The sequence below is a fragment of the Sphingomonas sp. Ant H11 genome, from assembly GCF_000797515.1.
Classification (GTDB): Bacteria; Pseudomonadota; Alphaproteobacteria; order Sphingomonadales; family Sphingomonadaceae; genus Sphingomonas.
This window is the reverse complement of record NZ_JSBN01000050.1, coordinates 1-49998: the sequence shown is the minus strand read 5'-3', so window position 1 is coordinate 49998 and position 49998 is coordinate 1. Positions and strand designations below refer to the sequence as shown.

43 protein-coding genes, 1 tRNA gene and 6 pseudogenes are annotated in these 49998 nt (G+C 64.6%); 28 read left to right on the top strand and 22 right to left on the bottom strand.

All coding sequences use genetic code 11. From position 1 onward, the window contains the following. Nucleotides 1-80: 80 nt before the first annotated feature. Together glk and eda are read left to right on the top strand one after the other, a co-directional pair. A complete protein-coding gene (glk, locus tag NW75_RS10635) occupies nucleotides 81-1049 on the top strand; it encodes a glucokinase (protein WP_033965187.1) in 969 nt (322 codons plus the stop codon). Beyond that, nucleotides 1046-1666 (top strand): bifunctional 4-hydroxy-2-oxoglutarate aldolase/2-dehydro-3-deoxy-phosphogluconate aldolase, encoded by a 621-nt coding sequence (eda, locus tag NW75_RS10630; protein WP_033965186.1) that lies wholly within the window; start codon nucleotides 1046-1048, stop codon nucleotides 1664-1666. Before glk ends, eda begins: the two co-directional genes overlap by 4 nt. A gap of 144 nt (nucleotides 1667-1810) precedes the next feature. Here the strand turns inward: eda and NW75_RS10625 are convergent, their stop codons facing one another. From NW75_RS10625 to fabD, 6 genes and pseudogenes are all read right to left on the bottom strand, one after another. Continuing rightward, nucleotides 1811-2206 (bottom strand): hypothetical protein, encoded by a 396-nt coding sequence (locus tag NW75_RS10625; RefSeq protein WP_126845757.1) that lies wholly within the window; start codon nucleotides 2204-2206, stop codon nucleotides 1811-1813. A gap of 123 nt (nucleotides 2207-2329) precedes the next feature. After that, nucleotides 2330-3295 carry an endolytic transglycosylase MltG gene (gene mltG, locus NW75_RS10620; protein WP_033965184.1) on the bottom strand — a complete coding sequence of 322 codons (966 nt, stop codon included), beginning with the start codon at nucleotides 3293-3295 and terminating at the stop codon, nucleotides 2330-2332. Between the two features lie 114 nt (nucleotides 3296-3409). Then, nucleotides 3410-4668 (bottom strand): annotated as a pseudogene (fabF, locus tag NW75_RS10615) (beta-ketoacyl-ACP synthase II). 120 nt (nucleotides 4669-4788) lie between these two features. Further along, nucleotides 4789-5025, bottom strand: a complete 237-nt coding sequence (locus NW75_RS10610; RefSeq protein WP_033965183.1) for an acyl carrier protein — start codon at nucleotides 5023-5025, stop codon at nucleotides 4789-4791. A 152-nt stretch (nucleotides 5026-5177) separates the two neighbouring features. Beyond that, nucleotides 5178-5919, bottom strand: a pseudogene (fabG, locus tag NW75_RS10605) (3-oxoacyl-[acyl-carrier-protein] reductase). Between the two features lie 63 nt (nucleotides 5920-5982). Beyond that, nucleotides 5983-6941, bottom strand: a pseudogene (gene fabD, locus NW75_RS10600) (ACP S-malonyltransferase). A gap of 208 nt (nucleotides 6942-7149) precedes the next feature. Between fabD and NW75_RS10595 the strand changes: the two are divergent. The 4 genes from NW75_RS10595 (at nucleotide 7150) to rplI (ending at nucleotide 9068) form a co-directional block, all read left to right on the top strand. Further along, on the top strand, nucleotides 7150-7512 hold the full coding sequence (locus NW75_RS10595; protein WP_126845763.1) for an RcnB family protein: 363 nt from the start codon (nucleotides 7150-7152) through the stop codon (nucleotides 7510-7512). Nucleotides 7513-7784: 272 nt separating this feature from the next. Next, nucleotides 7785-8219 carry a 30S ribosomal protein S6 gene (rpsF, locus tag NW75_RS10590; protein ID WP_010403344.1) on the top strand — a complete coding sequence of 145 codons (435 nt, stop codon included), beginning with the start codon at nucleotides 7785-7787 and terminating at the stop codon, nucleotides 8217-8219. Nucleotides 8220-8231: 12 nt separating this feature from the next. Continuing rightward, on the top strand, nucleotides 8232-8456 hold the full coding sequence (gene rpsR / locus NW75_RS10585) for a 30S ribosomal protein S18 (RefSeq protein ID WP_010163758.1): 225 nt from the start codon (nucleotides 8232-8234) through the stop codon (nucleotides 8454-8456). Nucleotides 8457-8468: 12 nt separating this feature from the next. Then, the gene (gene rplI / locus NW75_RS10580; protein ID WP_010403349.1) at nucleotides 8469-9068 is read left to right on the top strand and encodes a 50S ribosomal protein L9; all 600 of its coding nucleotides are present in this window, start codon (nucleotides 8469-8471) and stop codon (nucleotides 9066-9068) included. 332 nt (nucleotides 9069-9400) lie between these two features. On the opposite strand, the gene mutL is transcribed toward rplI, so the two are convergent. Beyond that, a complete protein-coding gene (mutL, locus tag NW75_RS10575; RefSeq protein WP_033965181.1) occupies nucleotides 9401-11191 on the bottom strand; it encodes a DNA mismatch repair endonuclease MutL in 1791 nt (596 codons plus the stop codon). Between the two features lie 159 nt (nucleotides 11192-11350). Between mutL and NW75_RS10570 the strand changes: the two genes are divergently transcribed. The 7 genes from NW75_RS10570 to NW75_RS10540 all read left to right on the top strand — a co-directional run bounded on the left by NW75_RS10570 (nucleotide 11351) and on the right by NW75_RS10540 (nucleotide 17881). Further along, nucleotides 11351-12397: a rod shape-determining protein gene (locus NW75_RS10570; protein ID WP_010403353.1), complete on the top strand. Its 1047-nt coding sequence runs from the start codon at nucleotides 11351-11353 to the stop codon at nucleotides 12395-12397. Nucleotides 12398-12519: 122 nt separating this feature from the next. Further along, nucleotides 12520-13425, top strand: coding sequence for a rod shape-determining protein MreC (gene mreC, locus NW75_RS10565; protein WP_033965180.1), 906 nt, complete (start codon nucleotides 12520-12522; stop codon nucleotides 13423-13425). Beyond that, on the top strand, nucleotides 13422-13931 hold the full coding sequence (gene mreD, locus NW75_RS10560; protein ID WP_033965179.1) for a rod shape-determining protein MreD: 510 nt from the start codon (nucleotides 13422-13424) through the stop codon (nucleotides 13929-13931). The genes mreC and mreD overlap by 4 nt, the downstream gene beginning before the upstream one ends. Further along, nucleotides 13928-16033, top strand: coding sequence for a penicillin-binding protein 2 (gene mrdA, locus NW75_RS10555; protein ID WP_033965178.1), 2106 nt, complete (start codon nucleotides 13928-13930; stop codon nucleotides 16031-16033). Before mreD ends, mrdA begins: the two co-directional genes overlap by 4 nt. Next, the gene (gene rodA / locus NW75_RS10550; RefSeq protein WP_033965177.1) at nucleotides 16030-17145 is read left to right on the top strand and encodes a rod shape-determining protein RodA; all 1116 of its coding nucleotides are present in this window, start codon (nucleotides 16030-16032) and stop codon (nucleotides 17143-17145) included. Before mrdA ends, rodA begins: the two co-directional genes overlap by 4 nt. Before the next feature lie 110 nt (nucleotides 17146-17255). Beyond that, nucleotides 17256-17331: transfer RNA gene (locus NW75_RS10545), tRNA-Lys, on the top strand. Between the two features lie 301 nt (nucleotides 17332-17632). After that, nucleotides 17633-17881 carry a hypothetical protein gene (locus NW75_RS10540; protein WP_033965176.1) on the top strand — a complete coding sequence of 83 codons (249 nt, stop codon included), beginning with the start codon at nucleotides 17633-17635 and terminating at the stop codon, nucleotides 17879-17881. Nucleotides 17882-18138: 257 nt separating this feature from the next. On the opposite strand, the gene NW75_RS10535 is transcribed toward NW75_RS10540, so the two are convergent. Then, the gene (locus NW75_RS10535) at nucleotides 18139-18633 is read right to left on the bottom strand and encodes a flavodoxin family protein (RefSeq protein WP_033965193.1); all 495 of its coding nucleotides are present in this window, start codon (nucleotides 18631-18633) and stop codon (nucleotides 18139-18141) included. A gap of 222 nt (nucleotides 18634-18855) precedes the next feature. On the opposite strand from NW75_RS10535, the gene NW75_RS22905 reads away from it, so the two are divergent. Continuing rightward, nucleotides 18856-19389, top strand: a complete 534-nt coding sequence (locus NW75_RS22905) for a c-type cytochrome (protein WP_081988727.1) — start codon at nucleotides 18856-18858, stop codon at nucleotides 19387-19389. A 103-nt stretch (nucleotides 19390-19492) separates the two neighbouring features. Here the strand turns inward: NW75_RS22905 and NW75_RS10525 are convergent, their stop codons facing one another. The 11 genes and pseudogenes from NW75_RS10525 to NW75_RS10475 all read right to left on the bottom strand — a co-directional run bounded on the left by NW75_RS10525 (nucleotide 19493) and on the right by NW75_RS10475 (nucleotide 29851). After that, nucleotides 19493-20251: a hypothetical protein gene (locus NW75_RS10525; protein WP_033965175.1), complete on the bottom strand. Its 759-nt coding sequence runs from the start codon at nucleotides 20249-20251 to the stop codon at nucleotides 19493-19495. Continuing rightward, a complete protein-coding gene (locus NW75_RS10520) occupies nucleotides 20248-22788 on the bottom strand; it encodes an SIR2 family protein (RefSeq protein ID WP_033965173.1) in 2541 nt (846 codons plus the stop codon). The genes NW75_RS10525 and NW75_RS10520 overlap by 4 nt, the downstream gene beginning before the upstream one ends. Before the next feature lie 10 nt (nucleotides 22789-22798). After that, a complete protein-coding gene (locus NW75_RS10515; RefSeq protein WP_033965171.1) occupies nucleotides 22799-23269 on the bottom strand; it encodes a hypothetical protein in 471 nt (156 codons plus the stop codon). A gap of 1 nt (nucleotide 23270) precedes the next feature. Beyond that, nucleotides 23271-23711 carry a hypothetical protein gene (locus tag NW75_RS10510; RefSeq protein ID WP_033965170.1) on the bottom strand — a complete coding sequence of 147 codons (441 nt, stop codon included), beginning with the start codon at nucleotides 23709-23711 and terminating at the stop codon, nucleotides 23271-23273. Then, nucleotides 23708-24094 carry a hypothetical protein gene (locus NW75_RS10505; RefSeq protein WP_156143019.1) on the bottom strand — a complete coding sequence of 129 codons (387 nt, stop codon included), beginning with the start codon at nucleotides 24092-24094 and terminating at the stop codon, nucleotides 23708-23710. The genes NW75_RS10510 and NW75_RS10505 overlap by 4 nt, the downstream gene beginning before the upstream one ends. A 19-nt stretch (nucleotides 24095-24113) precedes the next feature. Further along, nucleotides 24114-25091, bottom strand: a complete 978-nt coding sequence (locus tag NW75_RS10500) for a hypothetical protein (RefSeq protein WP_033965161.1) — start codon at nucleotides 25089-25091, stop codon at nucleotides 24114-24116. A gap of 4 nt (nucleotides 25092-25095) precedes the next feature. Beyond that, on the bottom strand, nucleotides 25096-25548 hold the full coding sequence (locus tag NW75_RS10495) for a hypothetical protein (RefSeq protein WP_156143018.1): 453 nt from the start codon (nucleotides 25546-25548) through the stop codon (nucleotides 25096-25098). Continuing rightward, nucleotides 25521-27830, bottom strand: a complete 2310-nt coding sequence (locus NW75_RS22900; protein ID WP_156143017.1) for a hypothetical protein — start codon at nucleotides 27828-27830, stop codon at nucleotides 25521-25523. Before NW75_RS22900 ends, NW75_RS10495 begins: the two co-directional genes overlap by 28 nt. A 52-nt stretch (nucleotides 27831-27882) precedes the next feature. Further along, nucleotides 27883-28152, bottom strand: a pseudogene (locus tag NW75_RS28235) (hypothetical protein); the annotation flags it as partial. Further along, nucleotides 28101-28739, bottom strand: a complete 639-nt coding sequence (locus NW75_RS10480; RefSeq protein ID WP_033965156.1) for a hypothetical protein — start codon at nucleotides 28737-28739, stop codon at nucleotides 28101-28103. The gene NW75_RS10480 and the pseudogene NW75_RS28235, both read right to left, overlap by 52 nt. Before the next feature lie 2 nt (nucleotides 28740-28741). Further along, nucleotides 28742-29851: a hypothetical protein gene (locus NW75_RS10475; RefSeq protein WP_033965154.1), complete on the bottom strand. Its 1110-nt coding sequence runs from the start codon at nucleotides 29849-29851 to the stop codon at nucleotides 28742-28744. A gap of 615 nt (nucleotides 29852-30466) precedes the next feature. Here NW75_RS10475 and NW75_RS10470 point away from each other — a divergent pair. The 12 genes and pseudogenes from NW75_RS10470 (at nucleotide 30467) to NW75_RS10430 (ending at nucleotide 45945) form a co-directional block, all read left to right on the top strand. Next, nucleotides 30467-31012, top strand: coding sequence for an RNA polymerase sigma factor (locus tag NW75_RS10470; protein ID WP_052192357.1), 546 nt, complete (start codon nucleotides 30467-30469; stop codon nucleotides 31010-31012). A 300-nt stretch (nucleotides 31013-31312) separates the two neighbouring features. Then, complete coding sequence (locus NW75_RS10465; RefSeq protein ID WP_033965151.1) at nucleotides 31313-32011, top strand: FecR family protein; 699 nt, start codon at nucleotides 31313-31315, stop codon at nucleotides 32009-32011. Between the two features lie 101 nt (nucleotides 32012-32112). Then, on the top strand, nucleotides 32113-35328 hold the full coding sequence (locus NW75_RS10460; protein WP_081988726.1) for a TonB-dependent receptor: 3216 nt from the start codon (nucleotides 32113-32115) through the stop codon (nucleotides 35326-35328). Between the two features lie 5 nt (nucleotides 35329-35333). Further along, the gene (locus NW75_RS10455; RefSeq protein WP_197057788.1) at nucleotides 35334-37124 is read left to right on the top strand and encodes an ABC transporter ATP-binding protein/permease; all 1791 of its coding nucleotides are present in this window, start codon (nucleotides 35334-35336) and stop codon (nucleotides 37122-37124) included. Continuing rightward, the gene (locus tag NW75_RS10450; RefSeq protein ID WP_033965147.1) at nucleotides 37121-37444 is read left to right on the top strand and encodes a thioredoxin family protein; all 324 of its coding nucleotides are present in this window, start codon (nucleotides 37121-37123) and stop codon (nucleotides 37442-37444) included. Before NW75_RS10455 ends, NW75_RS10450 begins: the two co-directional genes overlap by 4 nt. Continuing rightward, a complete protein-coding gene (locus tag NW75_RS27335) occupies nucleotides 37441-37566 on the top strand; it encodes a hypothetical protein (RefSeq protein WP_269430312.1) in 126 nt (41 codons plus the stop codon). Before NW75_RS10450 ends, NW75_RS27335 begins: the two co-directional genes overlap by 4 nt. Further along, on the top strand, nucleotides 37563-38837 hold the full coding sequence (locus NW75_RS25140; RefSeq protein ID WP_197057787.1) for a hypothetical protein: 1275 nt from the start codon (nucleotides 37563-37565) through the stop codon (nucleotides 38835-38837). The genes NW75_RS27335 and NW75_RS25140 overlap by 4 nt, the downstream gene beginning before the upstream one ends. 351 nt (nucleotides 38838-39188) lie before the next feature. After that, nucleotides 39189-39983 (top strand): alpha/beta hydrolase family protein, encoded by a 795-nt coding sequence (locus NW75_RS25135; RefSeq protein ID WP_197057786.1) that lies wholly within the window; start codon nucleotides 39189-39191, stop codon nucleotides 39981-39983. Further along, nucleotides 39980-41035, top strand: a complete 1056-nt coding sequence (locus tag NW75_RS10440) for a PLP-dependent cysteine synthase family protein (RefSeq protein WP_033965145.1) — start codon at nucleotides 39980-39982, stop codon at nucleotides 41033-41035. Before NW75_RS25135 ends, NW75_RS10440 begins: the two co-directional genes overlap by 4 nt. A gap of 170 nt (nucleotides 41036-41205) precedes the next feature. Continuing rightward, complete coding sequence (locus tag NW75_RS27330) at nucleotides 41206-42369, top strand: beta-L-arabinofuranosidase domain-containing protein (protein WP_269430311.1); 1164 nt, start codon at nucleotides 41206-41208, stop codon at nucleotides 42367-42369. After that, nucleotides 42290-43177, top strand: coding sequence for a beta-L-arabinofuranosidase domain-containing protein (locus tag NW75_RS27325; RefSeq protein WP_269430309.1), 888 nt, complete (start codon nucleotides 42290-42292; stop codon nucleotides 43175-43177). Before NW75_RS27330 ends, NW75_RS27325 begins: the two co-directional genes overlap by 80 nt. 291 nt (nucleotides 43178-43468) lie before the next feature. Further along, nucleotides 43469-45945: pseudogene (locus NW75_RS10430) on the top strand (TonB-dependent receptor plug domain-containing protein). An 80-nt stretch (nucleotides 45946-46025) separates the two neighbouring features. Here the strand turns inward: NW75_RS10430 and NW75_RS10425 are convergent. The 3 genes from NW75_RS10425 to NW75_RS10415 are packed head-to-tail and all read right to left on the bottom strand — an operon-like array spanning nucleotide 46026 to nucleotide 47165. Further along, nucleotides 46026-46223 carry a hypothetical protein gene (locus NW75_RS10425; RefSeq protein ID WP_033965143.1) on the bottom strand — a complete coding sequence of 66 codons (198 nt, stop codon included), beginning with the start codon at nucleotides 46221-46223 and terminating at the stop codon, nucleotides 46026-46028. A 37-nt stretch (nucleotides 46224-46260) separates the two neighbouring features. Then, entirely contained in the window at nucleotides 46261-46722 is a 462-nt protein-coding gene (locus tag NW75_RS10420; protein ID WP_033965141.1) for a MarR family winged helix-turn-helix transcriptional regulator, read from the bottom strand. 17 nt (nucleotides 46723-46739) lie between these two features. Further along, nucleotides 46740-47165 carry an Ohr family peroxiredoxin gene (locus NW75_RS10415; protein WP_033965139.1) on the bottom strand — a complete coding sequence of 142 codons (426 nt, stop codon included), beginning with the start codon at nucleotides 47163-47165 and terminating at the stop codon, nucleotides 46740-46742. A 148-nt stretch (nucleotides 47166-47313) separates the two neighbouring features. On the opposite strand from NW75_RS10415, the gene NW75_RS10410 reads away from it, so the two are divergent. Further along, nucleotides 47314-47958 (top strand): DsbA family oxidoreductase, encoded by a 645-nt coding sequence (locus NW75_RS10410; protein WP_033965137.1) that lies wholly within the window; start codon nucleotides 47314-47316, stop codon nucleotides 47956-47958. 174 nt (nucleotides 47959-48132) lie between these two features. Further along, nucleotides 48133-49775 (top strand): annotated as a pseudogene (locus tag NW75_RS10405) (glycoside hydrolase family 43 protein). Nucleotides 49776-49998: the final 223 nt, after the last annotated feature.

Below are 49998 nucleotides of genomic sequence, written 5' to 3'. Positions count from 1 at the left end.
ACCACCGCGTATGCGCGGCACCGTCCCCACCCCAACCCCTCCCCTGAAGGGGAGGGGCTAAAGTGACGGAGAGAGATAGAATGGAAATCGTTTCGGTCGATATTGGCGGCACGCACGCGCGCTTTGCGCTGGCCGAAGTGGCCGAGGGCCGCGTCGTCTCGCTGGGTGAGCCGGTCACGCTCAAGACCGCCGAATATGCCGGTTTCCAGACCGCGTGGGAGGCGTTCGGCACGCAATTGGGGCGCGCGCTGCCGCGTGCCGCCGCCATCGCGGTCGCCTCGCCGATCAGCGGCGACGTGATCAAGCTGACCAACAATCCCTGGGTGATCCGCCCGCCGCTGATCAAGGAGCGGCTCCACGTCGACAGCTTCGTGCTGATCAACGATTTCGGCGCAGTCGGCCAGGCGGTGGCCCAAGTCGATCAGGGCGATTTCCTGCACCTGTGCGGGCCGGACGTGCCCTTCCCCGATCACGGTGTCCTCACCGTCTGCGGCCCCGGCACGGGCCTGGGCGTGGCGCAGGTGCTGCGCGGGCCGGATCGCTATCATGTGATCGAGACCGAGGGTGGCCATGTCGATTTCGCGCCGCTCGACGGGCTGGAGGACCAGTTGGTCAAGCGCCTGCGCAAGGCCTATACCCGCGTCTCGGCCGAACGCGTCGTCTCCGGCCCCGGCATCGTCGCCATTTATGAAACGCTGGCCGACATCGAACATCGTGTCATCCCGCGTATTGACGACAAGGCGATCTGGGCTGCGGCGCTCGATGGTGAGGATAGCCTGGCGGTCGCGGCGATGGACCGTTTCTGCTTGAGCCTCGGCGCGGTCGCGGGCGATCTCGCGCTGGCGCATGGCGCGAACGGCGTGGTCATCGCGGGCGGGCTTGGCCTGCGCCTCAAGGACCATATCCGCAATTCGGGCTTTGCCGAGCGCTTCGCCGCCAAGGGCCGTTTCCAGAACCGCATGGCCGCGATTCCGGTCAAACTCATCACCCATCCGCAGCCCGGCCTGTTCGGCGCGGCGGCGGCTTATGCCCAGGAGTACACCTTATGACCGCTTCGCCCTCCATTGCCGACGTAATGCAGACCAGCGCCGTCATCCCGGTGCTGGTGATCGACGACGCCGCCACCGCGCGTCCGCTCGCCGAGGCGCTGGTCGCAGGTGGCCTGAAGGTGCTCGAAGTCACGCTGCGCACCCCGGCCGCGCTCGACGCGATTCGCGAGATGAAGAAGGTGCCCGGCGCGATCGTCGGGGCCGGGACCGTCGTGAACCCCGACCAGTTTGCCCAAGCCGTGGACGCCGGGGCGGAATTCATCGTCTCGCCCGGCCTGACCCAGCACCTCGCGCGCCCGATCATCGACGCAGGCGTGCCGTTCCTGCCGGGCATCGCCAATGCCGCCGACATCATGACCGGGCTTGACCTTGGCCTCACCCACTTCAAGTTCTTCCCGGCCGAGGCGAATGGTGGGCTGAAGGCGCTGAAGGCGCTCGCCGCGCCGTTCTACCAGTGCAAATTCTGCCCGACCGGCGGCATCACCGAGACGAGCGCGCCCGAATGGCTCGGCTTCGCGCCGGTGCTGTGCGTCGGCGGAAGCTGGGTGACGCCCAAGGGCGCCTCGATGGCCGAGGTGGAAGCGCTTGCGCGCGCGGCGAGCAGGCTGCGGGGCTAAGCGCACACCCGTCACCCCGGCCTCGTGCCGGGGTCCACCGGCCCGCCAAGACAACCGCCCGCAGAACACGCGGCGCGGTGGATGCCGGGACAAGCCCGGCATGACGGGCGTGGGGCGACCAGAACAATCTGCGGCGCACCACCCTCACTCCCCGTCAGGATCAAGCGCCTTCTTGGCCAGGCGCGTCAGCAGCGTGATCGGATCGCGGCCATTGCCATAGCCGTAGGCAGCCGCTTCGCGTTTGCTGCACCGCCGCTCCCCGGCAAAGATTCCGCAGCGACCCGATGGGGTGATGGCGCTCAGGCCACTCGCCTCCGCCCCGCGCGCAGCATCCGCATCTGGCGCGGGCTCCTCGCGCAGCGGCAGCCGGTATTGATCCCGCCTTCGCCCGCACACGACAATTTCGTCAGCAGAGAGTGTATCGTCGCACTTGGGAAGCGCATTTAGCCCGATGGGCTTGGTGGTCCCGGCCAAATCGAAGGGCTTCGCGACCGGGGCAGCCTCTGCTGCCTGAAGGGCGATGCTCAGCCACAAGGACATCCATGCTTCCCCAACCGCCTGTTCCGCCGGAGGTACAGCAGATTGGGAACACTGCCAAGGCAACCACCCGTATGCCGCGCGGCCCGGTGGATGCCGGGACAAGCCCGGCATGACGGCTAGGGGCTAAATCCCGTGCGCCGCGCGGTACGCGCGCCACTTGGCGACATTGGCGTTATGTTGTTCCAGCGTGTCGGCGAAGACGTGCCCGCCCGACCCGTCCGCCACAAAGTACAGCGCATTTGAGGGGGCCGGGTTCAGCACCGCATCGATCGATGCGCGGCCTGGGTTGCAGATCGGCCCGGCGGGCAGCCCGACCATCGCATAGGTGTTGTAGGCGTTCACCGCGTGAACCTCGGACAGCAAGATCCGCCGCCCGAGTGGACGCCCCTTGGTGATCGGGTAGATGATCGTCGGGTCGGCCTGCAGCATCATGCCGCGCTTCAGCCGGTTGGAATAGACCGCCGCCACCATCGCGCGCTCGCTCGGCTTGCCGGTTTCCTTTTCCACGATCGAGGCGAGGATAAGGGCCTGTTCGGGCGTGGTCACGGCCAGCCCAGGCTTGCGATTCGCCCAGGCATTGGCGAGGTAGCGGCGCATCACGCTCTGCATGCGTTTGACGAGAAAGGCGCGACTGTCGCCACGCTGGAACGCGTAGCTGTCAGGCAGGATGCTCCCTTCCTCGGGCACCGGAACCGTTCCGGTCAGCCCCGGCGTCTTGTCGAGCGCGTCCTTGACCAGCACCGAGGGCCAGCCCTCGGGGATCGTCACGAAGCGCTGGATCGTCTTGGTGCCCTGCAACACCTTGAGGATGTCGGCCTGGCTCAGATGCGCCGGAATGCGATATTCGCCCGCTTTGATCGGTGCGTCCGCCCCGAACACCTTGGCAAACAGGCGGAAGCGCGACGCCGACGCAATCGCCCCGGCCTTCTCCAGCTGCACCGAAGCGGTTGCCAGACTGCTGCCCGGCGCGATTTGCACCGTGATCGGGTGGGCGAGCGGCCCGCGCCCGCCCCACATCTGCGCAACGCCGAACAACGCGGCAATCGCGACAAGCCCGAGCAGCAATCCAAGGCAACCGAGCTTGCGCATGGCGCTACTTCCCGTTCGGGCTGAGCGTGTCGAAGCCCAGCTCCCCAAAAGCGGAGGTTCCGCCCGTGGTGGGCTGCCCTTCGACAGGCTCAGGGCGAACGGAAGCGGTCGGCATCAGATCGCCCGCATCACCAGGCTCGCATTCGTCCCGCCAAAGCCGAACGAGTTGTTCAGCACTGCCTTGACCGAGCGCTTCTTGGCAACATGCGGCACCAGATCGACGCCGGCGCAATTCTCGCTCGGATTGTCGAGGTTGAGCGTCGGCGGCACGATCTGGTCGCGCAAAGCGAGGATGCAGAAGATGCTCTCCACCGCACCCGCGCCGCCGAGCAGATGCCCGATCGCCGACTTGGTCGAGCTCATCGACAGCGTGTCGATATTGTTGCCGAACAGGCGACGCACTGCGTTCAGTTCCAGCTCGTCGCCGAGCGGAGTCGAGGTGCCGTGCGCGTTGATGTAATCGATGTCGGACAAAGCGAGGCCCGACTTCTTCATCGCCATCTGCATCGAGCGGAACGCGCCCGAGCCTTCCGGGTGCGGCGCGGTGACGTGATAGGCATCGCCCGACAGGCCATAGCCAATCACCTCGGCATAGATTTTCGCGCCGCGCGCCTTGGCGTGCTCATATTCCTCAAGACAGACGCGCCCGCGCCCTCGCCCATGACGAAGCCGTCGCGATCCTTGTCATACGGGCGGCTGCCGCGTTCGGGGGTCGCGTTGAAATTGGTCGACAGCGCGCGCGCCTGCGCGAAACCGGCAATGCCGAGCGGGCAGATCGCGCCCTCGGCACCGCCTGCCAGCATCACGTCGGCATCGTCCATCGCAATCATCCGCGCGGCATCGCCGATCGAATGCGCGCCGGTCGAACACGCGGTGACGACCGCGTGGTTAGGCCCCATCAGGCCGTATTTGATCTGCACCTGGCCAGTGATGAGGTTGATCAGGCGGCCATGCACGAAATGCGGGGAAACGCGGCGCGGCCCCTTTTCATGCAACACGATCGATTCGCTGGCGATGCCCGGAAGTCCGCCAATGCCCGATCCGATCGAGCAACCCGCGCGGAACTTCTGTTCCTCGGTCATGTCGAGCAGACCGGCGTCTTCCAGCGCCTGCCCGGCGGCATCGATGCCATAGATAATGAACGGATCGACCTGGCGCTGCACCTTGTGGTCGACGCGCTTGCCCGGGTCGAAGCCATAGGCATGATCGGCGGGCTTCACCTCGCACGCGATCGTGCAGGCATAATCGGTCGCGTCGAAGCGCGTGATCGTGCCCGCGCCCGATTTCGACGCCAGGATGTTCGCCCAGGCGGTTTCGACATCGGCCCCCAAAGGCGTCACCAGCCCGAGTCCGGTTACGACAACACGGCGCATGGCCATCTCCGTTTATTCAAATGCTCGTAAATGGGAAACGGCCCCTCGCCCCCGGTCAGTGCCCTGGGACGGGGAGCCGTTCCTGTGTTCAGCCGTGCGGCCGCGCCAGAGGCGTGGCGCTCAGCCCTTGTGCTCGTCGATAAAGGTGATCGCATCCTTGACGGTCGTGATCTTCTCGGCAGCATCGTCGGGAATTTCGACTTCGAATTCTTCTTCGAACGCCATCACGAGTTCCACGATGTCGAGGCTGTCCGCGCCCAGATCGTCGATGAAGCTCGCGTCTTCCGTCACCTTGTCGGCTTCGACGCCGAGGTGCTCGACGACGATCTTCTTAACGCGCTCTGCGATCTCGCTCATTGTATCTTCCCTCTAGTCGGTGGGGGTTTAGGTGTTTCCTGAACGCACGTAGAACGCGCATCGGAACGGCGCAAGAGGGCGGCGTGGCGAGCCGGGCTATTTGCCCGCCAGGACCGTATCGCTAACCATGCCGCCGTCCTATGCGATGGCGATCAGATCATCGCCATTCCGCCGTTGACGTGCAAGGTCTGCCCGGTGACGTAACCCGCCTCACGGCTGGCCAGATACACCACGGCCGCGCCGATATCCGCGCCCTCGCCCATCTTACCCATCGGAATCCGTGCGTTAAGCGCTTCCTTTTGCGCATCGGGCAGGCTGTCGGTCATCGGCGAGGCGATGAAGCCCGGTGCGACGCAATTGACAGTAATGCCGCGGCTGGCAAGTTCCTGCGCCAACGCCTTGGACATCGCGGTCAGCGCGCCCTTGGATGCGGCATAATTGGCCTGGCCCGGGTTGCCGGTGGTGCCGACGACCGAGGTGATCGACACGATTCGCCCGAAGCGCGCCTTCATCATCGGGCGTGCTGCCGCGCGGGCCAGCCGGAACGCCGCCTCCAAATTGACCCGGATCACCTGATCCCATTCCTCGTCCTTCATCCGCATGACGAGGTTGTCGCGCGTGATGCCGCCATTGTTGACGAGGATGTCGAGCTTTCCCCCCAACGCCTCGACCGCCGCGGGCACCAGTGCATCGACTGCGGCACCATCCGAAAGGTCGCACGGCAAAGCGACATGGTCGCCGCCGAGGCTATCCCGAAACGCCTCCAATTTTGCGATATTGGACCCGGAAACCGCCAGCCGCGCGCCTTGTGCCGCAAGCGCGCGCGCGATCGCGGACCCAATCCCCCCCCGAAGCGCCCGTCACCAGCGCGGTCATGCCTGTAAGGTCGAACATTATTCTCTCCGATTGATATGATTCACGCGAAGGCGGTCACCTCATCCCTGCGCAAAAAACGTCCTAAAGCGCCTTCGCCAAAGCCTCGATCTCCGCCATCGTCACCACGCTGACGGCATCGACGTCCGCCGCGATGCGCTTGACCATCGGGGTCAGTACCTTGCCGCCGAATTCGACGAAGCGCTCCACGCCCGTTTCCGCCATCGCCAGCACCGATTCTCGCCAGCGCACCATGCCGGTCACTTGCTCGACCAATAGCCGCCGGATCGTGTCGACATCGCCGACCGGCGAGGCGGTGACATTGGCGAAAACCGGAACCAGCGGCGCATCGATCCGCGCATCGGCCAGCGCCTTTGCCATCGCGTCGGCGGCGGGCTGCATCAGCGGGCAGTGGAACGGTGCCGATACCGGTAGCAAGACCGCGCGCTTCGCGCCCATGTCCTTGGCCAGCGCCACCGCGCGCTCGATCGCGCCGCGATGACCCGAAATCACCACTTGCGAGGGATCATTGTCATTGGCGACGGTGCACACCCATTTGTCTCCGCCTTCCGGCGCGGGCCCTCGGCCGCCGCCTCGGCGATTGTGCGCGCCTTGTCGATATCGGCCCCGAGCAGCGCCGCCATCGCACCCACGCCGACTGGCACTGCGGCCTGCATCGCCAGCCCGCGATGCTTCAGCAGCAACGCCGTCGTCGCCAGGTCGATCGCGCCCGCAGCGCACAAAGCGGTATATTCGCCCAGCGAATGCCCCGCGACATAATCGGCCTTGTCCGCCAGCCGGATACCGCCCTCTTTCTCCAGCACCCGCAATGTCGCGATGGCATTGGCCATGATCGCGGGCTGGGCATTTTCGGTCAGTTGCAGCTGATCCTCCGGCCCTTCGCTCATCAGCCGGAACAGATGCTGGCCCAGCACCTCGTCGACTTCCTGAAACACCGCCCGCGCCTCCGCGCTCGCCTCGGCCAGCGCCTTGCCCATGCCAACGCTCTGGCTGCCCTGCCCCGGAAAAATGAAAGCGCGCATCGTGATACTCCTTTGGTGCGGCGGTTAGGCGCTCCGCCAAAGCCGCGTCAAGAACGGGGCACCCTGCGCTGAACCTGAACAGGGCCGAAGCGGGCGGGACACTTTGCGACCATTTCGGGTTCTATCCGCCACGGGCGTGCGACAACCACGTCCCACATATGTGTTCGACGCCGGGAGTAAGGCGCCGTGTACAAACAAGGAGCCCATCATGAAGAAACTCATCCTCGCCGTTCTGGCCGCCACCACCGTCCTCAGCCCGCTCGCCGCGAGCGCGCAGCAGCGCGACGAGCGCCGCACGACGGAGGTCCGCCATCAGCCAAATGGCCGCACCGTCGTCACCAAGCGCACGGTCGTCCGTCCCGAACCCGGCCGTCGCTGGGCCCGCGGGCAGCGCTTCGACCGCCGCTATGCCTCCAACTATCGCGAAATCAGCGATTGGCGTCAGTATCGCGGCCGCCGCCTGTACGCGCCGCCGCGCGGCTATCACTGGGTGCGCTCGGGCAATGACGCCGTCCTCGTCGCGCTCAGCGGCGGCCTGATCGGCGCGGTGCTGGCGGGCGCGTTCAACTAAGGCGCGTCGTCTTCGTCATGCCGGGCTTGTCCCGGCATCCACCGGGCCGCACACCCTGCAGTCGATCCGCTCGGACGACGGTGGCCCCCGGCACAAGGCCGGGGTGACGGAGGTCCGTACCGGGCTTGCCTTCCTCGCGAATTTCGCTATGGGACGCCGATCGGGGTGGAGAGCGCACGCTTTCCGCCCCGGTTGTTATGCAAGACGATAGCCGGAGGGGCGTTTCGCATGGTGCGGGCGTCAGCGATCGGCCAAGAAGAGAGACGAGACACATGGCTCTATACGAGCACGTGTTCCTTGCGCGCCAGGATCTGGCACAGGCGCAAGTGGACGCTCTGGCGGAAATCGCCACCAAGATCGTGAACGATAATGAAGGCCGGGTCGTCAAGACCGAGAATTGGGGCCTGCGCAGCCTCGCCTACAAGATCGCCAAGAACCGCAAGGCGCATTACGTCATGCTCGAAATCGATGCCCCGGGCAGCGTGATCGTCGAGCTGGAGCGTCAGGTTCAGATCAACGAAGACATTATTCGCTACATGACCGTCAAGATCGACGCGTCCGAAGAGGGCCCGAGCGTGATGATGCGCAAGTCCGATCGTGACCGTGAGCGTCGCAGCGATCGTGAAGGCGGCCGCGAAGGCCGTGGCGATCGTCCCGACCGCGGCGACCGCGAGGATCGCCCCCGCCGCAGCTTTGACGGCGAATAAGGAGCTATAGATATGGCACGCCCATTTTTCCGCCGCCGCAAGAGCTGCCCCTTCTCCGCGAAGGACGCGCCCCGGATCGATTATAAGGACGTCCGTCTGCTGCAGGGCTTCGTGTCCGAGCGTGGCAAGATCGTCCCGTCGCGCATCACCTCGGTGAGCGCCAAGAAGCAGCGCGAGCTCGCCCAGGCGATCAAGCGTTCGCGCCATCTGGGCCTGCTGCCCTACATCGTTAAGTAAGGGGCCCAACAGATGGACATCATCCTGCTGGAACGCGTCGAAAAGCTCGGCAACATCGGCGACGTCGTCAAGGTCAAGGACGGCTTTGCCCGTAACTACCTGCTGCCGAACAAGAAGGCGCTCCGTTCCAACGAAGCCAACCGCAAGGTCTTCGAAAAGAACCGCGAGAAGATCGTGGCCGACAACGCTGCCAAGCGTTCGGAAGCCGAGGTCGAAGCCAAGACGATCGACGGCATCACGCTGACGCTGATCCGCCAGTCGTCGAACACCGGCCAGCTCTATGGTTCGGTCGCCGTGCGCGATCTGATCGAAGCGCTCGACGCCGCTGGCCACAAGGTCTCGAAGTCGGCGATCGTGCTCAACAAGCCGATCAAGGCAATTGGCCTCTATGAGGTCAAGGTTTCGCTGCACCCGGAAGTGTCGGTGACGATCAAGGTCAACATTGCACGCTCGCCCGAAGAGGCCGAGATGCAGGCCAAGGGCGTCAACGTCATGGAAGCCATGTTCGAAAAGGACGAGGCTGGTTTCGTCGAAGCGTACGATCCCAATGCCGAACCCGGCGCGACGGCGGAAGTCGGCGCGGACGATGCCGAGGCACCGGCCGCAGCCTGAGCCGTTCGCTCAAGCGCACAGAAAAAGGGCCGTCCGGAGCAATCCGGGCGGCCCTTTTCTTATGTGTGCCTGTCCTCCCCGGCACGGGGAGGATGCAGTTACCCCGTGACCGCGCACGCGCCGACCAGCGCAGCAAAGGGGATAAGCGCTAGGAAAACGGGAAGAATCTTGTTCATGGGAAAGATCGCTTTGCGGTGATGGGATGTTGCCTGGACAACGTTGCGCATGAGATGCGTATGCGCGCCGCCCAATTCAATACGGCGAAGCGTTCTTTATTGTAGACGAAATGAGCGAATCAACGCTCCGTCGTTCATTCCTGCGCAAGCCGCACGCTATTTCCGCCCGAACAACTTCTCGATGTCGCCATGCGCCAGCTTCACCCAGGTCGGACGACCGTGATTGCATTGGCCCGAGTGCGGGGTGACCTCCATTTCGCGCAGCAGCGCGTTCATCTCGGCGACCGACAGCACCCGCCCGGCGCGCACCGAGCCGTGGCACGCCATCGTCGCAGCGACATGGTCGAGCCGCTCGCGCAAAGACAGCGCCTCATCGAACGCGGCGAGCTCATCGGCCAGATCGGTGACGAGGCCCGTCACATCCCCCTGCCCGAGCATCGCCGGCACACCGCGCACCAGCATCGCGCGCGGGCCGAAGCGGTCGAGGTCGAGCCCGAATTCGCTCAGTTCCGCCGCGCGTGCCTCCAGCCGGTCGCAGGCCGGTTCATCGAGTTCGATCACTTCGGGCAGCAGCAGCGCCTGGCTCGCCACCCCGCCGCTCGCCATCGCCTTGCGCATACGTTCGAGCACGAGCCGTTCGTGCGCGGCGTGCTGGTCGACCAGGATCAGCCCGTCGCGGCTTTCGGCGACGATATAGGTCTTGGCCACCTGCCCGCGCGCGACGCCGAGCGGATAGTCGGCGGTTTCGGGCGGCGGCGCATAAGCCGGTTCGGCGCGAGCTTGCGGGGGTGGGGTGAAGCTGGGGCGGCGGTCGTTGAGGGTGTAAGCGGGCCGTGGCGCTTCCCACTGCCCCTCTCCCCGACCCTCTCCCCACAAGTGGGGAGAGGGAGATGGCGGCGCGATCGCCTCGACCGGCTCGCTTTGCCAAGCCGCCATCGCCGTTTCCGGTGCCCGCTGGCTGCGGTGCCCGGCTTCATCCAGCGCGCGGCGCAGGCCGCTGACGATCAGCCCGCGCACCAGCGCCGGATCGCGGAAGCGCACTTCGGTCTTCGCCGGATGCACGTTCACGTCGACCGCGTCGGGCGGCACGTCGAGGAACAAGGCCACCACCGCATGGCGGTCGCGCGGCATCATCTCGGCATAGGCGCCGCGAATCGCCCCGATCAGCAGGCGGTCCTTCACCGGGCGCCCGTTGACGAACAGATATTGGTGGTCGGCAATGCCGCGATTGAAGGTGGGCAACCCGGCGATGCCGCCAAGCCCGATCCCTTCGCGCACGAAATCGACGCCAACGCCATTGTCGATCAACCCGCGATCGGTCAGCGCGGCGACGCGGTCGGGCAAGGTCTCGCCCGCACTCACCCCGAACGAGCGCCGCCCGTCATGCTCGACCGAAAACCCGATGTCGGGCCGTGCCATGGCGAGCCGCTTGACCACGTCGATGCAGGCGGCGAACTCGCTACGCGCCGAGCGCAGGAACTTGCGCCGCGCGGGCACGCGCTCGAACAGCGCCTCGACGCGCACGCGCGTCCCCGGCGGAATCGCAGCGGGGCCCTCCGACACCAGCACGCCATTGTCGACCACGCGCGCCCACCCTTCCGCCCCGCGCGGGCGGCTTTCCAGCGTTAGCCGCGCGACACTTGCAATCGAGGGCAACGCCTCGCCGCGAAAGCCGAGCGTACTGACCGCTTCGATCGCCTCATCGGGAAGCTTGGAGGTGGCATGGCGCTCCAGCGCCAGTGCCATATCGGGCGGGGTCATGCCGCATCCGTCGTCGGTCACTTCGACCAGATCGGTCCCCCCACCCCCAAGGCGCACAGCGATGCGGGTGGCCCCGGCGTCGATCGCATTCTCGACCAGTTCCTTCAACGCGCTGGCGGGCCGTTCCACCACTTCACCGGCAGCGATGCGATTGACGAGATGTTCTGGCAGGCGGCGTATTGACATGGCCTAGCCTCTAGCCCAATCGACGGCATCCCGCGACCCGCATTCAACCGAGCATCAGAGCGTGGAGGCAACGCTCTGAACGCCCCGGTTGCAAGCGACGCGCGACCTTTGTGCGACCTGTCGGCAGTTCATTAAGTCCGGCGTGAAACGGAACGATCCATGGGCTTTTTCTCGAATCTCTTCCGCTTTTCTTCTCATGACATGGCCATCGATCTCGGCACCGCCAACACGGTCGTCTATCTGCGCGGCAAGGGCATCGTGCTCAACGAGCCGTCGGTCGTTGCGGTCGAGACGCTCAATGGCGTCAAACGCGTCAAGGCGGTTGGTGACGACGCCAAGCTGATGATGGGCAAGACCCCCGACAGCATCCAGGCGATCCGTCCCTTACGCGATGGGGTCATCGCCGACATCGACGTCGCCGAGCAGATGATCAAGCACTTCATCCACAAGGTACATGGCGGGCAACGCCGCTTCATGCGCTGGCCGCAAATCGTGATCTGCGTGCCCTCGGGCTCGACCTCGGTCGAGCGCCGCGCGATCCGTGACGCCGCGTCCAATGCCGGTGCCAGCCAGGTGTGGCTGATCGAGGAACCGATGGCCGCCGCGATCGGTGCCGACATGCCGGTGACCGAACCGATCGGTTCGATGGTCGTCGATATCGGCGGCGGCACCACCGAAGTCGCCGTGCTGTCGCTGCGCGGCCTTGCCTACACCACTTCGGTGCGCGTCGGCGGCGACAAGATGGACGAAGCGATCGTCTCCTATGTCCGCCGCAACCACAATCTGCTGATCGGCGATGCCACGGCCGAGCGGATCAAGCAGGAAGTCGGCGTCGCCAAGCCGCCGCTCGATGGCATCGGCCTGACGATCCACGTCAAGGGTCGCGATCTGGTCAACGGCGTGCCGAAGGAAATCCAGATCAACCAGGGCCAGATCGCCGAAGCGCTGAGCGAACCGGTCGGCCAGATCGTCGAGGGCGTGCGTATCGCACTTGAAAACACCGCGCCCGAACTGGCAGCCGACATTGTCGACCAGGGTATCGTGCTCACCGGCGGCGGCGCGCTGCTCAAGGGCATCGATGAGGTGCTGCGCGACGAGACCGGCCTGCCCGTCACTATCGCCGACGATCCCCTCACCTGCGTCGCGCTCGGCACCGGGCGCGCGCTGGAGGATCCGGTCTTCCGGGGTGTTCTTCACTCCGCGTGACGCTCTGAAATGACACGTCGTTGTGCCTGAAGCTAGGGTAACCCCTACTCAGGCACACCGACATCGCGTAAGGCGAAGACCGGTTTCTTTAGGCGGCCCTCGGGCTTTTGGATGGGGTTAGCATGGCGCCGCCACATAATCGGCGTCCCGGTTTTTCGCGGCGGGCGCAATACGGTTTCTTCCTGGCATATGTCGTCGCGTTGGCGGGTGCGATCGTCAGCGCGGTGCTGCTTGCCTTGTCCTCGCTCGATCCGCCCGCCTTCGCGTCGCTCCGCGCCAGTCTGGCCGAAGTTACCACGCCGGTATCGTCGGGCATTTCGGGTGTGGGAAACTGGCTGGGCTCTATTCCGAGCGGCATTGGCGACTATCTCGCGGTGCGCGGCCAGAATGCCGCCTTGCGCAAGCAACTGGCCGACCAGCACGCGTTGTTCATGCGCGCGCGATCGCTCTCCTATGACAATCGCCGGTTGCTGGCGCTGCTCAAGATGCGCGAGCGCATCGCCGAGCCGGTCGTCGCGGCGCGGCTCGTCAGCTCCACGGGCTCCAGCACGCGGCGCTTTGCGGTGCTCAATGCGGGATCCTGGCAGGGCGTTGCGACCGGCCAACCCGTGCGCGGCCCCGAAGGCCTGATCGGTCGTGTCCTCGAAACCGGCCCGAACAGCGCGCGCGTGCTGCTGCTGACCGATCCGGAAAGCGTGGTGCCGGTGCGCCGCACGCGCGACGGGATGCCAGCGCTCGCCGCCGGGCGCGGCGACGGGTTGATCGACGTGAAATCGGTTGCGCTTTCTACCACTGATTTCGGGCCGGGCGACGTGTTCGTGACCTCGGGCACCGGCGGCATTTACCCGCCCAACATTCCCGTCGCGCGCGTCCTCCGGCGCGGCCGTGATGCCTCGATCGCGCGCAGCTTCGCCCAGGCCGACACGCTGGATTACGCGCTGGTGCAACGCGCCTTCATGCCTGAGCCGCCGCCCATTCCCGTGCCGATCCCGACCCCCAAACCCGCCAAGCCCAAGAAGAAGAAATGAGCCAGGTTCGCGGCCCGTTTGACGAGGCACCGGTAACCGGTTTTCAGCGCTTCGTGCCGGCGCTGTCGGTGATCGTCGGCTCGGCGGTGACCCTGTGGCCGTTCATCGCGACCTTTCCGATCCTGCCGCCCTTCGGGCTGTTGATGCTGCTCGGCTGGCGGCTGACCAAACCCGATTCGCTCCGCATTTGGGCCCCGCTTCCGCTGGGGCTGTTCGATGATTTGATCAGCGGGCAACCGCTCGGCACCGCTATGCTGTTCTGGACGCTGTGCTTCTTCATGATCGACTTGATCGACCAGCGGATCGTCTATCGTGATTTCTGGCAGGATTGGTTGATTGCGGCAGGGTCGGTCGCCTTCTGCCTGATCCTGGGGCGCCTGGTTGCCGCGCCGCTCGGCGCGCATGTCGACACCGTTCTGCTGCTGCAGATCGTCATCGCAACCCTCCTCTTCCCGCTCGCCGCGCGGATTTGCGCCATGCTGGCGGGCGATGAGGAGCCGGAATGAAGCGCGCCACCTTCGCGCAATCGCCGCGCATGGTGACCGAGGCGTCGCAAAGCTACAGCTTTTCGCGCCGCGCGATCCTGCTGGGAGGCTTGCAGGGCGCGGTTGGCGTGGCGCTCGCCGGGCGCATGGCCTGGCTCGCCATCGCCGAAAACGCACGGTATAGCTCGCTCAGCGAAAGCAACCGCGTCAACATGACGCTGGTGCCGCCCCGGCGCGGCTGGATCGTCGATCGCCACGGCGCGCCGATCGCCAATAACCGCACCGACTTTCGCGTCGACATCATCCCCGACCGGCTCGAAAACAAGGGCCATGTGCTGGGGTTGCTGCGCGACATCCTGAAGCTGCCGCCCGAGGAGATGGACCGGCTCGTCGCCGATCTGGAGCACGCCGCCGGGTTTCAGCCGGTACAGGTGGCGGAGAATCTCGATTGGGAACGCTTCGCCGCCGTCAGCGTGCGCTTGCCCGAGCTTCCCGGCGTCGCCCCCACGCGCGGCTTTTCGCGCAGTTATCCGGCGGGGGCGGCGGTCGCCCATCTCACCGGCTATGTCGGTGCGGCCTCCGCCGAACAATATAAGCAGACCCGCGACCCGTTGATGGTCACGCCGGGCTTCAAGCTGGGCAAAGATGGCCTGGAAAAGACGCTCGAATCGACGCTGCGCGGGGTCGCCGGACAAAAGCGGGTCGAGGTGACGGCGCGCGGCAAGCTCGTCGCCGAACTGGCCACCAAACCAGACCAGCCGGGCACCAATGCGCGGCTGACGATCGATGCAGGCCTGCAGGAATATGCCGCGCGGCGGCTCGGCACGCAGTCGGGCTCGGTCGTGGTGATCGACGTGGCGACCGGCGAGATGCTCGCGATGGTGTCGATGCCCGCGTACGATCCCAACACTTTCTCCGACGGGATCAGCCATCTCGAATGGAAGATGCTGTCGGACAACGACCATGTGCCCTTGATGAACAAGGTGCTCCAAGGGCTCTATCCGCCGGGCTCGACGGTCAAGCCGATGAACGGCCTGGCCCTGCTCGGCGCGGGGGTTCCGGCCTCCGATCGGGTCGTCTGCACGGGCGCTTTGCGCGTCGGCAACGGCATCTTCCACTGCCATAAAAAGAGCGGGCACGGCGCGCTCGACCTCAAAAATGCGATCATGCAGAGCTGCGACATCTATTTTTACGAGATGGTTCGGCGGCTCGGCTATGAACATGTCGCCCCGGTCGCGCGCACGCTCGGGCTCGGGCAGAAGTTCGCCTTGCCGTTCAACAGCCAGCGTTACGGCACCGTGCCCGACCCCGCCTGGAAACTGCGCCGCTACAAACACCCATGGACCGTGGCCGATTCGCTCAACGCGTCGATCGGCCAGGGCTATGTGCTGTCCAATCCGCTCCAGCTTGCGGTCATGGCCTCGCGGCTGGCTTCGGGCCGCGCGCTGCAGCCGAGCATCCTCGCGGCGGACGTTCGCCGGGACGCCCCGCTCCTGCCATTCGAGCCCGATCACCTCCAGACGGTCCACGAAGCGATGTGGGGCGTGGTCAATGGCGGCGGGACCGGTGGCGCGGCGCGAATGCTGGTTCCGGGCGTGGCGCTCGCGGGCAAGACCGGCACGGCGCAGGTCCGCCGCATCACCATGGCCGAACGCGCCGGTGGCGTGCTTAAGAACGGCGCGCTCCCGTTCAAGATGCGCGACCACGCGCTGTTTCAGGGTTTTGCGCCGCATGACAAGCCGCGTTACGCAATTGCCGTGGTGCTCGAACACGGCGGCCACACCGTCCGCAATCTCGATACGCCAGCGATCGCACGCGATATCATGACCTATCTGTTCGACCGCGACCGCGCGCTCGCCTCGCTGGCCGAGGCCGAGCCGACCTGGGGCGGCGATATCAAAACCCGCATGGCCGCAGAGACCGCCGCCTATCGTGCGGCGGCGGGGGCACCGCCGCTAGCGGTCGGCGCGCAGACCGAACTGAACGCCACTGCGCCCACCGACGCCCCTGCCGTCCGCGCCGCCTCCGCCGCCGATGTCGCCGCGGCCGAAGAACTCGCTAACACTGCAGCCCCCGGCAACACCGTCGCCGAGGACGGCACTACCGAGCGCGACGTGCCATGAGCGGCCTCAACTTCGTCCCTGCCCCCTTGGCGCAATTGCCGTGGCGGATCCTGCTGCTGGTCATCGCGATCGGCGGCTTCGACCTGTTCGTGCTCTATTCGGCGGCGGGCGGCAGCATCCGGCCCTGGGCGCTTTCGCAGGGCATTCGCTTTGTCGTGTTTCTGGCGGGGGCGATCGCGCTGTCGCGGGTGCGCGAGACAACGTGGAGCAGCCTCGCTTTGCCGGCTTATGGCGTGCTGTGCGTGCTGCTGGTGCTGGTGGAGCTGATCGGCGCGGTGCGCGGCGGCGGGCAGCGTTGGCTCGACCTCGGCATCGGCTTCCGGTTGCAGCCATCGGAATTGATGAAGCCGTGCATCGTGCTGGCCTGCGCGAAATTCTACGACATGCTGCCACCCAACGAGACACGGCGGTTCGGGGCGATCTGGCCCGCCGCCTTGCTGATCCTGGTGCCCGCCGCCTTGGTGATGAAACAGCCCGATCTGGGCACGGCACTGATGATCGTGATCGGCGGCGTGACGGTGATGTTCCTGGCGGGCGTGCCGCTGCGGCTGTTCATCGGCGGGGGGCTGGCACTGGCGGCGGCGGTACCGCTTGCGGTCAATTTCGTGTTGCACGGCTATCAGCGCAACCGCATTCTCGTGTTCCTCAATCCCGAAAGCGATCCGCTGGGCATTGGCTATCACATCAGCCAGTCGAAGATCGCGATCGGATCGGGCGGCATTTTCGGCAAGGGCTTCCTCAACGGCACCCAGAGCCATCTCGACTACCTCCCCGAAGGCCATACCGATTTCGCTTTGGCGACGATGATGGAGGAATGGGGCCTGCTCGGCGGCGTGCTGCTGATCGTCGCCTTTGTCGGCATCGTGCAATGGGGCCTGGCGGCGGCATTGCAAGCGCAATCGCGCTTCGCCCGGCTGACCGCTGCCGGGCTCGCCGCGACGATCTTTTATTATGTGTCGATCAACATGGCGATGGTGATGGGCCTGGCCCCGGTCGTTGGCGTCCCGCTGCCCTTGATCAGCAATGGCGGGTCGTCGCAAATGACCTTTATGCTGTGTCTGGGCATCCTGATGTCGATCGACCGCACCAATCGCCAGACCACGCGCTGGTAATTTTTATGGGCTTTTTCGCAAAAAAGGGTTTGCAACCCGCGGCGACGCTGCTAACCGGCCACCTCCCGCAGCGGTCGCGCCACCAAGCGCCTCGCCAGACCGCCGGAAATGGACGCATAGCTCAGTTGGTAGAGCAGCTGACTCTTAATCAGCGGGTCCTTGGTTCGAGCCCAAGTGCGTCCACCATTTTTCAATGACTTAGCCCTCATCGCGAGAAGCGGGCATCGCTCAAGGTAGCGTTTTAGGTAGCGTTCAAAATGGGACGCTGTGAGACGATTTAGCGCCAATCGGAATGCGCACCCACCATCAATCGTCGGCTTTAATTCCGATTGGCGGAGAATTGACGACGCAACGCGCGGGCGTTGATGCTTCCGGCCAGCCTCCCGTCCTGAATCCTGCGGTCGGGCCTACCGACTGCATGTCTTCTGACCAAGTCGCTTGATCTGGATGAATGCCCCTTGGCTTGGGGGTAACCTGAAACCAGTCAGTGGGTCACGGCCGGAACCGCAGGTCGGTTTCGGTCCGACCAGTCGGTCTGCAACACGCCCTACGCATCGAAGCCGATGCACGTCTGATCGCGCGTGACCGCTCGATCATCGGCGAGCAGCGCTTGGCGGCGGCGGTTGTCGCCAGTGACAATCGTGCCGGGCCGATCATCGAAGCGTTCAGCACTGCGTCCGATGAAGTCGTCGGCAAGCTGGCGGAATGGTCGCAAGCGAACCTTACCGCGCGATAGTCCGCCCGGACCGGCTGATTCCGCGCGCTTTCCCGACGCTCCGAAGCCTCCGAGTGGCATACGCGGTCATCGACCCGATCGGCAGATCAATGCCCGGCTTACCCCACTGCCCCACCATCGCGAAGTATGCGAGCCCCGGCAACGTCATCTAGCGCGGCTGATCCGACAGGTCGCGCGCCTGCCAGACCAGCCCCGAACGGAGGAGGGGAGCAGGTGCCACTGGCCCACTCCCTAACGCAGATGGGCAGGTTCAGGATTCAGGCGGAGGCATCCGTCGACGCTGCGCGCACGATCTGGGCGACGAAATCGGCGATCTTGGCCTGTAGCGATGCGCGCAGTTCGGCGTCGGTCAGGATCAGCGTCGCGATCGGCGCGCGCGGCGTCAGGCTGGCCATATCGGCAAGCGCAGTTTGGCCGCCGCTGCCACCTTCGGTGACGAAGTGCGCGGTTCGCGTCAGCGCGCTGCCATGATCGAGCAGGTAGCGCCGCATCGGCGAAGACACATGCTGAACCCACACCGGCGAGCCGAGCACCACCAGATCATAGTCTGCCGGGTCATTGCGTGGGGCCAGGATCGTCGACGGGGCGCGTCGCCACGCTTCGACGGCGGAGCGGACATAGCCGCCCGGGCCGCGGCGCGAACGCAACTCGCGGATTTCCTCGAAATCGGCATGGCAGTGCGTGGCGATGGCTTGGGCAACGGTGCGCGTATTTCCACTGCGCGAATATGCAACGACAAGGATGCGCGACATGGCGGCCTCCGGCAAGAGTCGAGTTCTTGAGTCGAGTTCTTGCGAAAATGCCGAGCGGCAGCCCGGCAGACCATAAGCAATACACCCTAGCCGTGCGCCACGGGTTCGGCGCGCCTGCCGTCGGACTGGTGTCGCACACCAAGTACGTAGCTTGCCGAATACCATGCCAATGCCGATGCGGCGCATGCCCACATCATCAACAGGCGGAAAAGGCGCAGCGCCATGACATTACGGTCATTTGGAACCTTGCTGGGCGTTGGTGCGCTGGCCCTGTCCGCAGGGACCGCGATTGCTGCGCAATCTCCCAGGCTCATCCCCGGCATCCAGCGCTGGGCGGAGATCGATCGCATCCCCCGCCACCATTTCGTAGCGACCAAGGGTGTGCCGGAGCCGTACCGAGCACTGCGGAACCCCCTCCCCGCGACCGATACGACAATCGCGCGGGGAGCGGTGGTCTATGCCGCCAACTGCCTTTCCTGTCACGGCCAGGCTGGCAAGGGCGATGGGGCGGCCGGGCGCGGGTCCACGCCATCCCCCTTCGACATCGCCTGGCTGTCAGAGATGAAAATTTCCCGCATCGACGGCTTCATGTATTGGAGCATCGCCGAGGGCGGCCGGCCTTTTTCCAGCGCGATGCCAGCCTTCGATACGTCGCTGACCAAGGACGAGATTTGGGCGGTGACTCGCTTCATTCAGGCAGGACTACCCTGCGCGCAAGGCGCATCGCGCGCGGAAAGCGGCCGGTGCGCACGCTAACTTGTCGGTCCGCCCTCGGCGGTCTGGGCGGCGTCGCGCTCGTCGGCTGTTACGCGGGCCGGACGCCTATTTGGCCAACCGATGACGTTCTCCACTCCACCCTTTAGCCACCCAGCGCGGTATGAGCATGGGCCAATGCCCGTTGGTAGCCAATCCGCGTCGCCGCCTCGATCGCGGCATGGATGAGCGCGCGGCCCGACAGGGGGTCTCCGCGTAGAATCAAGATTTCTCCGATCAGAATCCGGAGATCGATTTTGCGGAGACTAAGGCCATAGCGTGTCGCCGTCGTCATCGCGTCGATCGCATGTTCGAGCGCAACCTCATAATCACCACTGGCGATGCGCAAACGCGCCAGGCCGCGCCGCGCCTCCACACGAACCCGGTACGTATCGGTCGAATCGGCGTATCGCAGCGCGTCGATCAGATCTCGGTTCGACCGCGCGAGTTCGTCGAGGCGGCCGGGCGATATCCGCCGGTCGGCGCGCCTGATCCGGCCCTGATGCACCACATCCATCTGATGCGCCGCCTGGGCGCTGCAGATGGCGCGTTCGAGCATGTCGTCCGCGACGCCACCCTCCAGGATGGCTTGGCCGAGCGAAGCGTAATAACGCTGGAAGATCGCCAGGGCTCGCAACTCGCCCAGCCGGTGCAGAAGAGCCATCGCCTGTTCGAAACCGCGACGCGCGCCGAGCATGTCGCCGCGGAAGAGATCGCAAAGCCCACGATATCCCGTAGTCAGTCCAAGCGCGAGCATCTCTTCATAGGAGATGACGGGGTCCGCCTGCACAGATCCCGGCCGCGCTTGATCGGCGAGAGATTGTGCGCGCTCCCACTTTTTCGGCGAGATTTCGCGTTCGATCATGTCGATCCTGTCGCGCGCGAGGAAAAACGTCCGCGTTCGATATCAACCACGATCTGGTTCAGCGTGATGCGACGCCAGTTCAACGCTCGGTCGCCGAACTCGACATAGGTTCGGTTGAAACGATCGGCTTCGTCAAAGGCGGCGCGTGCCTCATAGAGATCGCCCTGCGCGAGCTTAACGACGCCGCGCTCATTATAGAGCCAGACAATCTCGTCGGGATAGAAAGCTCCAAAGCCTGTCGTGTCGCCACGCCGCTCCACGGCCCGTTGCGACCGCAGGAACGCTTCGAGCAGGCGATCGAGCCGCTCGCCATGTTCGGTCAACGCCCCATCACGCTCGCCAAGCCAGGTCGACCGGTCGCTTTCGATCGAAAGCAGCGCGCTGGTCGAATAGAAGCCGCGAATAACCGCGAGCGCAGCGCGTAGCGCTGCCAGCGCATCGGGACGGTGGTGTTCGGGTTCGCTGGGCCGCTCGTCCGAAATCGGAGAGGGATCGTTATAGGCCCCGATTAACCAGTCGATCATATGCCCCAGTTCGTCGTGCAAATGCGGCTCGGGAACCGGTCCGTCGGTTGGCTGGGCAGCATAGAGCGACATGTTGAAGGCGGCGGACAAAGCCGCCTCTGACAGCGGCACACCCGAACGATCGCGCAATTCTGCGAGCAGCGTCGCATGAATGCCGAACCGTGGCATGTGCGTCGGGTCGATCGACGGCGCGACCGGCAGCACCAGCCCGCACCCCGACAGGAGCCTAAGCTCCTTGCCGATCCGCTCGAGGCGCTCGACTTCCTTGGTGACCCCGAAAATCGGATCGGCCAGCCGCGTTCGAAGACGGGGTACGTGGAGTAACACCTCGGCCTCGACCGGCTGGCCGACGAACGCCATGACCATCAGAATGTCGAGCGCGAGGTCGGGGTCAAGCCCCAAGCTCCGCAAAGCCGTGGGGGTGAGGTTGGCGGCGAAGTGCGCGCGCCGATAATCGGCGATCGCGACATCCGGCCCGGCCTTCAAGTCGACGCGGCGGATCGCGATCGGGGTCATTGCCTCGGTTGCGCGAACCCCCATTTCCACTTCCAGATAATGGTGCTTGCGAAAACGCCTGGCCGCGTCGCCAGCGTTCGATTGCCCCGACGACGCGACCAATGGCCCGTAATCGATGATGACCACCGGGGGACGTCCATCGCTCGCGATCGTTCCAACCTCGCCGAAAAGGCCGCAGAAATATTGTTTAACCCGGAGCGTCCCCAGAATGACGAACCGGGCATGCGCATGCCTGGAGCGGGCATGTCGACAACACGACGCGGCAAAGCAACGCATCGCTTCGTCGAATTCGGCGCTTAGCGGCTCGCCGCCATTGCCGAACATCCGCTCGGTACCGCTAATCACGACCACCAAATCGCTGTTATCAGGCAAGCAAAAGGCAAGATCCTCAGCGAACTGTCGCGACCGGCTCATATGGCGCGGCCCCCTATGGCCACGACGCCGCCAGAGCACCTCGGCGATGAGATTGAGCATCGTATCGGTGTCGAAGCAGAAATCGGCGTTGATGTGGACGACCGTCGCCAAGGGATGGTCTTCCTGAAAGCGATTTGCGAAACAGCGCGCCGCGGCCCCCTTGCGCAGGCCCGAGGTGGCCGCGACGACGGTCAGCAGCGCATTTTCCTCGCGGAACGGCGTGATCAGCGCCGCCGGAGCCGGTAAGCTCGGCGCGGCAATCAGCGCCCAGGCTGCGATGATTTTGCCGTCGGCATGCTGTGGAACGCGCAGTGAAAGAGACCGCCAATGGCTGATCGGTTTTGCGTGCTCGTCACCGCGCCGTGCCATCGCCGCGGCAAGATTGTCGATTGAGCGGGCAAGGCGCTCGGTTGTCTCTCCCTCGAGAAGGTCCACGCCAGCATGCCGCGCCAGGTCATCGTCGAACAGCGTCAGCACGCCGAGCCGGTGCAGCATATCGATGCGCTTGATCGCCTTGTCCGCCTTTCGCGCCTCTTCGGACAACGTCATGTCGGCGTTCCACAGCAGGAACGTCGGCATCACGCGGCGATACGGATGGTCGCCGACCACATCCTGCAAGCTCTGGTTGATCTCGCTTTCCGACATCCCGATGCCGACGAACAGGACGGGATTGCCTGAGTAGAGCAGGCCCAGCGCATGTTCGAACGGCACCTTCGATGTGCCGCTGCGCCGGTAAAGGCGATCATAATCGCGATAACTGACCACCATCGTTTCGTGACGATCGGCACGCCCGTGGAGATGCATCACATGATATTCATGCTCGGCCGAGCCGACCGCGAACTCTATCAAACGGTCTGTCCGTTCGCGCAAAAACACATCGCTGACGAGACTCCGTCCGCCCGGCATGCGCAGCACAATCTTGTGCGTGGCGGGATCGTCCTGGCGGATTCCCGCGCGATTGAGCTTGGCGACCGTCGATCCTTTAGCGCCGGGATCCTGCGCGATCGCAAGCTCTACCTCAAAATCATAGTTCAACGTGAGGATGCGATCGATATCCAGCTTGGTCAACAAGCAGTCGAGCACGGAATTCGGTTTAACCGGCCGTTCGCGTTTTTAAAAAAATCTCGTTCGCGATCTTTTCGTTCAAATTGCTGAGCGCCCTTGATGAATAACGCCCGACAATATCCATGATCTCTCCGATCACGCTGAACGCAACACGTACGTCGAAATCTTCACGTTTTAGTGTTTCCTTGAAAGTCGCCAGGATTTCCTTGTTTTTCGTCAGCACATCGGCCCGGGCATTGGCCTCCTCGAACTTGTCCAGGTCACCAAAGGCAAAATCGAAGCAATGCGCGGCAAAATCCCGCCATTTGGGATAGCCGCGATCGATCGTCGTCAACGATCCGGTGAACGCGATGACCCGCCCGGTGCGCAACGCCCGCGCAAATTCCACCATCGTGCGCTGCTCGAGCTTTGCCGCGTCGAAATAGTGCCGCTTGAGATAGCTGAAGGTCGGATCTTCGAACCATTCTCGCTGGATCGTTTCTGCATCCGATTCGGCCATCTCAGTCTCCGTGGGCAATCTCGATGTCCATCCGCGTCAACAGCGGGCGAAGCGCCGTCTCGATCGCTCCGTAGAGATGCGGCGCGTCGCTTGGGTCGTCGTCGGCGGCCGCGTAGAGCGCGCGCGCGCGGGGCGACAGGGCACTGAACACCGTGCGGCGAATCTCTGCATGGGCGGGCGCGGCGTAATAAGCATCAAGCGCCGCGACCGTCTCAAATTCGACCGTCAGCACCAGCCGCGCGGCCGGGGTTGCGATCTGGATCGGACCGCCGAGCAGCCCGTCCGTCACCGCACGCTCGACGGTTCGCCCGAGGCGCGCGGTGACGAAAGCGACCCTACCTGCAGCCCGCGCGGCATGCAGGTCAACGAGCATCGCCTGAACCGGCGCAGGGTCGACCGCATCGGCGAACTGGACGATGTGCAACACCCGCGCGCCTGTCATAGCAGCACTTCATACGCCAGCTTGCTCGGGGTGATCGCCGGGTCGGTGCCGCTCCATATCTCGTCCGAGCGCAACACCGCCCCCGCCGGCGCGGTCTGTCGCTTAAGAGCCTCGAGCAACGCCGCGAACGGGATATTCCCGCCCCACCCCTTCGCCTTGGCTTCGACCGCATCGACCGGCACGAACGCGTATTGCAAATCGTTCATTCGCTCGACCCCCTCGGCCCGCAGGGTTGCATTCAAACTGGCGTGATGCCCGACCTTGTAGACGATCGTTCGCGCAATCAGGTCGGGGCCGGTCACCACCCGATCGCCGATCGTCCAGCGCAATTTGAGCCAGGAAAGCCAATTGCCGACTTGCGCATCGGCTGCGAACAGGAGCACGGGCCCGCCCGGCTCGAGTTCAATGGCCAGAACCAGGCTCGAATTGTTCACCGCGCGATCGAGCAGCAGTGCGAAATTCTGCGTGTCCTCCAGCCAATCGGTATCGATCCTGCGCCAGGCGACGTCGGCTGCGGCATAGCTGTTGCGGAAAAAACGCGAGTTGGCGCGCATCCGCGAGCGGAATCGTGACACTGGCGTTAAACGGACGTTGATCGTCTTCCTCGCCCTCGCCGAACACGCCAGCGAGGCCGTACAACCCGTCGAGTGCGGTGAGCGAATAGGTTTCGGGATTGCGCGACGTGGGATCCATCTGGCGCAACTCGGCCTCGTCGCGCGGTGGCCCCAGGACGAAAATCCGCGCCTCGGTGCCGGGAATGAGTACCGGCGGGTCGGCCGGTCGACAATAACGCGGCACGCGAACCTTCGCTGCGGCTGCCTTCACCGCGTCGCGCGTCGTGCCGCCTCCGGCGGAGGGAGCGGCACCGAGAAAGTCGATCAGGCTTTGCGTCTGGCGTGCATTCTCATTGAGGCCGAGCGCCGTAAGTTTATCGATGCTGGCGCGCAAAGCGGTCTCGGCACCGGCATGGATCGAGCTGAGCTTGACGGCGAGCGGGTCGGCGGGGTCTTCGGGCCAGCCAAGCCAGACCGCATCGGCGTTGATCTTGGCGAAATCGTCCTTCGCCTGCAAAAACCCCGAAACATGGTCCCAATGCGGATGGGTGACGACAAGCAGGTCGAGCGAGGCCGAGCCCAATGTGTCGACCAGATCGGCCATCACCGCTTGCATCGTCGTGGTTGCGCCCTTCGCACCCAGCACGAGCCCGCAATCGATCATGATCCGAAACGGTGCCTGCTGGCCGCGCAGCAGTTCCACATAAAGGCAGTCCCCCAACCCTTGCCGATACATTCGCACGCGCGCGCGCGGCTCGGTCTTGGAGGTGGGCGGCGACGCTTTGGCGTCGGACGTCGGCGCAGCGGCGGACTTTGCTTTCGCCATGACTTTACTCGAAATCCTGTGTGTGAAGCATGGCAAAGGGCTCGCTTTTCACGGTTGAATCGGCGTTGAAATAGGCGGCGCGCAGCCCTGTTAGCGGCCGCTGTACATAGGTCGCCTGGCTACTGTATCGCGCGCTGCTGTCGATCCGCTTGCGCACGACATAATTGAGCGCACCACTGTCACGCGCGATGATCAGCGTGCATCCGCCGCGAAAACGCTGGCCGTCCTTGGGATCAGCCGGATACCAGCTTTGCGTCAGCTCGACGATCAAATCGCTGCGGATCGTGCCATCGGGGCCGACCCGCCGCAGCGTGCGGACCGAGTGCACTTCGGGCCCGCGCACATTCCCGACAATCGTCGTAACGGTTCCGTCGGCGGCGGTCGCTTGCTTGTTCATTGGTCCAGCGACGCGCGCGATGCCGAACAGCGTTAGCCAGTCATCGGGTGCCCGCTGCACCAGCCAATCGTGGAACACCCGCGCATTGTGCGCCGAGCGACGGGAAATTTCTTCCCGTGTGGTATCCAGCGGAAAATCGAGCGCCATCGCGTCGACCACTTCCTTGAAGGAGACGTGGAGATCGGGCGTTCCCAGGCGAGCGTATCGGGCGATACGCTCCGCACATCGCGCGGGGAAATTCCGCGCGCGCGAAATGCAGCGGTGATCGCAACGCGATAGGCGCGCCGGTCGTCGGGCACGAGGTCTCGGTCGGCCGTGATCACCGCGCGCAGATACTCGCCAAAAGTGATGTCGAACGGCGGACAATAATCGAGCGCCCGGATCATGATGTCGAGGAAGCGCCCGGCAATCTTGCAGACCGCAATGGTCAGCGCGTCGACCAACGGGGCGGACAATTCCCCCGGGGGCAGGACACCCGATGCCCCGGTTGCGAGCGCGATCAACTCCTTCGCCTTGCATTCGTAAATCCGCAAGAACGCATCGAACACCGCCGCAACGAGCACTGCGCCGCGATCATGCGCTTCGGTCGCGGCGTGATAATCGTCGATGCTGACCGGGCGCGATTTCCAATGCCCCTTGGCATCGATCGTGCCGATATAATCGCGCAGCGCGCCGCGCTGCCCCGTCGCCTGGCCGAATTGATAGGCGAGTTGCCCCAGACGGTTTCGCGTGAACAGGTCACCGCGCGTCGCCGCGATCTCGGGCCGCACGGCGTCGGGGAGAGTGAAGTGCAGGAACATCGCGACAATGTCTGCAAAGCCCTCGTGAAAGGCGAGGACGTCGGGGTTGGTCGGTTCGATGAAGCGCCGGTGCAGCCCGTCGAGCAAGGCGTGCGCGGTTTCGTGCGCAACGATGTCGTGCGACAGCGCGGCGAAGACCGTCGGACGCGCAATGTCGGCATGGTCGCAAATCGCCGGCGACTGGAAATAGCCGAGCAGCAACGCTTTCTTGGCCGGACTGTAAAACGCGTTGGCGGCGCGCAGTGCGTGCGGATAGATACGCAGCCGCTGGACATAGCGCCCGCTGATGTCGGTGCCGTTCGGGTCCCGATATGGCGACCACAACGCGCGCCGCCCGAGCGCGTGCTCGAACGCCTCAATCGTGCGCATCGCGACGGCATAGACCATTTGCTGGTGAAATTGCGGATCGGTCTCGCTCGGAAACAGGCCGTGTTCGTGCAGCAGATACGGGTCGTCGAGCGCGACTGGCGCATACGCCGCCGAACTCGCGGGATCGACGTCAACGACTTCGAGATATTCGCCGACAGGCCCCGGTGCGAGCCGCTCCCAAGCGACACTGACGGTCGTGACACTGCGCGCGACCGTGTCGAGCCCGGTCCCGAGCGTCGGATCCGACGCGAAGATCCGCACGTGCCGACGCAACGGTGCCGAAATCACGGGCTGGCGGGCATTGGCCAGCTTTGCCGACGCGTTCAGCGCCTGTGCCGAGGGGCTCGGTGGCGATTCCAAGGCTTGTGGCGCTGCGCCACCATCGGTCGGAGGCGGAGCGCCGGTGTTACTGGCACCGGCAGCCTTTGCAAGCCATTGGCGCAGTGTCATCGAGGCGCGCGCGTCGGTCGCCAGGGTAGCCGCCAGCCGTTGGCGGGTGGCCGCGGCAAGCTGATCGGGGTCGGCGTCGAGATCGGGCAGGATCGCCTCGATCACCGGATGCAGCGACAATTGCAGTGCCTCGAGCGACAGCATCGCATAGGTCGGATCATCGCTGGGATCAGTCAGCCCGACTCCGAGCAAGGCCCGCAGGAACGCGAACGAGGCGGTATCGGGCTTCTCCTGCTCGAGCTCGGCGAGAGGGACCGACTGCGCCGCCATTCCGACCGCGTCGAGCGTGCCGCGACCAAGTTTGGGATTGGCACCGCCCCGCGCGCTCGCGAACAGGGCGTAGCGGATCGCTTCGACCCTCCGCCAATCCTCGGGAAGCTCAGCGCTATGCGCGCTATCGGCCAGCCAGATCGCCGCAGCGGCAGCGACTTGCGGGGTCGCCGAGGATGTTCCGGAACCGTCATGATCAACGACCGTCGGCGCGCCGATCCGCGCCCACGGAAGGTTGGGGGTGGCGGCGGCGATCGCGGTGCGCATCTTCGACGCAGGGCCGTAATTCCCCGCCATCAGCGTCCCGGGCAAATCGGCATAGGGCGATCCGTCCGCCATGACCCCGCACGCCGCGACCACGCGATTGAACCGGGCGGGAAACACGATGTTGCGCGTCGGCGCATTGCCGTAATTGTTGCCCGCTGCGGTCACGACGAAAAATGCCCGCGTCATAGAGTGCGTTGACAGCATCCGCCCACGCTTGCGAGGGGAGCCCGCCCATGCTCATCGTCACGATGTCGATCCGCTTCTCGGGATCGTCCTTGAGGCTAAAGACATAATCGAGCGCGCGAGCAATCGCACTGTTGCTGAACAGCACGACACGATCGGCGACGCGGATGGGCACAATGTCGACGAACGGGGCACCACCGATCGTGCGCGTCGGATCGGCCGGGTCGCGTCCGGCGAGAATCCCGAGCGTGCCCGTGCCGTGCCCGCGATTGGTCAGCGGGCCGTCGACCTGATCGCTGGCATCGTGCAGATCCTCGCCCGCCACGAAATTGCGCGCCAGCGTTCGGTCGATCCCGGCGGCAGCGCCTGATGCCCAGGATCGTACCCTGTATCGAGCTGCGCCACGCGCACGCGACGCCGCCGCTCGGTCGGCACGCCGTCAAGCCACGCAAGCGCGTCAAGGAACCCGCTATGCGCCGCATCGCGGTACCAATCGTCGTCGGTCTCGCGTGGAAAACGCGAGTCCTGCGGCACGGAGACCGGATCGTTTTGCGACAACGCCAATGCCGGCGGGACCTCATCGCGCTGCCACAACCAGTTCTGCCGGATATCGGGTTCGACAAAGTCCACCTGCGCGGCAAGGCCGAGATCTTGCGCCCGCAGCCGATGCGCGGCGTCCCACGGCGATAGCGTCGTGTCGCCGAGCTGCACCTCATACCATTGCGCGGCAACGCCAGCCCCGCCCGCAATGCCAAGCTCAGACGCCAATCCGGCATTGATCGCCGGCATAAGCGGTACAACCGCCGCGCGCATGGCACCCAGCATCGATAGGTGCGCGTCGGACAGCGCAAACCCGGTCGCGCTCGGCGCACGTGCCTTGACCAGCAGGCGAATGTCCCGATCAACCGGCATGATCAAGCCTTTCCAGCGGCGGGCACGAGCGCGGGCTCGACGATATTGGCCAGCACGGCGGACAGCTGACGCTTGAGCTGCTCCAACGCGGCCGCATCCGTCGTTTTGGCGATACGGGCCTGTAGGTCGGTTGCCTGGCGATTGAAGCGCCAGTCGGATGCAACTTTGGCGATCTCCAGCACATCGTCGAGTCCCGTGGCGACGCCGGTCTTGGATGGGTAGAAACGTCGCGCCATGTCGGCGGCGACCACCCCGGGGGTGAAGCCTTCGAGCTCGGGCCGCTCGCCGCCATAGACGGCAATTACAACATAGGGTTCGTCGCCCGTATAAAGCCGGTCATCGCGATCGATCAGGCCCACATTGGCGCGGTAGCGAAGCTTCTGAAGATCCGATGTGGCGGGAGCAACGAGTCGAAAATCGGCCGCAACCGGCGCATAGCCCGGCAAATCGAAGCTGAGTTCTGCACTTTGGTGCCAGCCGGGCGAACGCGCGCCGATCGCATCGATCAAGCTGCCCGCGAGGGGAACGAGCTGGCCTGCCGCCAGCAAAGCGCCAGCATAAGGCAAAAAAAGCGGGACACCGGCTGCGGCGGTAAATGCGCCTCCAAGCTTTGTCAGCAAGACGGGATCCGGCGGGGCCGCGACGATCTCAAAACTGGCGACCACCTGTGCCGTAGCGACCGCTTTTTGATAGGCCACCAGTCGCGTACCGTCCGACAATGCGTCTGGTCCCGCGAGCAACGCGTGACGCCCGGTCTTGCTTGCCACGAAATTCAACCCGCGCGCGCTCGCCTTGACGGAACTCCAGTCCTTCACGCCAGACACCACCGCGATGTCCCCCGTTCCGTCGAACAGCGATTTCGATCCGACGTTTCCGGTATAGACGCTCCGAATATCGATCGTCATCGGCTTGCCATAGGCGACTGCGGGAAACGCCACGGCATCGCCCTGCCCGACGTCGACCGCGGCAAAAGACAGCACCCCGCCATTGTCGAGAGTGATGGAAGGTTGTGCGCCCGAACCGGCTGCCACCAGCCGCGTCACCTCAGCGCCCTTCACCGCAAATTCGCCTTCGGAAATCAAATGCTCACCGAAAATTCGATAGACTGCCATGATTTCCTCCCGCAAACGTGCTAATCTATACTGTATCAGTATTTGATATTTCGCATTTTCACGAATCGGACGATTTTTCGGAAAATATACATATCCGAAATTGACGGACAAGAGATATAATTCAGAATTGACCTGAAATGCGGGATTCCAGACCGTAAAATATTTCAGAATATATTATAATAAACTGTTCGATTATAAAAAGAAGACGGACTTTCCATCATCCATAATGCGCCAAATCCATATCGTTTCGGATATGTAAGTTTCCGTCCAACTGCAGTGAGTCCGGTAGATATCCACTCTTGCCGCTCACCTGACGATAGGGTCGACGATCGGACACACCGGGACCGCGCACGCTCGTTCGCTTGGGCTTCGTTGTCCCGTGGATCAGGACGTCCGAAGCGTAGTACCCGTCGTCGCAATCAATCAGTCGCCGAGACCTTGCAGCGACCCGAGCCACCACGCGGCCAGCGGTCTAGACGCAGGCACCGTAAAAAGCGCCGTTCCGACAGATATCGGGCGCGCCGGGAGCGGCCTGCCTCGCAGACCAAATTTCCGGCAAGAGGTGACTTGCAAGACGTGATCTGCAAGTCTGGTGGGCAACCAGTTAGGATTGCAATGCCGGTCGAGCGAAAGTCGAACATATCGCAGCAGGAGCGTTCCACGCTTCTGGAAGCGCTTGCGCGGCGCTATTCGGCACCCCTTGCCCGCTATTTCGCGCGTCGCACGCAGCACCGCAACGACATTCCCGATCTCGTGCAGGAAGTGTTGGTGCGCGTGTCGCAAGTGTCCGACATGACCGTGATCGAAAAGCCGGAACATTATCTCTTCCGCGCCGCCGCCACCACGCTGACCGATCATGCGCGACGCGAGCAGCGGCGGCATAGCGCGCATCACATTCCGCTCGATTCCGAGGCGCACGGCGATACGGATTTCTCGCCGGAACGCGTCTTGGCAGGTAGGCAGGCGGTAGCAGCGGTAGAAGCGGCGCTGAGAGCGCTGCCGGAGAGGACGAGGACGGTGTTCGTATTGCGGGTGCTGGAAGATCAGAAGACGGCCGATGTTGCGCGTCTGCTGGGCATCTCCACCCGCGCGATCGAGGCGCATCAGGCAAAGGCGATGGCAGCGGTCGCGCTGGCGGTTCGGGCGCACCGCGATGACTGATATGGAGGATGCCCGGATCGAGCAGGCTGCGCTGTGGTATGCCCGTATCGAAGGCGCCGCCGACCGCGCCTCCCTCGCGGCCTTCGAGCAGTGGCGCACCGACGCCCACAATGCACAAGCCTATGCCGAGATCGCGGAGTCGATGCGGCTGGTGCGGAGCGCGGCGAAAAGCCCCGAGCTGCTGGCTTTGCGGCAGGAGACGATCGCTGGTCTTGTCGTGTCACCGCCGACCCGCAGGCGCTGGCCAGTAGCGGTCGGGGCGGCCGGGGCGACGATTGCCGCTGGCATCGCCATCGCGATATGGTTCTCCTTCCCGCCGCACGTCGCGCCGTCGCCCGACCCGCCCAGGTCGCCGCCGCCGCGCCGCCGCGATACGGGACCGGTATCGGCCAGCGGCTGTCCGTCACGATGCCGGACGGATCAACCGCTACCCTCAACACCAATACGCGGCTGCAGGTCGCGTATGACGCGCACGCGCGCCGCCTGGTCCTGGAACGCGGGCAGGCCGTGTTCCATGTTGCCAAAGGCCAGGCGCTCCCGTTTGAGGTCGTCGCCGGGGGCCGGACGATAACCGCGCACGGCACGGTTTTCGATGTCCGGCTCGACAGGGACGCCGTTGCCGTCGCTCTGTTCGAGGGCAAAGTGAGCGTGAGCGGCGGCCCCGGCGGCAGGGAGAACGCCCTGCTTCCCAACCAAATGCTCACCGCGTCGGCAGCGGGCACGCGCGTGACGCCGATCCGCTCGACCGAGCAACTGACAAGCTGGCAAAACGGCATGATCGTGTTCGATGACGAGCCGCTCTCCGTGGCCGTGGCCGAGATCAACCGCTACGTGCGCCGCCCGCTCGTCATCGGGGACGCCGGGCTATCGTCGCTGCGCATCAGCGGGGCCTTTCAGTCGGGCGACACCAAGGCGTTCGTCGAGGCGATGCAGCTCTACTTCCCCGTCCAGGCCGACGAGCGCGATCCGGCGCGGATCATACTTAAGACAAAGCCGTGACCAACTTTTTGCAATTTTCTTACGATTTCTGATTCGGGTTCGTTCGGATCTGGCGTCTCACGCTGCATGGGCTTCTGCGAAGCCGTTCAGGGGACAATGTGATGACGAACGGGAATCGGGTAAAGCGAGTGAACACGCGGGCGCACCGGATGGCGATGGCGCTTGCCGGCAGTGCCGCTCCGATGCTGCTGATTGCCCTGCCCGCTCCCGGCCACGCGCAACAGGCCACGGCTCGGTTCGACATCGACGCGCAGTCGCTCTCCTCGGCGCTGAGCGTGTTCGCACGGCAGAGTGGCCGCCAATTGCTCTACACGCCCGATCTGACGCAGGGCCGCCGCGCCCCCGCGCTGCACGAAACCCTGCCGCCCGAGCTCGCGCTCTCGCGGCTGCTGCGATCGTCGGGGCTGACCTTTCGGCAAACCCCTTCGGGCGCGTTCCTGTTGATCGCACCGCGCGACCGGGGCGGACGCACCCACACCACGTCCAGCCAGCGCGCACCCAACAACGGCGCGCCCGGAGATCCAGCGCCACCGCTGACCCGCGCCGATCTGCCCTCGGCGGCAGCCCCCGACATCGTTGTCGTCGGCGGCTCGCTCAACACCGATATTCGTCGCAGCGAAAACGGTGCCCGGCCCTATGTGGTGTTCAGTCGGCAAACGATCAAGCAGTCGGGCGCGCAGAACCTCGACGACTTCTTGCGTCAGCGCCTTACGGCCGCAACCAGCGGGGCAAGCGCGTCGCAACTCGGCGGACGCACGGGCAATGCCAGCTCGATCAACCTGCGCGGCCTCGGTGCCGACGAAACCCTGATCCTCGTCGATGGTCGGCGCCTTGCCGGCTTCTCCGTCGCCGGGTCGCTCGCCCAGCCCGACATCAACGGCATCCCACTCAGTTCGGTCGAACGGATCGAGGTCTTGCCGACGAGCGCATCGGGCATTTACGGCGGCGGCGCGACGGGCGGCGTCATCAACATCATTCTGCGGCGCGATTATCAGGGGCTGGAAGCCAAGGCCACCTATGACGGCACGTTCGATGGCGGCGGCGCGCGCAAGCGCATCGATCTGAGCGGCGGCTTCCCGCTCGAAGGCGGCAAGACGCGGGTGATGCTGTCGGGCGCGTGGTCGCAGAGCGATCCCTTGCTCAACGGCCAACGCGACTATGCGAGCAAGGGCCGCGCACTCACCGCCGCGCGCAACCCCGCTTTCTATTATGGCAGCCCGGACGTGATACCCGTGGGTGCCACCACCAACATCGTCGGCTACGATCCCGACACGGGATTGCCCGCCAACCTCGTGCTCAAATCGGGACAGGCGCTTAATTCGCCCTATGCGCATGTTGCTACCGGGGCGACCGGAGCGGTTGGCTCGGGGCTGGTCGCGGGCAGCTATTCGCTCGCGACGCCCGATACTGCGGTCGCGGATGGCAATCGCCATTCGCTGCTCAACGCGTCGCAAGTGCTATCCGGCATGGTCAGCGCGCGCCGCGAGTTTACCGCCAGGCTTTCGGGCTTCGTCGAGTTCGCCGCCTCGCGCAACCGCAGCCAATTCCTCACCACGCAGGCCAATTCGGTGTTCCAGCTTGCCGCGAGCGATCCCGGCAATCCTTTCCTGCAGGCGATCCAGGTGGCGGTGCCCGCTGTTGGGGCCGATCAGGAACTGCGTACCGAGATCCAGAATTACCGGGTCGCGGGCGGCTTCACGTGGAAGCTCGGCACGGATTGGTCGCTCGGTGCGGACTATACGTGGAATCGCTCGCGCTATCAGGCGACCTTGCCGAGCTACATGGACACCGATGCCGCGCAGGCGGCGATCAGTAGCGGTGCGCTCTCGATTTTTGCCGATCCCGCTACGAGCAATCTCGATTTCAGCCAATTCCTCTATGGTCGCGCGACGCTGACTCCTGCCGCGACGACGTTGCAGGATGCGGTCGTGCGGGCCTCCGGGCCCTTGCCGGTGACCCTCTGGGGCGGCGCGGTGCGGATTTCGGGCTCGCTGGAACACCGCGTCGAAAGCTATGGCGGCTCGCGCTTCAGCGGCACCGGTAGCAACGGCGTCCGTTCGGCGATCGCGTACCAGCCGCAGCGCCAGATCGTCAGCAGCGGCTATGCCGAGCTGGTATTGCCGGTGGTTTCGCCCGGCAACCACGTACCCGGTATCCATTTGCTCGAAGTGCAAATCGCCGCGCGCCATGATGAATATCGGACGCGCGGATCCCGCCAGATCGCGATCGCCGACGACGGCACTCCGCTTGAAGACGGCGAGCGGACCTCCAGCAGCTTTGGATCGACCAACCCGACCGTGGCGCTACGCTACCAGCCGACCCAGGACCTGACCTTGCGCGGCAGCTACGCAACGGGCTTCCTGCCGCCGACCGTCACCCAGATCGTGCCGAGTCAGTCGCCGCTTACGCTACCCGGCTATTTTCTGAGCTTCCTGCGCGATCCGCGCCGCGGCGGCGAGCCGGTCGGCGCGACCGGCACCGATTTCACCTTGAGCTATACCGGCTCGGGCACATTGCGGCCCGAACGATCGACCAGTTGGTCGGCAGGCGCGATCCTTACCCCGCGGTTCGTGCCCAATCTGCGCCTCTCGGTCGATTGGAGCCGGATCAGCAAGCGCGACAATATCGCCTCGCTCGCGACCTTGTCCTCGCGCGACTTTACTTTCGAGGGAACCGTGCCAGGCCTTATCAAGCGGGGGCCGGTGGCACCGGGGGACCCTTACGGCGTCGGGCCGGTGACGGGGATCGACCTTGGCCTGTTCAACGTATCGCGGCTCAAGGTCGAGGCGCTCGATTTCGCGCTCGATTACAGCCTGGTCACCAAGCGGATCGGCACCTTCAACCTCACCGCCAACGCCACCCGCGTCCTGTCGCTGGCGGCGCAGGTCACGCCCGGGTCACCGTGGATCGAATATGTCGGAACCGGCAGCGCCGCAAATGTCGGCGGCGCGAACGATGGCGGCGCGCTCAAGTGGAAAGGCACGGCCACGCTCGGCTGGCAAATCAACCCGGATCTGACGGCAAGCTGGACGGCGCGGTATTTCGGCCCCTACTTCTTCGACGAGACCCACGACGTTCAGGCCAATCAGGGCAGCGACCATATCGGCAGCCAGATCTTCAACGATCTGTTCGCGTCGTATCGCTTCGCGCTGTTCGGCACCAACAAGTCGACCCGAATCGAGGGGGGCGCGCGCAACATCTTCAACGCATCCCCCCGCGTCGACGTGATCGGCACTGGCTTCAATCCGTCAGGCTATAGCTATTTCGCCGATCCGCGCGGGCCCTCTTATTACCTTACCATCCGACAGAATTTCTGATGGCCATGTCGATGCGGAGGGGCCGGCAGCCGGGCGTGCTGCCGGAAGCGGCCAGCTATGGCCTGTGGAACGACATCCGGTTCGCCGCCCGGCTGATCGCGCGATATTGGTCGGGCAGCGACCGGATCTGGGCATGGGGCGTCGGCGGGTCGCTTGCCGCGCTGGTCGGCGGCGCGGTCTATGCGGCGGTGCTGCTCAACAGCGCCAACCGCACCTTTTACGACGCGCTGACCAACCGCAACCCCGATGCCTTTCTGATCCAGTCCTTTGTCCTGGCAGGTGTCCTGGCGCTGGTGACGGCGGTCGCCATTCTCCGTGATTTCCTGCGGCAATTGCTGGAAATCCGCTGGCGCAGCAGCCTGGTCGAGCGCTACCTTGATCGCTGGCTGCGCGACGACGATTACCACCGGCTGGAGTTGTGCGGCGCGATCGAGAACCCCGATCAGCGTATTCAGGAAGATGTGACGCTGGCGGTCCGCGCCACCATCAAGCTCGTCATTGAGGGCACGACCAGCGCAGCGATGCTGGTCAGCTTCGGTCTGTTGCTGTGGCGGCAAAGCGAACCATGGCATGTCGATCTTGGTGCGGCGCACTTCACAGTCGTCGCCCCGTTCGTGTGGCTCGGTCTTGCTTATGCACTCGTCGGCGCGTGCGTGACGCATCTCAGCGGCCGTGCGCTTACGCGTACCAACGTCCGGCAACAGCGTTTCGAGGCCGATTTTCGCCACGCACTGATCCGCGTGCGCGACCATTCCGAGGCAATCGCATTGTACAACGGCGGCAGCGCCGAGCGCGTGCGGCTCGGCACCGCATTTGACCGGGTACGGCACAATTGGCACCGCATCATGGGCTTTACGCTGCGGGTCAATCTCGTCAGCGGGCTCTATATTCAGGCGATCGGCGTGCTGCCGACCTTCCTCAGCGCGCCGCGTTACTTCGCCGGTCGGATGAGTTTCGGCGGACTGATGCAGATCGGCATGACGTTCGCGCAATTCGTCATGCAGCTCTCCTGGTTCACCAACAGCTATGCCGAAATCGCCGAATGGCGTTCCTATATCGAGCGTCTGCATCGGCTGGAGGACATGCTGGCAGCGCCGCTGCCGCATGGTGCCGAACGGCGCTCCGGCGGGGCGGATTTCGTGGCGCGCGACCTGCGCCTGATGCGACCCGACGGCGAGCCACTTGCGATGGTGCCCGATTTGCACATCGCGCCCGGCGCGCGCGTGCTGGTGCGCGGCCGCTCCGGACTGGGCAAGAGCACGTTGTTGCGCAGCCTCGCCGGACTGTGGCCGTGGTCGACGGGAGAGATCGTGGTGCCGGGGGATGCACGCGTCCTGTTTCTACCGCAGCGCGGCTACCTGCCGGAAGGGTCGCTTGCGGCGGCGCTCGTTTATCCAGCGCAGCCTTCGGACGTGCTGCGTGCATCGATGCAGCGCGTGCTTCGCGACACGCAGCTTGGCGACCTTGTCGATCGTCTCGATGAAGTTCGCGATTGGGCGCGATCGCTGTCGCCGGGTGAACAGCAGCGTCTGGCGGTCGCGCGTGCGCTGCTCCAAGCACCCGATTTCCTCTTTCTGGATGAGGCGACCAGCGCCCTCGACCCTTCGCTGGAGCGGCTGCTCTACGAACTGATCTCCGATCGTCTGCCTGGCGCGGCGATCGTCAGCGTCGCGCACCGCGAAGCGGTCGCGCGCTATCACGATTTTGTGCTCGATTTCACGCCGGGCGAAGATGGCGTTGTGCGTCTCCAGCTCGCGCCGCTCGGCACCTCCCCTTCAACACAGGACGAATTATGACAGACTTGCGCGACGATGAGGACTTTGCCGCTTTGCTCGCGGCGGCGGGGGACGTGCCGGTGGTCATCGATTTTTGGGCACCATGGTGCGTGCCCTGCAAGACGATGACGCCGCTGGCCGAAGCGCTCGCCGCCGACTTCGCTGAAAGCACGCACTTCGTGAAGGTCGATATCGATGCCGCACCCGAGCTTGCCGCTCGCTTTGGCGTGCGCGGCGTGCCGACCTTCCTACGACTGGAAAACGGTAGCGAAACCGCCCGGCTGACGGGCCTCACCACCCGAACCCGGCTGGCCGCCTTGTTCGAAGGCGACGCAGCATGACCGACCACGCGATCACCCCCGCCATCACGCTGCTGGCACGCTTCGCCAAGCGTGAAGATGCACAGGCCGAATGGCAGGCGGCCGCGACGGACGGCGCGACCGACACCGGCTGGCGTCGATGATGGTGCTGTGGGCACTTCAACAAGTCGATCCCGACGGCACGTGCGAAACCGGGCTCGCGGTCGCCACACTTCATCAGCGGCTGCTGGCTGGCGATCCGCCACCCCGCGCCGAATGGTCCAGAGTGCGGCGCGCGGCGCTCGCAGCGACCGACCGAGCTCCGCGCGGCGAACGTGTCGTATATGAAATGGCTGAAGCCGCCGCCTGGGATCCCTCAGGCGCATCAACCGTGCTGAGCGATACCTTGCTGCCGTGGCTGATCCACGTCTCCACCAACGCGATGGCAGCCTGCGGCTGGACCGGTGCCGACAGCGACGCCATCGGCCCCTTTGTCGCGCGCGCACTGGAAGAGGATGCCGAGGCGGATCCGTATCGCCTCGTCCGGGCCGAAGCCCCCGAGCTCTTCGCCCGGATGGAAGCGGCCGGTGCCGCAGACGCCCGCGAAATCCGCCGCGTCGCTGAGGCGACCCTCGCCGCGCTGTTGGACGCAACGCTTTCGCTCCCGGCCGACGTGCCGTTGATTCCGCGCGTCGACCTGTTCGGCAACCCCGATCGTTACGGCGCGCAGATCGATCCCACCGGCACCATGCTTGCCTGGATCGCGCCAGCGGGCAATGTGAACAATATTTGGGCGGCCCCACGCGACGATCTCGCGGCCGCCTATTGCCTCACGCGCGACGACAAGCGCGGCATCCATTCGTTTGTCTGGGCCTATGACGGCGCAACGATCCTGTATGTGCAAGACGCCGATGGCGACGAGAACTGGCATGTCCACGCCGTCACTCTCGATCGCGCAACCCGGGACCTGACTCCGTTCCCCGGCGCGCAAGCGTCGATCGCAGGCCTCAGTCGCGATGTTCCCACGATCATCGCCGTGCAGATCAACGCGCGCGACCCGCGCTTCCACGACATTTACCACATCGATCTCGCCAGCGGCGCGGCAACCCTGATCGAACAAAATCCGGGCTTCGGCGGCTTCGTTCTCGACTCCCGCTTGCTGCCGCAACTCGCGATCGCACCTCGCGCCGATGGCGGCCAGGACGTTTTTGCGCCGCGGCACTGCGGACTGGGAGCTATGGTTCGGCTTCGATCCGGACGATGCCCGCGCCTCCCGCATCGCAGGCCTTTCGCGCGATGGCGCAACGGTGTTCGTGATCGACAGTCGCGACCGCGACACCGCCGCACTTGTCGCGCTGCCGCTCGCGGGTGGACCGGCACGGATGCTCGCGGAACAACCCGATGCCGACATCGAAGGCTATCTTTCCGACAGTGAAACCGATTGGCCGATTGCCGTGGGCTATACCCGGGCGCGCAACACGCTCGCGCCGATCGGTGAAACGGTCCGCATCGACCTCGAACGGCTCGTCGCCGCCGATCTCGGCGAATTCGTGATTACCAGCCGCAGTCTGGACGATCGCCGGTGGACGATCCAGGCCGATCGCGACGATGTTCCCTCCGCCTCGTGGTTGTTCGATCGCGACGACGGCACACTGACTCGCCTGTTCTCGGCCCGGCCATGGATCGAGCATGTCCCGCTCGCCCGCACCACTGCGGTGACCATTCGCGCGCGCGATGGCCTCGATCTGATCAGCTACCTCACGCTCCGGTGGACCGGCAACCCGACATGCGCCTTCCGCTCGTCCTGCTGGTCCACGGAGGCCCCTGGGCGCGCGACCGGTTCGGTTACGACAATGAGCGCCAGTGGCTTGCGAACCGCGGCTATGCGGTGCTCGCCGTCAACTTCCGCGGCTCGACCGGTTTCGGCAAGGCGTTCCTCGCGGCGGCACGAGGGGAATGGGGCGCGAAGATGGACGACGATCTTATCGATGCAGTCGAATGGGCCGTCGCAAGCGGCGTCGCCGATCCAGCGCGCATCGCCATCATGGGCGGAAGCTATGGCGGCTATGCCGTGCTGTCCGGCATGACTCGCTCGCCCCACGTCTATGCGTGTGGCGTCGATGTTGTCGGCCCGTCCAGCCTGGAAACGCTGATGGCATCGATCCCGCCTTATTGGGAGGCGCAACGCGTCATGCTGTATCGCGCGGTCGGCGACCCCCGAACCGAAGCGGGCGCAGCGCTGCTCCGCGAGCGGTCGCCGCTCCATCGCGCCGATCGCATCGCGCGCCCGCTGCTGATCGGCCAGGGTGCCAACGATCCGCGCGTGCTCCAGTCGGAAGCCGATCAGATGGTTGCTGCGCTGCACGCCAACGCCGTTCCCGTCACCTATGTCCTGTATCCCGACGAAGGCCATGGCTTCGTGCGCCCCGCCAACCGTCTGTCGTTCAACGCGGTGGTCGAGGCATTTCTCGCACGCCATCTCGGCGGTCGTTTTCAGCCGGTTTCACCGGGTGAGTTCGACGGCACGACCATGGAGGTTCGCGAAGACAGTGGCGGCGTCGCGACGATGCCGGTCGCATGACGAGAGCGCGCGACTGGTGCGGGACGGCGGTGCGAACGATCGAAACCGAGCTTAACCGTTCCGCCGACACCCACCTGATCCGCCTCGAGCCGAAGGGCGCGCCGGGCATTTTCCTGTACCTTAAGGACGAATCGACCCATCCGACCGGCAGCCTGAAACACCGGCTGGCGCGCTCGCTGTTCCTCTACGCGCTGTGCAACGGCTGGATCGGGCCGGATACCACGATCGTCGAGGCGTCGAGCGGGTCGACCGCCGTGTCCGAGGCCTATTTCGCGCGGATGATCGGCCTTCCGTTCATCGCGGTACTGCCACGCGGCACTTCGCCCGAAAAACTCGCCGCCATCGCGCTTCATGGCGGCCACTGCCATGAAGTCGACGATCCGCGTTCGGTGCGCGCGACCGCCCAACGACTCGCACGCGAAAGCGGCGGGCACTTTATGGACCAGTTCACCTATGCCGAACGCGCGACCGATTGGCGCGGCAACAACAATATCGCCCAGTCGATCTTCGAACAGATGGCGCAGGAGCCGCATCCGGCCCCCGACTATATCGTCTGCGGCGCGGGGACTGGCGGCACTTCCGCGACGATCGGCCGCTTCCTGCGTTATCGTCGGTTGCCGACGCAATTGTGCGTCGCCGACCCCGAGCACTCGGTCTTCCATCGCCATTATGCCGACCGCGCGGTGACCACCGTCAGCGGGGTACCGTCCTGTGTCGAAGGGATCGGCAGGCTGCAACTCGAGCCCTCCTTCCTGCCCGATGTGATCGACCGCATGATCGCGGTGCCCGATGACGCCAGCATGGCGGGCGCGCTCAGCATCAGCCGCGTGATCGGCAAGTCCTGCGGCGTCTCCACCGGCACCAACATTTGGGCTTGCGCCACGCTGATCCGCGAGATGCGCGCCCAGCGCCGTACCGGCGCGATCGTCACCCTGCTCTGCGACGACGGGCGGCGCTATGCGTCGACCTGTTTCGACGCCGCCTGGCGGACGGCGCAAGGGCTTGAAGTGGCGGCGCTTCAGCGACAACTCGACGACATTTTCGAAAGTTGACCGAGAAGATACGTCCTTCGACGCGCGATCAAGCCGCAGTTCGATCGCGCAACATCCGCAGGATGTCGGCCTGCCATGCCGAGTTGTGTTCCGACCCGATTGATGGGACATCCCATCTTTGTTTGTAGCACAACAGCTTGCCCAGCGAAGCATAGACCGAGGAAAAGGCATTGACGAAATCGGCTTACTGTACCGGCCATTCGCGGCGCGACGTCCTTACATCCGCGGCAAAGACCGCGATCGCCGCCGGCATCGTGCCGATGAGCGTTGCGTCGGCCGGTGCCGCCGCCGCGACGCAGCCGGTCCCTGAGGCTGCGGGCACGGTGCAGCCATTCGATATCGCCCAAGTCGAACTTGGCGACGGCCCCTTTCTGCATGCCCAGAAAATGACCGAAGCGTATCTCCTGCGCCTTCAACCCGATCGGATGCTGCACAATTTCCGCGTCAATGCCGGGCTGCCCCCCAAGGCACCCGTTTATGGCGGATGGGAATCCGAGCCGATCTGGGCGGACATCAATTGCCATGGTCATACGCTTGGTCACTATCTGTCCGCCTGCGCGCTGGCATGGCGATCGACGCGCGACCCGCGATACAAACAGCGCGTTGCCTATATCGCCGACGAACTGGCCGCATGTCAGAAGGCATCGGGTACCGGCCTGGTCTGCGCCTTTCCAAAAGGGCCCGCGCTACTGGCCGCCCATTTGCGCGGCGAGCAGATCACTGGCGTGCCGTGGTACACTCTGCACAAGGTCTTTGCGGGCCTGCGCGACGGTGCGCTGCTGGCGGAGAGCGACACGGCGCGGACGGTGCTGATCGGCCTTGCAGATTGGGCGGTGATCGCGACGCGGCCCTTGTCCGACGCGCAGTTCGAGGCAATGCTCGACACCGAGCATGGCGGCATGAACGAGGTGCTCGCCGATCTGTACCTCATGACCGGCAACGCGGAGTATCGCACCCTATCGCAGCGCTTCTCGCACAAAGCGATCCTGACCCCGCTTGCGGCGGGGCACGATCAGCTTGATGGCCTTCATGCGAACACGCAGATTCCAAAGATCGTCGGCTTCGAGCGCGTCTATGAGGCGACCGGAGACTCCCGTTATCACGATGCCGCGGTGTTCTTCTGGAAAGCGGTGGCGCTGACTCGGTCCTTTGCCACCGGCGGCCACGGCGACAACGAACATTTCTTCCCGATGGCGGAGTTCGACAAGCACGTTTTTTTCCGCCAAGGGTTCGGAAACCTGCGGCCAGCACAACATGCTCAAACTGACGCGGGCGCTCTTCCTGCAGGATCCGCAAGTGGCCTATGCCGACTATTACGAGCGCACCCTCTATAACGGCATTCTCGCGTCACAGGATCCCGACACCGGCATGGCCACCTACTTTCAGGGTGAGCGTCCGGGCTATATGAAACTGTATCACACGCCCGAAAACTCCTTCTGGTGCTGCACCGGCACCGGCATGGAAAATCACGTCAAATACCGGGATTCGATCTACTTTCACGACGATCGCTCGATCTATGTAAACTTGTTCATCCCCTCGACCGTGCACTGGATCGAACAAGGCGCGGTGCTGACGCAGACAACGGCCTTTCCGGAAACACCGTCGACCACGCTCAGCTGGACTTTGAAGCAGCCGACGGCGCTGACGTTGAAATTGCGCCACCCGCGCTGGAGCCCGACGGCGGTGGTCCTCGTCAACGGAAACGAGGTTCTGCGCTCCAATACCGCCGGGCACTATATCGAGCTCGCGCGCGTCTGGCGCGACGGTGATCGGGTCGAGTTGCGCCTGGCCATGCATCTCGGGATCGACCGGGCCCCGGCCGCGCCCGACATCGTTGCCCTCACCTATGGCCCGCTGGTGCTGGCCGGGGCACTGGGCCGCGAGCACCTCGAGCCCGGATCGGACCTCGTCGTCAACGAACGCAAATATGGCGACTATAACGACGCGGCTTTCGCACCGCCGACGCTCGCGGGGAATCCGGAGACGCTGCCACAAACGATCCGTGCCACCGCCAAGCCTCTTGAGTTCACGATCCCCGCTGCCGACCAGCAACCGCTACGACTGGTCCCCTATTACCGGATCGCGCACGAGCGGTACGCGACCTATTGGAAGCTGGGGTCAAACGACAACCAACCTGTGTAGAAGGCGGAGTCGTGCGCCGGGCTGCCGGCTAACGCAGGCCCCTTCGTTCGAGGCGCGACGATCGAGGCCTCCGGGTGCAGTGCCCGAGATCCGGTCGCCGCGCCGTTGCGGTCGCGCCGCCCCCGCCCCTGCCGCCGCAGAAGCAATTCTTGGCCGCGCTAAGGGTTTCGCAGCATTGTAATCCCAGGCGATGCGGAGGATTTCCAAGGTACCCGCGCTGCCAGCCGCGCGCCGCCCCGGCCTTTCTGGCCAACAAAACAAGAAACGTGATTTCGCAAAGGGACTTTGTACATGATCAACCTCCGCCCGAGCCTCGCCGTCGCCGTGTCCGCGCTGGCGCTGAGCTATGCCGGTGCCGCCAGCGCGCAGAGCGTTCCCGCCAACGCCGGCGAAGCAACCGCCCCGGAACCCGCCGCCAACCAGGACATCGTGGTGACGGGCACGCGCACGACGGGCCGCTCGCGGTTGAACAGCATCGCGCCGATCGACGTGTTGAGCGCCGCCAACCTGCAGCATCAGGGCACGACCGAACTCGCCGCCTCGCTCGCGGCGATCGTTCCGTCGATCGACTTTCCTCGCTCCTCCGCCGTTGACGGGACCGATTCGATCCGTCCGGCAACGCTGCGCGGCTGTCGCCGGATCAGACGCTCGTTCTCATCAACGGCGTAAGGGCGCACACTTCGGCGCTGCTCAACACCAACGGCTCGGTCGGGCGCGGCTCAGCGTCAGTCGATCTGAACACGATCCCGTCGGTGGCGCTGGACCGCATCGAAGTGCTCCGCGACGGGGCCGCTGCCCAATATGGCTCGGATGCGATCGCGGGCGTCGTCAACCTGCGGTTGCGCGAAGCGCGCACGGGTGGCGGAGCGTCCGTCACCTACGGGCAATATATCACCGACGTGACCACCGCGCGCGGCGCGCGCAGCGAGCATGACGGCAAGACGGTGACCGCGTCGGGATGGCAGGGCATTGCACTCGGCGAGGACGGTTTCCTCACCATTTCGGGCGAATATCTCAACCGCGGTGCCACCAGCCGTGGCGACTTCGATCCGCGCAAGACCCCGCTGACCGTGCGGTCGCGCTTCGGCGACCCGGCGGTCGAGCAATTTACCGGCTATGTGAATGCTGCGGCACCGCTCGGCGACACCGGCTGGACGCTCTATGGCTTTGGCGGATACCAGCATCGCGACAGCACCAGCGCGGCGACCCCGCGCATCAATGGCGGCACCGACGCCAATGCCAATGCCGCGGCGCTCGCCACGCTCTATCCCGATGGCTTCACGCCGCTGATCGCGGTCGAATCGAACGATCTGACCGAGACGGCGGGCATTCGCGGGGAATTGTCGGGCTGGAAGGTCGATTTCAACGTGTCCTATGGACGGAACCAGCTCAACTTCAACACGCGCAATTCAGGCAACGCCACCTATGGCGCGAATTCGCAGAAGAACTTCTACGACGGCAAGCTGACCTATGACCAACTGGTCGGCGGGATCGACGTCTCGCGTGAGCAACCGCTCGGACAAGGCACGATCAACATCGCCTGGGGCGTGGAATATCGCCGCGAGAGCTTCCAGATCGGCGCTGGCGAGCCGACGTCCTACAATCGCGCGCCTGGTGCTGCATCCACATTGGCCGGCGGTGCGCAGGGCTTTCCCGGCTTCCAGCCGTCGAACGTGATCGACAAGCATCGCGACAACGTCTCGGGCTATCTCGACCTCGAAGCCAAGCCGACCGACAAATTGACGCTCGGTGCCGCGGTGCGCGGCGAGAGCTATTCGGACTTTGGCGAGACCGCGACGGGCAAGCTCAGCGCACGCTATGACTTCGCGCCCTGGTTCGCCATTCGCGGCACCGCCTCGACCGGATTCCGCGCGCCCTCGCTGCAACAGCAATATTTCACCTCGACCGCATCGGTGCTGGGCACCGGTGGCGCGGTGGTGGAAACCGGCCTGTTCCCCTCGACCAGCGCGGTCGGCGTGGCACTTGGCGGACAACCGCTGCGCGCCGAGAAATCGCGCAACCTGTCAGCGGGTTTTGTGCTGCGTTCGGGCGGGTTCGATCTCTCGGTCGATGCCTATCAGATCAAGCAGCGCGACCAGATTGCCCTGTCGGAAAATCTGAGCGGCACTGTCGTTGCGGCGCTGCTCGCGCCGTATAATGTTTCCGCCGGGCGTTTCCTGCTCAACGGCATTCGCTCGACCACCAAGGGCATCGATATCGTCGCGCATTATCGCAAGGCGACTCCGGCAGCCGGCACCTTCGACCTGACGGCTGCTGCCAATTTCAACGATATCAAGCTGACCAGCTTCCCGGGCAACACCACGATCACCGCGCTCGTAAACGGCGTTTCGACGAGTTCGACCCAGGCGCTGTTCACCCGCCAACGCATCATTTCGTTCGAACAGGGCACGCCGCGCGAAAAGGTGGTCGGCACGATCGACTGGTCGCTCGAGAAAATCGGTATCACCGGCCGCGCGTCTTATTACGGTGACGTGACCCAACCGAGCAGCGGCAACGGGTTGGCGGCGAATGACATTCACAGCGGCCGCCACACGATTTTCGATCTCGAGGCACGCTATCAACTGGTGAGGAACGTCAACGTCGCGGTCGGCGCGAACAACCTGCTCGACACCTATCCCGATTATGTGAAGCTCACCTCATCGGTCGGCACCACGTTGAACAGCACCGGGTTGGTGGCATTCCCGTATTACTCGCCGTTCGGCTTCAACGGCCGCTACGTCTACGCGCGTATCGGCCTGAGCTGGTAACATCGTGCAGGATTCGGGGGGCGGTCGCTTGGTGGCCGGCTCCCCGATCCGGCGTGCGCAGCAGCGGCGTATCGTCGCCCTCAGCCATCGTGGAGGTCGAGGAACGCCACCACGTCATTTTCGGTCGCACACCACAGACCCGCCTGCACCTCTTCGGGCTGTTGGCTGGCGAGCAGCATCGCCTCGGCTAGCGGACCATAGAACAAGGTCTGCGCAACCGCGTCGTTCTCGTCGAGATAATAGAGCCGCACGGTGGCGGTGGAGGAAGTCGTGCGCATCGCGGTGTCCTGCGACGGCGCGTCGCATTACGCAATATCAACTCGGCGACACGGTCGCCTCAGCCGTCGCAAGCACCGCGACCAGATGCTGTACGCTGGCGCGCAAATCGATCAGTTCGTCGGGCGACAAAGAAAGACCGCTCGCCAAGGTTTGCGGCACATCGCGTGCTTGCTGGCGGAGAGCCCGGCCTTGCTCGGTGAGGGCGACCAGAACGCGTCGTTCATCGGCCGTGTCGCGCTTCCGGGTCACCAACCCGGCCGCCTCCATCCGCTTGAGCAACGGTGTCAGCGTCCCGCTGTCGAGATGCAGTTGCTCGCCGAGCGCGCCGACGCTTTGCGGGGCCTGCTCCCACAAGACCAGCATCACCAGATATTGCGGATAGGTCAGCCCGAGCTTGGCCAACACCGGGCGGTACAGTCGGCCGAACAGGTTGGAGGCGGCATAAAGCGGGAAGCACACCTGCCGGTCGAGCCGCAGGAAATCGTCGTCTTCGCCCATTGCCGCCTCCTCCTCCGTCACTTGGTCGCGACGGTGATCTTGACGTCGATATTGCCCTTTACCGCGTTGGAATAGGGGCAGACGGCATGCGCGGCCGCGACGATCGCCTCGGCGCTGGCCTGGTCAAGCCCGGTGATCGTCACATCGAGCGCGACCGACAGCACGAAGCCACCCGACGCGTTGGGCGACAGACCAACGTCGGCGACCACGACAATGTCGTCATCCTTGACCTTCTCGGCCTTGCCCCGCGTGACGTGGATCACGGCATTTTCAAAGCAGGCGGCGTAGCCGGCGGCGAACAATTGCTCGGGATTGGTCGCCCCGCCCTTGCCACCGAGCGACGTCGGCAGTGCGAGTTGGAGGTCAAGCAGGCCATCCTCGCTACGAATGGTGCCGCTGCGGCCGCCAATAGCGGTTACCTTCGTGCTGTAGAGCGTGCTCATCGTCGTCTCCTTGCTAAACTGTGGAATGTCGAACGCGTTTTATATTGTGTACAATTTAATTGAATGCAAGTGATATTCTGATGGTGTATTTTTCCGGCGGAGTTCCCACATCGCGTTTCGACACTCCTCCAGCCGCAGATGGTGCCGCATGCCAAAGCCGATGAAGATCGATTTCGTTTCCGACGTTTCGTGCCCGTGGTGCATCATCGGGCTGCGCGGGCTTGAGGAGGCTCTTGCGCGGACGGGCGATCTGATCGACGCCGACATCACGTTCCAGCCATTTGAACTCAATCCGCAAATGGGCAAGGACGGCCAGAATATCGGCGAGCATATCGCCGAGAAATATGGCTCAACGCCCGAACAGTCCGCCGCCAACCGCGCGATGATCCGCAAGCGTGCCGCCGATCTGGGCTTCACGATGCAGATGAGCGACACCAGCCGGATCTACAACACGTTCGATGCGCACCGGCTGCTCCACTGGGCGGAGATCCAAGGGAAGCAGGCGGCCTTGAAACGCGCGCTCTTCGACGCCTATTTCACCGATCAGCAGGACCCGTCCGACCACGCCGTGCTGGTCGCCGTCGCCGAGAAGGTGGGGTTAGATCCGGCGCGCGCCGCTGAAATTCTCACCAGCGACCTGTATGCCCCAGAGGTTCGCGCCGCCGAGCAACTCTGGCTCTCGCGCGGAATCCATTCGGTGCCCGCAATCGTCATCAACGATCAGTACCTCATTTCGGGGGGACAGCCCCCCGAAGCGTTCGAGCAGGCGTTGCGCGAGATCGCCGCCGCGTGAACCTGCCCTCCTCGCATGGGCGTATCGATGTATCGATGCTGACCGGAAAAACGACATCCCGCTAATTGTCTGAGTTGTTCTTTGATGTATGGTCCGGCTCACGGGCAGGTCTGGTAGCGATGGTCAAGCATCGGCCACCTGAGGCGGGAGAGTCGAATGAAGCAGCGATCGTCCATGCGGTGCCGAGGGCCGATCGCTGTCCTGCTGATGACATGGGCTGGTGCAGCCCATGCCGACCCCGCGCGGTTCGAGGACTTTAGCTATCAGGGGCGCTCACAGGAGCAGGTCGCGAAAGGCGTGGGCCAGTATATCAACCCCATCTTGTCCGGCTATTATCCCGATCCTTCGGTAATCCGCGTCGGCGATGATTATTTTCTGGTCAACTCGTCCTTCTCGCACTTCCCGGGGCTGCCGATCTTCCGGTCGAAGGACCTGGTCAGCTGGACGCAGATCGGCAATGCGATCGATCGACCCGAGCAGCTTGATTTTACCGGGCGCACGGTTTCGCAAAGCGTGTTCGCGCCCGATATCTCCTACCACGACGGCGTCTTCTACATCGTCAATACGTGCGTGCAGTGTGGCGGCAATTTCGTCATCACCGCGAAAAATCCGGCAGGTCCATGGTCGAACCCGGTGTGGCTACCCTTCGAAGGGATCGATCCGTCCATCTTCTGGGACGGCGACAAGGCGTATATCGTCAACAACGGTGCCCCCGACGAAACGCCACGCTACGAAGGCCATCGCGCGATCTGGATGCAGGCGTTCGACTGGCGGACGCTGAAGCTCGTCGGGCCGCGAACGCAGATCGTCAATGGCGGGGTCGACCTGTCCAAAAAGCCCATTTGGATCGAAGGTCCGCACCTCCTGAAACGCGACGGTCGCTATTATCTGATCGCCGCCGAGGGCGGGACGAGCGACAACCATTCGGAGGTCGTCTTCCGCGCCGATTCCGTTGACGGCCCCTATGTGCCCTTTCCGGGCAATCCGATTCTCACCCAGCGTACGCTCGACCCCAGCCGCGCCAATCCGGTGACATCGGCGGGCCATGCAAAGTTCGTCCAGACGCAGAACGGAGAGTGGTGGGCGACCTTCCTCGCGACGCGTCCCTATAAAGACGGACTCTACAATATCGGGCGCGAGACCTTTCTCCTCCCCGTCACCTGGCGCGACGGCTGGCCACAGATCTTGCCCGCCGGAACCGCGATCCCGTTCGCCGCGCAGCGCGAAGCTGCCCAGGCAACCCGCACCGGCGCTGCCAATCAGCGGCGACTTTGGCTATGTCGACACCTTCCAGGGTCCGCGCCTCGGCCCGCAATGGATCGGCATACGCACGCCAAAACATCCGGTCTATCGGCTGGAGCGCGGTGCACTTGTCCTTGAACGCGGTGCCGCGCTGGGAGACGCTTCGGGCGCGCCCGCCTTTATCGGGCGACGGCAGCAGCACCCAATTGCAACCGTCTCGACCACCCTGCGCTATTCCCCCCGACGCCGATGGCGACGGGGCTGGGCTCGCCGCGGTGCAAAATGATCGGTCGTACCTCGTGTTCGGCATCACCCGAATCGCAGGCAAGGCGATGATCGCGCTCTACACGCGCGACAACGCCGATACCGACACGCTCGTCGCCTCGGCCCCCGTCACCGCAGCCGACCCGGTGACGCTGACCATCCGCGCTGACGGCGGGACAATGGCGTTCGACTATCGTGTGGGCGGCCAGCAGCAAACGCTCAAGGCCGGACTCGACGACAGCTTCCTCAGCACCAAGCGCGCGGGGGGCTTCGTCGGCACCGTGATCGGCCCTTATGCTTGGAACCATTGATCATGCGACCGGTGCTGCGTCGCGCGGCGCGCCACGAAAACGTCAGGAGAGCGGCAATGATTCGATCGGTCACGCACCCATGACCCAGCCCTTTACCCGCCGCGAAACACTCGCGCTCGCCGGACTCGGTGTTATCGGACTGGCGCTGCCAGCCCCCCGCCTCTGCCGCGCGAACCGCAGCGGTCGGATCGCTCGCGGCAGCGGCGGCGCGCACCGGACGGCG

What these genes read in the sequence shown, in the direction of transcription:
- NW75_RS10455 (WP_197057788.1), top strand. Translation starts at nt 35,334, where the DNA reads ATGTCGATGCGGAGGGGCCGGCAGCCGGGCGTGCTGCCGGAAGCGGCC.
- mltG (WP_033965184.1), bottom strand. Translation starts at nt 3,295, where the DNA reads ATGCGCAAGCTCGGTTGCCTTGGATTGCTGCTCGGGCTTGTCGCGATT.
- rplI (WP_010403349.1), top strand. Translation starts at nt 8,469, where the DNA reads ATGGACATCATCCTGCTGGAACGCGTCGAAAAGCTCGGCAACATCGGC.
- NW75_RS10465 (WP_033965151.1), top strand. Translation starts at nt 31,313, where the DNA reads ATGGTTCTCCTTCCCGCCGCACGTCGCGCCGTCGCCCGACCCGCCCAG.
- mutL (WP_033965181.1), bottom strand. Translation starts at nt 11,191, where the DNA reads ATGTCAATACGCCGCCTGCCAGAACATCTCGTCAATCGCATCGCTGCC.
- eda (WP_033965186.1), top strand. Translation starts at nt 1,046, where the DNA reads ATGACCGCTTCGCCCTCCATTGCCGACGTAATGCAGACCAGCGCCGTC.
- NW75_RS10450 (WP_033965147.1), top strand. Translation starts at nt 37,121, where the DNA reads ATGACAGACTTGCGCGACGATGAGGACTTTGCCGCTTTGCTCGCGGCG.
- NW75_RS10570 (WP_010403353.1), top strand. Translation starts at nt 11,351, where the DNA reads ATGGGCTTTTTCTCGAATCTCTTCCGCTTTTCTTCTCATGACATGGCC.
- mrdA (WP_033965178.1), top strand. Translation starts at nt 13,928, where the DNA reads ATGAAGCGCGCCACCTTCGCGCAATCGCCGCGCATGGTGACCGAGGCG.
- NW75_RS10440 (WP_033965145.1), top strand. Translation starts at nt 39,980, where the DNA reads ATGACGAGAGCGCGCGACTGGTGCGGGACGGCGGTGCGAACGATCGAA.
- NW75_RS10625 (WP_126845757.1), bottom strand. Translation starts at nt 2,206, where the DNA reads ATGTCCTTGTGGCTGAGCATCGCCCTTCAGGCAGCAGAGGCTGCCCCG.
- NW75_RS25140 (WP_197057787.1), top strand. Translation starts at nt 37,563, where the DNA reads ATGATGGTGCTGTGGGCACTTCAACAAGTCGATCCCGACGGCACGTGC.
- NW75_RS25135 (WP_197057786.1), top strand. Translation starts at nt 39,189, where the DNA reads ATGCGCCTTCCGCTCGTCCTGCTGGTCCACGGAGGCCCCTGGGCGCGC.
- NW75_RS10420 (WP_033965141.1), bottom strand. Translation starts at nt 46,722, where the DNA reads ATGGGCGAAGACGACGATTTCCTGCGGCTCGACCGGCAGGTGTGCTTC.
- NW75_RS10410 (WP_033965137.1), top strand. Translation starts at nt 47,314, where the DNA reads ATGCCAAAGCCGATGAAGATCGATTTCGTTTCCGACGTTTCGTGCCCG.
- rpsR (WP_010163758.1), top strand. Translation starts at nt 8,232, where the DNA reads ATGGCACGCCCATTTTTCCGCCGCCGCAAGAGCTGCCCCTTCTCCGCG.
- mreD (WP_033965179.1), top strand. Translation starts at nt 13,422, where the DNA reads ATGAGCCAGGTTCGCGGCCCGTTTGACGAGGCACCGGTAACCGGTTTT.
- rodA (WP_033965177.1), top strand. Translation starts at nt 16,030, where the DNA reads ATGAGCGGCCTCAACTTCGTCCCTGCCCCCTTGGCGCAATTGCCGTGG.
- NW75_RS22900 (WP_156143017.1), bottom strand. Translation starts at nt 27,830, where the DNA reads ATGACGCGGGCATTTTTCGTCGTGACCGCAGCGGGCAACAATTACGGC.
- NW75_RS10515 (WP_033965171.1), bottom strand. Translation starts at nt 23,269, where the DNA reads ATGGCCGAATCGGATGCAGAAACGATCCAGCGAGAATGGTTCGAAGAT.
- NW75_RS10610 (WP_033965183.1), bottom strand. Translation starts at nt 5,025, where the DNA reads ATGAGCGAGATCGCAGAGCGCGTTAAGAAGATCGTCGTCGAGCACCTC.
- NW75_RS10595 (WP_126845763.1), top strand. Translation starts at nt 7,150, where the DNA reads ATGAAGAAACTCATCCTCGCCGTTCTGGCCGCCACCACCGTCCTCAGC.
- NW75_RS10480 (WP_033965156.1), bottom strand. Translation starts at nt 28,739, where the DNA reads ATGCCGGTTGATCGGGACATTCGCCTGCTGGTCAAGGCACGTGCGCCG.
- NW75_RS27335 (WP_269430312.1), top strand. Translation starts at nt 37,441, where the DNA reads ATGACCGACCACGCGATCACCCCCGCCATCACGCTGCTGGCACGCTTC.
- mreC (WP_033965180.1), top strand. Translation starts at nt 12,520, where the DNA reads ATGGCGCCGCCACATAATCGGCGTCCCGGTTTTTCGCGGCGGGCGCAA.
- NW75_RS10460 (WP_081988726.1), top strand. Translation starts at nt 32,113, where the DNA reads ATGACGAACGGGAATCGGGTAAAGCGAGTGAACACGCGGGCGCACCGG.
- NW75_RS10415 (WP_033965139.1), bottom strand. Translation starts at nt 47,165, where the DNA reads ATGAGCACGCTCTACAGCACGAAGGTAACCGCTATTGGCGGCCGCAGC.
- NW75_RS10475 (WP_033965154.1), bottom strand. Translation starts at nt 29,851, where the DNA reads ATGGCAGTCTATCGAATTTTCGGTGAGCATTTGATTTCCGAAGGCGAA.
- NW75_RS22905 (WP_081988727.1), top strand. Translation starts at nt 18,856, where the DNA reads ATGACATTACGGTCATTTGGAACCTTGCTGGGCGTTGGTGCGCTGGCC.
- NW75_RS10500 (WP_033965161.1), bottom strand. Translation starts at nt 25,091, where the DNA reads ATGGCGAAAGCAAAGTCCGCCGCTGCGCCGACGTCCGACGCCAAAGCG.
- NW75_RS10535 (WP_033965193.1), bottom strand. Translation starts at nt 18,633, where the DNA reads ATGTCGCGCATCCTTGTCGTTGCATATTCGCGCAGTGGAAATACGCGC.
- glk (WP_033965187.1), top strand. Translation starts at nt 81, where the DNA reads ATGGAAATCGTTTCGGTCGATATTGGCGGCACGCACGCGCGCTTTGCG.
- NW75_RS10510 (WP_033965170.1), bottom strand. Translation starts at nt 23,711, where the DNA reads ATGACAGGCGCGCGGGTGTTGCACATCGTCCAGTTCGCCGATGCGGTC.
- NW75_RS10525 (WP_033965175.1), bottom strand. Translation starts at nt 20,251, where the DNA reads ATGATCGAACGCGAAATCTCGCCGAAAAAGTGGGAGCGCGCACAATCT.
- NW75_RS10425 (WP_033965143.1), bottom strand. Translation starts at nt 46,223, where the DNA reads ATGCGCACGACTTCCTCCACCGCCACCGTGCGGCTCTATTATCTCGAC.
- NW75_RS27325 (WP_269430309.1), top strand. Translation starts at nt 42,290, where the DNA reads ATGCTCAAACTGACGCGGGCGCTCTTCCTGCAGGATCCGCAAGTGGCC.
- NW75_RS10470 (WP_052192357.1), top strand. Translation starts at nt 30,467, where the DNA reads ATGCCGGTCGAGCGAAAGTCGAACATATCGCAGCAGGAGCGTTCCACG.
- rpsF (WP_010403344.1), top strand. Translation starts at nt 7,785, where the DNA reads ATGGCTCTATACGAGCACGTGTTCCTTGCGCGCCAGGATCTGGCACAG.